This window comes from Bacillus sp. AFS031507, from assembly GCF_002584635.1.
Lineage (GTDB): Bacteria > Bacillota > Bacilli > Bacillales > Cytobacillaceae > Neobacillus.
In genome coordinates, this window is the sequence record NZ_NUOW01000033.1 from 1 (window position 1) to 41947 (window position 41947).

Annotated in this window: 39 protein-coding genes, 7 tRNA genes, 1 pseudogene and 1 other annotated feature; of the genes and pseudogenes, 10 read left to right on the top strand and 37 right to left on the bottom strand. The window is 40.0% G+C overall.

The features are described from left to right. The 6 genes from COE25_RS24705 to COE25_RS24730 all read right to left on the bottom strand — a co-directional run bounded on the left by COE25_RS24705 (window position 1) and on the right by COE25_RS24730 (window position 1093). Window positions 1–85, bottom strand: a tRNA-Leu gene (locus COE25_RS24705). Between the two features lie 24 nt (window positions 86–109). Continuing rightward, window positions 110–184 (bottom strand) — tRNA-Gln (locus tag COE25_RS24710). Window positions 185–245: 61 nt separating this feature from the next. Further along, window positions 246–317, bottom strand: a tRNA-Glu gene (locus tag COE25_RS24715). Between the two features lie 11 nt (window positions 318–328). After that, window positions 329–419: transfer RNA gene (locus COE25_RS24720), tRNA-Ser, on the bottom strand. A 3-nt stretch (window positions 420–422) separates the two neighbouring features. Beyond that, window positions 423–497, bottom strand: a tRNA-Asn gene (locus COE25_RS24725). 122 nt (window positions 498–619) lie between these two features. Then, window positions 620–1093, bottom strand: coding sequence for a SprT family protein (locus tag COE25_RS24730; protein WP_088085062.1), 474 nt, complete (start codon window positions 1091–1093; stop codon window positions 620–622). A gap of 95 nt (window positions 1094–1188) precedes the next feature. On the opposite strand from COE25_RS24730, the gene cmpA reads away from it, so the two are divergent. Next, the gene (gene cmpA / locus COE25_RS24735) at window positions 1189–1302 is read left to right on the top strand and encodes a cortex morphogenetic protein CmpA (protein WP_088085061.1); all 114 of its coding nucleotides are present in this window, start codon (window positions 1189–1191) and stop codon (window positions 1300–1302) included. 249 nt (window positions 1303–1551) lie between these two features. On the opposite strand, the gene COE25_RS24740 is transcribed toward cmpA, so the two are convergent. From COE25_RS24740 to acpS, 6 genes are all read right to left on the bottom strand, one after another. Further along, a complete protein-coding gene (locus COE25_RS24740) occupies window positions 1552–3726 on the bottom strand; it encodes a Tex family protein (RefSeq protein WP_098934520.1) in 2175 nt (724 codons plus the stop codon). Window positions 3727–3909: 183 nt separating this feature from the next. Continuing rightward, window positions 3910–4260 carry a type II toxin-antitoxin system endoribonuclease NdoA gene (gene ndoA / locus COE25_RS24745; RefSeq protein WP_007083556.1) on the bottom strand — a complete coding sequence of 117 codons (351 nt, stop codon included), beginning with the start codon at window positions 4258–4260 and terminating at the stop codon, window positions 3910–3912. 4 nt (window positions 4261–4264) lie between these two features. Next, window positions 4265–4546, bottom strand: a complete 282-nt coding sequence (locus COE25_RS24750; RefSeq protein ID WP_066097189.1) for a CopG family ribbon-helix-helix protein — start codon at window positions 4544–4546, stop codon at window positions 4265–4267. A gap of 271 nt (window positions 4547–4817) precedes the next feature. Beyond that, the gene (gene alr / locus COE25_RS24755) at window positions 4818–5981 is read right to left on the bottom strand and encodes an alanine racemase (protein ID WP_098934521.1); all 1164 of its coding nucleotides are present in this window, start codon (window positions 5979–5981) and stop codon (window positions 4818–4820) included. 125 nt (window positions 5982–6106) lie between these two features. Continuing rightward, window positions 6107–7120: a LolA family protein gene (locus COE25_RS24760; protein WP_098934522.1), complete on the bottom strand. Its 1014-nt coding sequence runs from the start codon at window positions 7118–7120 to the stop codon at window positions 6107–6109. 194 nt (window positions 7121–7314) lie between these two features. Beyond that, complete coding sequence (acpS, locus tag COE25_RS24765; protein WP_098934523.1) at window positions 7315–7665, bottom strand: holo-ACP synthase; 351 nt, start codon at window positions 7663–7665, stop codon at window positions 7315–7317. A gap of 104 nt (window positions 7666–7769) precedes the next feature. Between acpS and COE25_RS24770 the strand changes: the two genes are divergently transcribed. Continuing rightward, entirely contained in the window at window positions 7770–8495 is a 726-nt protein-coding gene (locus tag COE25_RS24770) for a rhomboid family intramembrane serine protease (RefSeq protein ID WP_098934524.1), read from the top strand. A 211-nt stretch (window positions 8496–8706) separates the two neighbouring features. Here the strand turns inward: COE25_RS24770 and COE25_RS24775 are convergent, their stop codons facing one another. The 6 genes from COE25_RS24775 to COE25_RS24800 form a co-directional block, all read right to left on the bottom strand. Further along, window positions 8707–10170, bottom strand: coding sequence for a PH domain-containing protein (locus tag COE25_RS24775; RefSeq protein ID WP_257208950.1), 1464 nt, complete (start codon window positions 10168–10170; stop codon window positions 8707–8709). Further along, a complete protein-coding gene (locus COE25_RS24780; RefSeq protein ID WP_098934525.1) occupies window positions 10160–10636 on the bottom strand; it encodes a PH domain-containing protein in 477 nt (158 codons plus the stop codon). The genes COE25_RS24775 and COE25_RS24780 overlap by 11 nt, the downstream gene beginning before the upstream one ends. 72 nt (window positions 10637–10708) lie before the next feature. Further along, window positions 10709–11674 carry a UV DNA damage repair endonuclease UvsE gene (uvsE, locus tag COE25_RS24785; RefSeq protein WP_098934526.1) on the bottom strand — a complete coding sequence of 322 codons (966 nt, stop codon included), beginning with the start codon at window positions 11672–11674 and terminating at the stop codon, window positions 10709–10711. A 99-nt stretch (window positions 11675–11773) separates the two neighbouring features. Next, a complete protein-coding gene (gene cshA, locus COE25_RS24790) occupies window positions 11774–13270 on the bottom strand; it encodes a degradosome RNA helicase CshA (protein WP_088085053.1) in 1497 nt (498 codons plus the stop codon). A gap of 593 nt (window positions 13271–13863) precedes the next feature. Next, window positions 13864–15243 (bottom strand): UDP-N-acetylmuramoyl-tripeptide--D-alanyl-D-alanine ligase, encoded by a 1380-nt coding sequence (locus COE25_RS24795; protein ID WP_098934527.1) that lies wholly within the window; start codon window positions 15241–15243, stop codon window positions 13864–13866. A gap of 229 nt (window positions 15244–15472) precedes the next feature. Then, a complete protein-coding gene (locus COE25_RS24800) occupies window positions 15473–16546 on the bottom strand; it encodes a D-alanine--D-alanine ligase (RefSeq protein ID WP_098934528.1) in 1074 nt (357 codons plus the stop codon). A 224-nt stretch (window positions 16547–16770) separates the two neighbouring features. Between COE25_RS24800 and COE25_RS24805 the strand changes: the two genes are divergently transcribed. Next, on the top strand, window positions 16771–17439 hold the full coding sequence (locus COE25_RS24805) for a sulfite exporter TauE/SafE family protein (RefSeq protein ID WP_088085050.1): 669 nt from the start codon (window positions 16771–16773) through the stop codon (window positions 17437–17439). 194 nt (window positions 17440–17633) lie between these two features. Here the strand turns inward: COE25_RS24805 and COE25_RS24810 are convergent, their stop codons facing one another. Further along, complete coding sequence (locus tag COE25_RS24810) at window positions 17634–18410, bottom strand: hypothetical protein (RefSeq protein ID WP_088085049.1); 777 nt, start codon at window positions 18408–18410, stop codon at window positions 17634–17636. A gap of 229 nt (window positions 18411–18639) precedes the next feature. Between COE25_RS24810 and mgtE the strand changes: the two genes are divergently transcribed. Next, window positions 18640–19995 carry a magnesium transporter gene (gene mgtE, locus COE25_RS24815; RefSeq protein ID WP_098934529.1) on the top strand — a complete coding sequence of 452 codons (1356 nt, stop codon included), beginning with the start codon at window positions 18640–18642 and terminating at the stop codon, window positions 19993–19995. Between the two features lie 169 nt (window positions 19996–20164). Beyond that, a complete protein-coding gene (gene uptA / locus COE25_RS24820) occupies window positions 20165–20758 on the top strand; it encodes an undecaprenyl phosphate transporter UptA (protein ID WP_098934530.1) in 594 nt (197 codons plus the stop codon). On the opposite strand, the gene COE25_RS24825 is transcribed toward uptA, so the two are convergent. From COE25_RS24825 to argS, 4 genes are all read right to left on the bottom strand, one after another. Then, on the bottom strand, window positions 20755–21084 hold the full coding sequence (locus COE25_RS24825; protein ID WP_098934531.1) for a hypothetical protein: 330 nt from the start codon (window positions 21082–21084) through the stop codon (window positions 20755–20757). The genes uptA and COE25_RS24825 overlap by 4 nt on opposite strands. A gap of 14 nt (window positions 21085–21098) precedes the next feature. Beyond that, window positions 21099–22925: an APC family permease gene (locus COE25_RS24830; protein ID WP_098934532.1), complete on the bottom strand. Its 1827-nt coding sequence runs from the start codon at window positions 22923–22925 to the stop codon at window positions 21099–21101. 275 nt (window positions 22926–23200) lie between these two features. Further along, a complete protein-coding gene (locus tag COE25_RS24835) occupies window positions 23201–23665 on the bottom strand; it encodes a DinB family protein (RefSeq protein WP_098934533.1) in 465 nt (154 codons plus the stop codon). Window positions 23666–23737: 72 nt separating this feature from the next. Next, entirely contained in the window at window positions 23738–25432 is a 1695-nt protein-coding gene (argS, locus tag COE25_RS24840; protein WP_098934534.1) for an arginine--tRNA ligase, read from the bottom strand. Window positions 25433–25483: 51 nt separating this feature from the next. Then, window positions 25484–25695 (bottom strand) — a binding site (T-box leader). Window positions 25696–25799: 104 nt separating this feature from the next. Between argS and COE25_RS24845 the strand changes: the two genes are divergently transcribed. Together COE25_RS24845 and COE25_RS24850 are read left to right on the top strand one after the other, a co-directional pair. Then, entirely contained in the window at window positions 25800–26057 is a 258-nt protein-coding gene (locus COE25_RS24845) for an alpha/beta-type small acid-soluble spore protein (RefSeq protein ID WP_088085042.1), read from the top strand. A gap of 265 nt (window positions 26058–26322) precedes the next feature. Next, window positions 26323–26598, top strand: coding sequence for a hypothetical protein (locus COE25_RS24850; RefSeq protein WP_098934535.1), 276 nt, complete (start codon window positions 26323–26325; stop codon window positions 26596–26598). 73 nt (window positions 26599–26671) lie between these two features. On the opposite strand, the gene COE25_RS24855 is transcribed toward COE25_RS24850, so the two are convergent. The 4 genes from COE25_RS24855 to COE25_RS24870 all read right to left on the bottom strand — a co-directional run bounded on the left by COE25_RS24855 (window position 26672) and on the right by COE25_RS24870 (window position 29939). Beyond that, a complete protein-coding gene (locus tag COE25_RS24855) occupies window positions 26672–27244 on the bottom strand; it encodes a TetR/AcrR family transcriptional regulator (RefSeq protein WP_098934536.1) in 573 nt (190 codons plus the stop codon). 128 nt (window positions 27245–27372) lie between these two features. After that, window positions 27373–28155, bottom strand: a complete 783-nt coding sequence (locus COE25_RS24860; protein ID WP_098934537.1) for an ABC transporter permease — start codon at window positions 28153–28155, stop codon at window positions 27373–27375. Between the two features lie 6 nt (window positions 28156–28161). Continuing rightward, complete coding sequence (locus tag COE25_RS24865; RefSeq protein ID WP_088085038.1) at window positions 28162–28965, bottom strand: ABC transporter permease; 804 nt, start codon at window positions 28963–28965, stop codon at window positions 28162–28164. Continuing rightward, on the bottom strand, window positions 28962–29939 hold the full coding sequence (locus tag COE25_RS24870) for an ABC transporter ATP-binding protein (RefSeq protein ID WP_098934538.1): 978 nt from the start codon (window positions 29937–29939) through the stop codon (window positions 28962–28964). Before COE25_RS24870 ends, COE25_RS24865 begins: the two co-directional genes overlap by 4 nt. A gap of 287 nt (window positions 29940–30226) precedes the next feature. Between COE25_RS24870 and COE25_RS24875 the strand changes: the two genes are divergently transcribed. After that, a complete protein-coding gene (locus tag COE25_RS24875) occupies window positions 30227–30733 on the top strand; it encodes a cytochrome c biogenesis protein CcdC (protein WP_257208951.1) in 507 nt (168 codons plus the stop codon). Window positions 30734–30794: 61 nt separating this feature from the next. Here the strand turns inward: COE25_RS24875 and COE25_RS24880 are convergent, their stop codons facing one another. The 8 genes from COE25_RS24880 to rocF form a co-directional block, all read right to left on the bottom strand. Continuing rightward, complete coding sequence (locus COE25_RS24880; protein WP_098934539.1) at window positions 30795–31298, bottom strand: class I SAM-dependent methyltransferase; 504 nt, start codon at window positions 31296–31298, stop codon at window positions 30795–30797. A gap of 104 nt (window positions 31299–31402) precedes the next feature. Further along, window positions 31403–33205 (bottom strand): glutamine--fructose-6-phosphate transaminase (isomerizing), encoded by a 1803-nt coding sequence (gene glmS / locus COE25_RS24885; RefSeq protein WP_098934540.1) that lies wholly within the window; start codon window positions 33203–33205, stop codon window positions 31403–31405. Window positions 33206–33681: 476 nt separating this feature from the next. Further along, on the bottom strand, window positions 33682–35031 hold the full coding sequence (glmM, locus tag COE25_RS24890; RefSeq protein WP_098934541.1) for a phosphoglucosamine mutase: 1350 nt from the start codon (window positions 35029–35031) through the stop codon (window positions 33682–33684). A 38-nt stretch (window positions 35032–35069) separates the two neighbouring features. Next, window positions 35070–36299 (bottom strand): CdaR family protein, encoded by a 1230-nt coding sequence (locus COE25_RS24895; protein WP_098934542.1) that lies wholly within the window; start codon window positions 36297–36299, stop codon window positions 35070–35072. Then, on the bottom strand, window positions 36292–37119 hold the full coding sequence (cdaA, locus tag COE25_RS24900) for a diadenylate cyclase CdaA (protein WP_098934543.1): 828 nt from the start codon (window positions 37117–37119) through the stop codon (window positions 36292–36294). The genes COE25_RS24895 and cdaA overlap by 8 nt, the downstream gene beginning before the upstream one ends. Before the next feature lie 130 nt (window positions 37120–37249). Next, a complete protein-coding gene (locus COE25_RS24905) occupies window positions 37250–37876 on the bottom strand; it encodes a zf-HC2 domain-containing protein (protein WP_373605374.1) in 627 nt (208 codons plus the stop codon). Window positions 37877–37894: 18 nt separating this feature from the next. Next, window positions 37895–38458, bottom strand: coding sequence for an RNA polymerase sigma factor SigW (gene sigW / locus COE25_RS24910; RefSeq protein ID WP_088085027.1), 564 nt, complete (start codon window positions 38456–38458; stop codon window positions 37895–37897). A 264-nt stretch (window positions 38459–38722) separates the two neighbouring features. Further along, a complete protein-coding gene (gene rocF / locus COE25_RS24915) occupies window positions 38723–39619 on the bottom strand; it encodes an arginase (RefSeq protein WP_098934544.1) in 897 nt (298 codons plus the stop codon). A gap of 413 nt (window positions 39620–40032) precedes the next feature. Here rocF and COE25_RS24920 point away from each other — a divergent pair. Continuing rightward, window positions 40033–40941, top strand: a pseudogene (locus tag COE25_RS24920) (IS1595 family transposase). An 87-nt stretch (window positions 40942–41028) separates the two neighbouring features. Beyond that, the gene (locus COE25_RS24925) at window positions 41029–41466 is read left to right on the top strand and encodes a VOC family protein (RefSeq protein WP_088085025.1); all 438 of its coding nucleotides are present in this window, start codon (window positions 41029–41031) and stop codon (window positions 41464–41466) included. Window positions 41467–41734: 268 nt separating this feature from the next. Here COE25_RS24925 and COE25_RS24930 read toward each other — a convergent pair. Together COE25_RS24930 and COE25_RS24935 are read right to left on the bottom strand one after the other, a co-directional pair. Continuing rightward, a tRNA-Lys gene (locus COE25_RS24930) sits at window positions 41735–41807 on the bottom strand. 2 nt (window positions 41808–41809) lie between these two features. After that, window positions 41810–41884: transfer RNA gene (locus COE25_RS24935), tRNA-Gln, on the bottom strand. Window positions 41885–41947: the final 63 nt, after the last annotated feature.

The following is a 41947-nucleotide window of genomic DNA, read 5'->3' on the forward strand; positions in this document are numbered from 1 at the left end:
TGGTGCGGGTGAAGGGAGTCGAACCCCCACGCCTTGCGGCGCCAGATCCTAAGTCTGGTGCGTCTGCCAATTCCGCCACACCCGCAATTAATATTGATTTATAAAAAAATGGCTGGGCTAGCTGGATTTGAACCAACGCATGTCGCAGTCAAAGTGCGATGCCTTACCGCTTGGCTATAGCCCAATATTGATATTCATAAAGATTAAGAAACAGGAAATGAATCAATGTCATTCCCCGTCCCAGATGACCCCTACGGGACTCGAACCCGTGTTACCTCCGTGAAAGGGAGGTGTCTTAACCGCTTGACCAAGGGGCCGAAAAATTATATGGCGGAGAAGGAGGGATTTGAACCCTCGCGCCGGTCACCCGACCTACACCCTTAGCAGGGGCGCCTCTTCAGCCTCTTGAGTACTTCCCCATATGGCTCCGCAGGTAGGACTCGAACCTACGACCGATCGGTTAACAGCCGATAGCTCTACCACTGAGCTACTGCGGAATAATAGTATTAAAAACCTTAAATCAATTAGGCAATCACCTTATCGACTCTTTACATTATAATGACGATATAATAGAAAGTCAATATAGTTTTTAGATAAAGATTTTTTCCAAATTCTTACGCTACTCCACAATTATTTCTTTTATTTTCATTAATTTCCCCTTACATTTCCCACATACATATCTACTAGTATCGATGCTCCTCTTTCTTTTGTAAGATAGCTGACATTTCGAGCATTGATATAGAAGGATCTTTTTGGATGTTCGTTTTCCTGGTCTATCAGGTAATTGTGCACAAAATCGCGGTGCTCCTACTTTTTTTAATAATTGCTTAAACTCTTGGTCTCTATGCTGATACCCCTTCCTTTCAAGATGAAGATGATAATGGCATAGCTCATGTTTAATAATCCCCACTAATTCTTTTACACCTAGCTGCTCGTAATATTTTTTATTTATTTCAATATTATGTGTGCCAAGAAGGTATCTGCCGCCTGTTGACCTTAGTCTTGAATTGAAAGACGCTATGTGTCGAAACTGCTTCCCAAATGATTCAACAGATATCTTTTCAACTAATGATTGAAGTTCTTGTTGTTCCATTTTGGGACCCTCACTTTCTTTGCGAACATGACAACCTATTATAGCATATATTGTATATACCTTTAATAATGATGTACTTTTCGGGAGGTTTTATTATGCCAACTTGGTTGCAAAACCAAATGAAAAGAGCTTTCTATGAGAAAGATCGCTATCAGATCAAGATGCTAAACCAGTGCTGGTTCTTTTACAGAAAAAAACACTTCTCTTAAGTTCATGAGGACAATTTATGCTCTTCTCTTCCTAATTATTGTCCTCATGAACACCTCATGAGGACAACTTACACCTTTCCCTTGCTATTTCTGTCCTCATGAACATTTATGGGACTCTTTCCCTTCACATCTAATAATTATTTCTAAGAGTTAATTGATAGGGACAAAAATAAAAAAGAAGACCAACTCGCTTTGCGAAATGGTCTTCTATAATGGTGTTATGTTATTACATGAACCCGTTACTTCCAATTAGTGCGATGGCGCCAGCATTGTTAACGCAACCCGGCCTTTTTTCATATCAACGGAATCCACCCATACAGTGACTACATCCCCTACTGACACAATATCCAATGGATGCTTTACAAATCTATTGCTTAGTTTGGAAATATGCACAAGCCCGTCCTGCTTAACGCCGATATCAACAAATGCACCGAAGTCCACAACATTCCGAACCGTACCCTGCAGCTCCATACCTGCTTGTAGATCTTCTAACTTAAGGACATCTTTTTTCAAAAGAGGGCGTGGCAAATCATCGCGCGGATCGCGTTCCGGCCTTACCAAAGCATCAATAATATCCTTTAGGGTTAATTCCCCGATAGCAAGTTCTTCTGAAACAGCTTTTAAATCAATCCCATTAAGAGCAGTTATTAACTCATCCGAACCAAGGTCATCAGTTGTAAATCCTAGACTCGCTAATAATTTCTTCACTTCGTCGTAATTTTCCGGATGAATCCCTGTCCGGTCAAGCGGCTGCTTGCCATCTAATACGCGCAAGAACCCAATCGCCTGCTCATAGGTTTTTGCACCAAGACGAGGTACTTTCTTTAATTGAACCCTGCTCGTAAATTTCCCTTCCTCTTCACGCTTTTTGACAATATTATTAGCAGCAGTCTTGTTAAGCCCCGCTACATACTGTAAAAGTGATGGAGAAGCAGTATTCACATTTACACCGACCCTGTTAACGGCTGTTTCGACCACAAAATGCAACGATTCTGACAGACGTTTCTGGGAAACATCATGCTGATATTGACCGACACCAACCGATTTCGGGTCAATTTTCACCAATTCCGCTAATGGATCCTGCAACCGGCGGGCAATAGAGGCCGCACTTCTTTCTTCTACCTGAAGATTTGGAAACTCTTCTCTGGCAAGCTCGGAAGCAGAATATACACTTGCACCTGCTTCATTTACAATCAAATAGAAAATTTCATTGTCCATTTCTTTTAAGATATCTGCCACAAACTGTTCTGTTTCCCTTGAGGCTGTGCCATTTCCGATTGCCGCCATTTCAACTTTGTACTCACGAAGGATGTTAATAAACTTTTCCCGCGCTTCTTTGGCTTTGTTAACCGGTGGATGGGGGTAGATCACATCTATCTTCAGCACCTTGCCTGTTTCATCTACGACTGCTAATTTACAGCCTGTCCTGTAGGCAGGGTCGACACCGATGACAACTTTGCCTTTCAACGGTGGCTGTAAAAGTAAGTTACGAAGGTTTTCAGAGAATATATGTATGGCTTGCTCTTCACCTTTTTCCGTTAATTCACTGCGGATTTCCCGCTCGATGGAAGGTTGAATCAATCTTTTGTAGCTATCTTCCATTGCCTCTATCACAATCGGCGCTGCAGGTGAATGCTGAACACGGATCCACTTTCTCGATAAATATGACAAGATTAAATCGGCATTCATTTTAATCGAAACTCTTAAAATGTCCTCTTTTTCCCCGCGATTTAAGGCGAGAATTCGATGGGGTACTATTTTATTTACAGGTTCTTCGTATTCATAGTACATTTCGTAGACGTTTTTCTCGTCTTTTTCCGCTTCTTTGACCACCGATACAACTGCACCGGATTTAAACGTTTCTTTACGAATCCATTTACGGCTTTCAGCATCATCAGAAACCCATTCCGCAATAATATCTTTCGCGCCAGCAATCGCATCCTCAACTGTAAGGACTTCTTTTTCTTCTGATAAAAATTGTTTTGCTTTTTCTTCCACACTTTCTTTTGTAAAAGTCAGAAGCCACTCTGCAAAAGGTTCCAAGCCTTTTTCTTTTGCAATCGTCGCTTTTGTCCGTCTTTTTTGTTTATATGGCCTGTATAAGTCTTCAACCTCTTGAAGCTTTTCGGCTTTGGTAATCGCCTGGTTAAGTTCGTCTGTTAATTTTCCTTGTTCAGCAATGATTCGAATAACCTCTTCTTTTCTATGCTCAAGGTTTTGAATATACTGCCATCGTTCTAAAATATTCCGAATCTGTACTTCATCAAGCGCTCCTGTCATTTCTTTCCGATATCGAGCAATAAAAGGAACTGTATTGCCTTCATCTAATAAAGAAATCACACTCTTTACTTGTTTATAAGAAATTGTCAGTTCAGCAGCAATTTTCTTTAACAATTGATCATCTTTTACGATTGTATCATTCACAAAACAATCCTCCATTCCTTTTTATTCTATTGTATCAGAATCATTAGACCGTTTCATTATTGTGCCTTCTGCAATTTATTCAAAAAAAAATAGGCGAGCATGTGAGCTCGCCTAAGCAGAAGTAGAAAATGAGGTCAGGATATGTATGAAAAAACGCTCTTCCTAAAAAGAGCGTGCTTTAAATTAAAATTCGATGAGACCCAGGCTAACCTGCAAGGCTTCATCCACTTTTTCCATCATTTCGTCATCGAGATGGGTGATTTTATCGGTTAACCGCTGCTTATCAATTGTACGAATTTGCTCTAACAGAATGACCGAGTCTCGTTCAAATCCGTAGCGCTTCGCATCAATTTCTACATGAGTAGGAAGCTTGGCTTTTTGAATTTGAGCTGTAATCGCTGCAACAATCACTGTGGGACTAAACCGATTCCCGATGTCGTTTTGGATGACAAGTACAGGTCGGACGCCGCCTTGTTCAGAACCAACAACTGGGGATAGGTCCGCGAAATAAACGTCACCACGTTTGACTATCAAAGGATTATCCTCCGCTTACAAGACGTTCAACTGTGTGTTCTGCCTCATATTCTGCTAAAAATGCTTCTGATGCAATTCTAAGATTTATCTTTGCCATTTCCATGTATCCACGTCTCATCGACTCGCGAATTTGTCTCTTTTTTCGTTCGCGTAAATACATTTTTGTTGCTTGGTAGATAAACTCGCTGCGGTTTACATTTTCTTGTTTAACAAAACCATCTAATTCCGTTAAAAGATGTTGCGGTAACTTCACTAAGATTTCCGTAGTTGCGCCTGACTCAGCCACAAACATACACCTCCACCATCACTACACACCATTTTTATCTAACCAGAATTCCTTCTGACGCATAAATTCAACACACTACATGAGTCGACCCAGAGTCTGTTTCATACAGTGAGTTTCACTTATATATCTGTACCATATACAATAATAACACTTATCGAACTTATTGCATAGACTATTTATAATACTACTGTATTATAAGCCAATAAAACACTCTTTTATGCACAAATTACCGCAATATCATAAATATGACTGGAAATCTTCATTTAGCCCATTAATCTTCAAGAAGGTAATTTTTTAAATCGACAATTTTTCCACCCTTTTTATAAAGGCGCGGAACTCGATTCGCAATGATACATGGAACTTCATAATTAATCGTGTCAAGCTTTTGGGCGATTTCATTAACGGAAATAAACTGATCCTCGTCCCCGCCGATTAATGTTACGGTGGTCCCAATTGGAACATGATATGGGAGACGAATCATACATTGATCCATACAGATTCGACCGACAATTGGCGACCTCGTTCCCTTAAAAAGCACCTCTTGGCCTTGCAGTTTGCGAATCCAACCGTCTGCATAGCCAATCGGAATCGTCCCAATCCACTCTTCTTCACCGGTTTCATACGTTGCCCCATAGCTCACTTTTTCGCCCTTTTGCAACTTCTTAACATGGACAAGTCGTGACCTGAGTGAAAATGCTTCCCGGAGCGGAAAAGGAATTTCACTTTCCATTTCAAGTGAAGGTGTCAGGCCATACATTGCAATGCCAATCCGAACGGCATTAAAATAAGCGCTAGGATATCTTAGTGTAGCAGCACTATTGCTTGAGTGGATATACTTCGGTTGTTCTTTTAGCCCATTGGCCATACTGTCAAATAACGCTAATTGCTTACGAAAATAGGTTTCATCCAGTTCATCCGCCGTAGCAAAATGTGTATAAATCCCTTCCAATATGAATTGGTCATTTTCGGAGATGATTTGTTCGATTGCAGTTAACTCTGATAAGCTGCGAACACCAATTCTCCCCATCCCTGTATCTACTTTGATATGAAAAGAAATGCGATCCGCTGTCTTTAGATGTTTTATGGCCTCTTGCAGCCATTCCTTCTGGAAAACGGTAAGGGTAATATTAAATTTCGCTGCCACTTGAACATCTTCAGGCCGTGTAGCACCCAAGACAAGAATAGGAGCAGTAATTCCTTTCTTTCTTAAGGCAATCGCTTCATCCATAAAGGCAACTGCTAAATAGGCTGCACCTGCTTCAAGTGCTGTTTCTGCCACTTGAATATCCCCGTGGCCATATGCATTTGCTTTGACAACTGCGATCATATTCACGCCTTGAGGCAAATGCTTTTTGACGGAGGCAACATTGGCAAGAATACAATCTAAATCTATTTCCGCCCAAGTATCTCTATAAAAAAAACCTTGCTCTTCCATGTTTCCACTTCCTAATTGCTTTTATTAAATGTCATTCCATTTTATCACAAAAATTATCAAACTGCTGTTTACTATCATTTACAAATAAAAAACAGGCCCTGTAAAGAGCCTGCTAGTATCAATATTTATTTTACTGCTTCACCTTGGACAGATGCTGCAACTTCAATCATTTCTTCCTTCGTGAGGTTTTTCGATGCAATCATGTAATCCACACCATTATGTGACCAAGAGAGGGAGTGTTCCGAAACTGCTCCGATCGTCATACCTAAGTCGACAATATCACCTTCAATATAGGTTGGATTCGCAGACGCTGTTTTTGCTGTTACCTTTTCCTGGACAAGCGTGAACGATTTTTTGCCATCATAGGTGAGGACAACCCTCTTGCCATCTTCAAGCGCCACTTCTTTTTCCTCAATCAATTTTGTCCCTTTAAGTTCTGTGGTTGGATACAAAACAGTAAAGGCTTTATCGCCGCCATCTGCCATAGCAGGCAAATTAAGCTGCGCACGTGTCATGTTTTTCTTCATATCGAAATCATCCTTGTCAAAGCTGGCATTAAATTTCACTTTGGAAAACTCAACAGTTACAAGGGCATTTCGATCCGGATCCATTACTTTTACCACAGCAGGTGATAAATCACTTTTATTCAACATGATTTCTTGGAATGGCAGCATTGTATTGTTTTGATAGCGGGTCTTCGTTTCGAATACATAATATTCTTTAGTAGTGGAGAATTTTGCACTTTTATCGGCAACAATATCCTTAATCAGCGATTCATACAAGTAGGCCTGGCTGCTGTTTTGCGGCCAATCGCTTTGGAAACGGAAGCTCTTATTTAGAGCAGGTGTAAGTACAAATACCCCTTCGTTATTCCTTAATATCATCTGACTTTGATCTTTTTGAGCATTTTTCAAATTCACACGATAAAAGGTAGGATCTTTATGCCAAATTTCAACCTTATAAATTTGTGAATCAGATCCCATTTTCAACGTCATTTTTGCATTCACCTTATAGCCACTTAAGTCGTCTAGTTTCCCCGTTAGCTCTTTTACCACATCACCTTGTGATTTAGAACCGCAGGCAGCTAGTACAAAAATGACCATGAGCCCCGTGATTAGCAGCAATAACTTTTTCCTCATTCCTTCAACCCCTTCTTGTCTCATTTCATATGATTATAGAGAAGAGAAAGGCAGGGGTCAGGCAATGGAGTTTGCTTTCCAAAATGACCATGGCTGACCTTGTCTCTCCTGTTTCCCTATGAATATATGAGACAACCTAAAGGAATATGATAAGGAGTTGCCAAGCTCATTATTTTTATAAAAATTTATATGCACTAAATTTCTTCAATAATTACATGCGCTACTGCGTAATCTCTACTATGTGAAATAGATAAATGGGCATGCGCCTCTGGTTTTGCAAAAAATGGTTTTCCAGATCTATCATTTTCAATTTCAATATCTAAAAATGATATCTCTTCTCCAATACCTGTGCCATTCGCTTTAGAATACGCTTCTTTCGCCGCAAAGCGCCCTGCTAAAAATTCTACTTTTCTGACATCCGATAAACCTTCAAATTTTAGCCGCTCATTCGGAGTTAACACGCGGTCCACAAACTTCTTTTGTCGATTGAGGATGCCCTCAATCCTTGAAAGTTCAATAATATCGATCCCAATCCCTTTAATCATCGTTCATCTTCCTTCTATTTGATATACAATGAGCATAAGTAATAGTGTACAAGGACGGAAATTAGTTTATTAATAGTTAATGTGAAACTCAGGAGGTTTTTATCATGTTTACGAGAACGGAAAGTTTTCGCGATTTTATCCGCCTTTATCCGATTGTTTCTATTATTATTACCATTCATGTAGGATTATATCTTTTAACGAGAATAACCATCTTCCCAAACGCTTGGTTCTTTGAAAATCTTTCTGGAGTTAATCTTTATATTAAGGAAGGGGAATATTGGCGGCTGATTACACCGACCTTTATTCATAGTGGTTTTCCACACATGCTGTTTAATAGCTTTTCACTTGTGTTATTTGGACCGGCACTGGAGCGCATGCTTGGAAGCGGCAGATTTTTATTTGTCTATCTGCTGTCAGGTTTTATTGCAAATGTCGCCACACTGCTGCTCCAGCCGCTCACCTATACCCACGTTGGCTCAAGTGGAGCGATATTTGGTTTGTTTGGTTATTACCTGGCGGTTATTATGTTTCGGAAACATATGCTTTCCAAGCAAGACTCGCAAATAATCCTTACTCTTTGTGTTGTCAGTCTCATTATGACATTTTTACAGCCAAATATTAATATTACCGCCCATCTTTTTGGATTACTTGGTGGTTTTTTAATGGGGGCGATTCCTTATTTTAATAAAAAAGATTTATCCGATTCGATTCGAGGCACCGCGAACTGGGCCAGCAGTAAGAAAAGCAGCATCTCCTATCAATCTCCATTGAAAGTGATCATTTGGGCGTCAATTATTATCATTGTCATTCTCGGATTACTAGCACAATAAGAAAAGCGCAAGCGCCCTGTTCAGCGGCGTATGGCCTGGAGCGCTCCAACTGAGATAAAGGAAACACGAAGAGCCGAAGGCGCATTCGTGCTTGACTTATCGTAGGGCGGAGAGCGAAGGACACTAGCCGCTAGGGCACTGGAGCTGGACAATTTTCAAAGTCGAAATTTATACTTTCTTATCTTGAAATAACAGGGATTTGCAGCCGAAACTACCTTTCACTGCAAATCCTTTTTTCTTTGCCGCTAGAATACCAATCATAAATTTCCTTTAGATCGCCCTTTTCCATATCAACGACAGTGCCGCCTGCATCACCGGCACCCGATTTCACAAAGGCTTCGAATGTCCCTAGTTCTTGTTTCTGCTGAAAATAACTTTCTCTTATTTCCAAGCTTTGAATCTTATTTTTCTTCATTATAACCGTCGTTCGAATCAACATTAACGTCCGGTATCTTAGCGTTAGCTGCTGTTCAGCAAGAGTCCAACCAGCTGCCTTATATTTTAAAACAGCCCCAAGCGTCATCGCACCAAGCAGAATGATGGAAAGAAGGCCCCAAATCTTCAAAAATATTAGAGACACAATCACGATCGGAATAGCAATGTACCAGTGCCTGAATATACAGCGCCACATCGACCGTTTCGGTAGTGGGGTAAAGGTGGTCGGGACAAGGTAATCTGTAATGGCCGGTTCAAGGATGGAAGCGATCTGATCTAGCTTGACGATCGGCAAAAGGGTCACTTTTGAACCCTCTTGATTGGCCGATGACCCGCCAGCACTTTCCGCATATACGGTCGCATAACCGAGGGGTTGTCTGACAATATTTTCACTGATGCGAATCGCTTGGATCCGCTTCAAAGGAATGGTTATTTGTCTTCTCTCCAACAGACCCTGAGTAATAACTAAATCATTGTCTTTTTTGATCACAGTAAAATTAGCATACTTTAGCATCGTACCAATGAGCGCGATTACCCATGCCAGGAAAAATCCAATAACCACAAGGATCGTTAGCAGGATCAGACTAGGAGCCGTCCATTTTCCAATACTGCTGGCTAATCTTCGAAAGGGAATCAGGTCATCCACTTGACTTAATAACGCAAGGACAGCTGAGATGACCACCCCAACACCACCTGAGGTTAGGGAAAGAATCAATAATTTTCCGGTGGAAATTTTATAAACGGATTGACCCTCAGGTAAATCTTTTCCTTCGATTGCCCCGTTCCCTTTAGCTGCTGCCGTAAATTCCTGGATTACCAGAGCCTCCCCTTTCGATATCCCAGAAAGGACGGCTTCCGCCTCTTCTGCTCCCATTCCGCCAGCCGTTTCAATTTGGAGTTTTACCAACCCGAACAATCGTTGTAAAATACCTTCGGAAAGTTCGATACTTTGAATTCGTTCATATGGAATGTATCTTTTCTTTCGAATGAAAATCCCATCTTTAATCCGGAGTTCATCCTGTTCCAATTGGTATGTATACCGGACCCATGAGAGGAGACTGGTGATAAAAATAATAATAATCGCTAGTAAGGAAACACCCAAGGCGAATAATAACGGCCGCCCACTATCGCGAGTAACCGAAAATGTAAAAGCAGCAATTGGAAAAATAAAGTTTTTTATTCTTTTACCCATATATCCCAAAATGGCTATGGGATGAAGTCGTTTTGGTTTAGACATCATCTTCAGCAACCCTTGCTAGTTTCGATATATTGAACCTTAATTGTTCTGCTTCTGTTTCTTCTAAAGCAGGAATTTGATGGGCTGTGGCCGCCGTATGAACAATCACTGAGGCTAATTTGTACTTCCTTAGAATAGGCCCTTGGACGGTATCTACATGCTGGACGCGAACCATTGGAATTAAGGTACGACTTCGGATAAAGATACCCTCCTGCAGCTCTATTTCTTCCTCACGAACTTCATATCTCCACCCTTTCCATCTGAGTGTAGGAAATAGAAAAATATGTAAAAAAGTAAAAATAACTCCTAATATGATGAGGGTAAGCGAAATCCAGAAGGGACCATCGAAAATATCTAATAGTAAAACAATAACAGCTGTGATCGACCATTCTATGACAACCTTGATTACTGCAGAGATTCTCCATACCTTTAAAGCCTTTTCCGAAAGTCGATTTTGCGGTTCAACCATTCATCTCTCCCCCTACTTCACAATCTCAAAATCAGTTTAAGTATACATGGTTGGGGAGTACGGCACTACTACTTATTCGATAATAAAACTGGACTGGTCGATCCACGTAACTCCTTCACACTCTTGCAAATCCTTTACCAGTTGAAAAAGCGCCGCATCTTTTTGCTTCGCTTCAATCATACAGTGGATCTCTGGAACCGTTCCCTTAACTTGATTTAAAAATCGAAGAAACATTTGCGGGTCAATTGTATCCGCATGGGCTCTAAAATCTTTTTCGGAGCGCGGACTGGATATATGTATCTTTATTGGCAGAGGAGACTGTGCCCAGGTCGCAACAATCCGCTCCCAATCAGCAGTCCAGTCTTCCTCTTCATGATTAGCAAGATGATGATGATAATCAAACACCATCGGCAGACCCAACTTTTCACAAAGGTATAGTGTCTCCTTTATTGTAAATGTCGAATCATCATTTTCGAGCATAATCATTTTTTGGATCGCAGGGGAAACATAGGCCCAATTATGAATAAAGTATTCCAGGGCTTTCTCCTTATCGTTATACCCTCCACCGACATGAAGTACACAACGGTGTTCCGTATCAATTTCCATTCCTTTTAGGAGTCTTTCATGCATCGCAAGCGTCTTTAAGGAATTAATCAAAATATCCTTATTCGGTGAATTAAGCACCACAAAATGATCTGGATGGAAGTCAATCCTAGAAGGGTGCTCTTTTATATAATTGGCTAGTTTTTTGAGTGGTTCTTTCAATGGTTTGATGTAGTCCCAGTCCAGTAATTCCTCATGATTAGCCAGGGGAATGACCCGCGAACTTAGCCTAAAAAAATGAATTTGGTTACCCTCATTGTGCTTTAATAACCGCAAGCAATTTTCTAAGTTCGATATAGCGATTCTCTCTAATTTCCGAATCGCTGCGTCCCGGTCTTTTATTTTTTTAAATTGAGCAAATGTCATCGTTTGTGAGGGGGAAGCATTCTGAAGCTCTACACTCATTGCAACATATCCAAGTTTTACAATCGTCATAAAATCACCCCAACTAGAATGCGATAATATTTACTATTTACTGTTCCCCTTTTGGTCAAATAAAAAAAGCATGAACGATATCGTCCATGCTTTTGTATCTTAGTGGTTAAAAGTTCTTGGCTTTGATGCTGACTTACCGCCGCCGCCAGTTCTTTTTTCACCACTGCGTGGCTTTGCTGGTGCTTTTTTTCTGTTACGGTCCCCACCGTATGAACCTGAACCTCTAGAATCATCTCTTCTTCTACGGTCACGATCTTGTGGTTTTCTTTCTCGTCTTTGTGGAAGCTGTTCTTCTGTCAGCTTAACAGGTGTTGTATCCGGTTCTTTTGTTAACATTTTCAACACAGCTGCGATAACAGTTGCTGCATCATTTTCTTCCAACAATTCTTGAGCTGCTGCCTTATAATAATGTAAGTTGTTCGATTCAATCGTTGCAACGATCTTTTCTACAACTGCTTTTTGTTGACCTTCTAAAGCTTCATCAAGCGTAGGAGCTTTCATTTTTTCCATCTTGCTTCTAGTAGTTCTTTCCACGACAGCAAGATATGATTTTTCACGTGGTGTAATAAATGTTAAGGCTACACCCTTTTTACCGGCACGACCTGTACGTCCAATACGGTGAACGTAGCTCTCAGGATCTTGAGGGATATCAAAATTGTATACGTGAGTTACTCCGGAGATATCAAGTCCCCTTGCTGCTACGTCTGTTGCTACAAGCACGTCAATTGTTCCTTCTTTAAATTTACGAAGAACTGACATACGCTTTGCCTGAGTTAAATCGCCGTGAATACCTTCTGCCGTATAACCTCTTAAAGTTAATGCCTCCGATAATTCATCGACACGGCGCTTCGTACGACCAAAAACAATCGCTAGTTCAGGGGATTGAATATCAAGAAGTCTTGTTAATACATCAAACTTATTTCTTTCCACTACTTCAAGGTAATACTGTTCAATGGAAGGAACGGTCATTTCTTTCGTTTTGACACGAATAATTTGTGGATCCTTCATGAACTTTTCTGCCATTCTTTGAATCGGCCCTGGCATAGTAGCAGAGAAAAGTAATGTTTGACGTTCTGCTGGTGTTGAAGCAAGAATCGATTCAATATCTTCAATGAATCCCATGTTTAACATTTCATCTGCTTCATCAAGAATCACTGTATTTACCGTTTCGAGGCGCATCGTTTTTCTGTTGATATGGTCTAATACACGACCTGGAGTACCAACAATGATATGTGGTGCTTTCTTTAATGAGCGAATCTGGCGGCTAATATCCTGCCCGCCATATATTGGCAGTACACGAACTCTTTTGCCTGAACCTAGTTTATATAGTTCTTCTGATACTTGAATCGCAAGTTCACGAGTTGGTGCAATAATGATACCCTGGATTGCATCCGCACTAATATCGATTTTTTCAATCAATGGAATACCAAATGCAGCTGTTTTACCTGTTCCTGTTTGAGCTTGCCCGATCAAATCAATACCTTTTAGCCCCAATGGAATAGTTTCTGACTGAATTGGTGTTGCCTCCTCAAAACCCATTTTGAGGACAGATTGTAATGTGGCCTGACTTAGACCTAATTCTTCAAACTTTGTCAATGTTTTCATTCTCCTTCATCTATGTGAAAATATTTTTTAAGTGCTGAATATTTTCGCCTGATACTCAGAAAAGCGGAAGCGCCTGCTCTTAGAGGCGAAAAGCGCTGGAGGGCCCAAGTTGAAGTCCTATTTTGACTTAATTAAAAATGCTATAGGTTATCTTTCATCTTTGATCAAGTAGGTTTAAAGTTCATCAAGGATAAAATAAGTTTTAATTTTATCACAGGATGGCAGTGGATTTTTATACTTCATCTTAGGCAGGACCGAAACGGCTCGGTTCCCTTGGCGCTTGAGCGGACACGCATCAAAATGCCGTAATTAGGTAACATCTTTATTTTACCAAAAAAAAACATGCTCCCTCAAGGAGTATGCCCTTTAATAATCGTTCTTTAGACACGTTGATGAACATCATACCACTATTGCTAGCATTTTGCAATAAAGACAAGTTTGTTACAGTTTCAAACCGATCCTATTACTTCATCAAATTGTCTAATACTCGATAAGAAGGGCAACTTCTCCACACAAGGGGGGTCTCAGTTATTTTTCTTTTATCAAGCTTAAATCATTCATTAATTCGTCAGTTTTAATTTCTTTTATTTTTTTTGCAATGCCGTTACGATTTCCTCTAATTTCATACCTCTGGATGCTTTGACAAGGATTAAGGTGTTTTTATTTACATGTCTCTTTAATTCTTGAATAAGTGATGCTTTTTCTGTAAAAGCAAACACTCTTTCTTCTCCCAAAACAGTTCTGGCTGATTTTGCAATATGCCCCCCTAAGTTTCCATAGGTGAACAGAAGATCGACTTTATCACGGTTTAAAGTAGCTCCAATTTGCTGATGATACTGTTCTTGCTCTGGACCAAGCTCTAACATGTCCCCTAAGACAAGGATTTTTCGATCATACCCCTTAAGATTGGAAACTAATTCGATCGCCGCCATCATGGAAGTGGGACTTGCATTATAAGCATCGTTAATTATTTTTTCGCCCTGATCCCCTTCTACTAACTCCATACGCATATTCGTTAACTTAATACCAGCTAACCCCTCATTCATTTTTTCGAAAGGGATTGAAAAATAGTTAGCAATCAACATCGAGGCAAGTGCATTTAAAATATTATGCGTTCCTAATACTGGAAGTTCGAAAGTAGTCTTTGAAGCGTTGATTTTGAAACGATTCCCATTCTCTAACTGAGTAATATCAGTTGGATATAGATCATTCGTTTCATTTCTGCCGAATGTTTTAACCCGTACATTAACTTTATGTTGTTGAATTCGTTCCATCAGCAATGGTTCATCACCATGGAGGACAGCAAGTCCACCTTCTTTTAGCCCTTGAAGGATTTCAAGCTTTGCTTCCGCAATACCTTCTCTTGAACCAAGGTCGAGAAGATGTGACTCTCCAATATTGGTAATCACCACAGCATCCGGGCAGGCAAGCTTCGTTAGGAATTCAATCTCCCCCCTGCCGCTCATTCCCATTTCAAGGACGGCAATTTCAGTGTCTTCGTGTAAGCCTAAAACCGTTAATGGAAGACCAATATGATTATTATAATTTCCTTCTGTCTTTTGAACCTTATAATTTGTGGCAAGAATGCCGGCAGTCATATCCTTTGTCGTTGTTTTCCCATTGCTTCCTGTGATACCAACCACTTTTACGTTTAATTGTTTTCGGTAGTTTCTTGCTAATTCCTGTAAGGCCACAAGACAATTATCGACAATCAAAATGGGTAAATGGGTGGGCGGGTTTGGGACATCCTTTTGCCAAAGGGCTGCAGCTGCTCCTTTACTGATGGATTCTTCCACATATTTATGTCCGTCTGAAACCTCTCCTTTAAAAGGAATAAACAGGTTACCATTTTCAATCTTACGGGAATCAATGGAAACACCCGTGATTATCTTTTCAGCAAACGGACTCCCATCATTTTGAGCAGAAACCATTTCAGCAACCTGTTGTAACGATCGTATTATCATTGAAATCCTCCTTTTTTATTTATTTCTTTGGACTTTGTTTACTGTCTAGCTACAGAGCCCAGCGGCTAGTGTGCTTCGCTCTCCGCCCTACGATAAGTCAAGCACGAATGCGCTATCGCTCTCCGTGTTTCCTTTTCAGTTGGAGCGCTCCAGTCCATACGCCGCTAAACGGGCGCTTTCGCTTTTCTCATAGAAATGGACACGGCAGCTACAGCCGTGTCTCCGTTTTTTAGAAAGTAAACTTTATCTGTTGTTTCTCTGCATGTCTTTCATTCGCAAGACTTACAAGTCTCTCAATCAATTGTGGGTACTCTATGCCTGTGTGCTTCCACAAGAGCGGGAACATACTAAATGGGGTGAAGCCAGGCATCGTATTTACCTCATTAATTAGCGCTCTTCCATCTTTTGTTAAGAAGAAATCGGCACGGACTAAACCAGAACAATCTAAAGATTTAAAAGCTTGGATTGCCATTTGTTTAATTTGTTGTGATTCTTCGTCTGTTATGTCTGCAGGGATGATCAGCGCTGTATCCCCGCTTTCATATTTCGCTTTATAATCATAGAAATCCTTTTTCGGAACAATTTCACCGGCAACCGAACATTCAGGCTCATCATTCCCAAGAACCGCCACCTCGATTTCACGAGCAACGACGCCTTCTTCAATGATGACTTTGCGGTCAAATTGAAAAGCTTCAGCAAAAGCGGTTTCTAATTCCGCACGATTTGTACATTTGCTGATTCCGACACTGGAACCAAGGTTTGCGGGCTTTACAAAGCAAGGATAGCCAAGTTCTGTTTCGACCTTGCTATAAGCCTCTGCTTTTGCTTTCTCCCATTCACTTTTAATAAAGGCAACATAGTTTACTTGGGCAAGCCCTGCCTGTGCAAATACATTTTTCATCATAACCTTATCCATTCCCGCCGCTGAAGCTAGAACTCCATTGCCGACGTATGGGAGGTTTAATAGTTCTAATAAACCTTGTACGGTTCCATCTTCTCCGTTTGGTCCGTGCAGCAACGGAAAGATGACATCAAGTGTTTCCTGCTTCTCAGCTTGGAAAAGTGCGGGTGCGAGCGATAAAGGCGATAATTGATTCCCCTCTGCAAATTCGAGCGCCTTCACGTTTTCAACCGGCTCACTTAACTGCGGTCCTTTTATCCATTTTCCTTCTGTATTTATGTAAATAGGATGAATTTCAAATTTTTCAAGGTCTAACGCTCGAATGACAGCCAGTGCTGTCTGCAGGGACACTTGGTGTTCGGCTGATTTTCCTCCATATAATAAACCTAATTTTGTTTTCATACGAAAACCTCCATTTTCTCATTCACGGTTATATTTTAACACTTATTTTAAAAAGAAAGGAAATGTAGTCCACCAATTTTTTATATGTTTTTTCCTACTGAATATTTTATGATGGCCATAGCTTGCTTAAAAACTAGCGCTGGTTAAATTGTCAATTTTCTCATTCCCGTTTATCCTAATATTTCATGTATAATTATTTTAAAACGCTAATCTGGAGGCACATAATGACGGGATCACTTTTATCCATATTATTATTAGGCTTTTTGCTGGGAATTAAGCATGCAATCGAGCCTGATCATGTTATTGCAGTTTCAACCATTGCAAGCGAATCAAAAAATTTAAAGCGCTCAATCTTTGCCGGTGTCTACTGGGGTATCGGGCACACGGCTACTCTTTTCATTGTTGGAATGTTTTTGATTGTAGCCAAAAACACAATCACAGATACGGTCGCCCTGAGTCTTGAGTTTATCGTGGGAATTATGCTAGTTAGTCTCGGCTTAAATAGTATTGTAGCGTTTATGAAACATCGCCATCATCACCCACACACCGAGGGTAGCCAGACCATTGAAAAAAAAGGCCGTACCCATTATAAATCCTTTTTCATCGGGCTCATTCACGGGCTTGCCGGCAGTGCAGCAATGGTTCTGCTTACAATGAGTACCGTTTCGACCGCGTGGCAAGGTGCTTTATACATACTTATTTTCGGTTGTGGCACCGTTGTTGGTATGCTCAGCTTTTCAACTGTTATTGGTATCCCCTTTGTTTTGACATCCGGTAAACAGTTGAATAGATATTTGAATCATCTCGCAGGCATTATCAGCATATTATTCGGAATTTATTATATGTATAACTTAGGCGTGAACGAAGGATTATTCAGCCTTTGGTTTTCATAATAAAAGCGCAAGCGCCCGTTTAGCGGCGTATGGACTGGAGCACTTTGACTGAGATAAAGGAAACACGGAGAGCGTTAGCGCATTCGTGCTTGACTTATCGTAGGGAAAAGGGCGAAGTCCACTGGGCGCTGGAGCTGGACAATGAAGAAGTCCCACCCCAAATGGAGTGGGACTATTTTATCAAGCCAAATGATTTAGATGACGTTTAATTTCCATTCTTTTGTCTTCTTATCAAAAATAATTTTCGCGTGATATGGTTTAGATGATATTTGATCATATTCCTCCACCATATCATCCATATTCGCGAAATCACCAATTACCCAGATGGGAATTTCAATTTTCCCTCGCTGGTGATCTGCAGCTCGTAATGATATGCAAATTCCTTCTTTAATGAAAGGTGTTAATGAAAGCAGGATTTCTTTATTCACCTGAGGATACGTTCTTTTCTTACGAAATCCCAGGATCGATTTTTCAATCTTAAGATCTCCTAATTTTACGGCCACTACTTCGCTAAGCACATGAAAAAAATCTTTGAAGCTGCGGTAATAAGTTTTGTTATACCAGCCATCATCTTGTGCTAAATAAACAAAACGGTTCCCTAATTTATTATAAAAAGGCAATTTCAAATGATGCTTTTGATGACCTAAGTACAATAATTCAGCGATTTCCTGTCCCGTCAGTTCATTCAACACATCTTCCTCAATAAAATCAATCCAGCAAAAGTTTTCGTAACTATAAACATTGTCCGCTGCTAACTTTTTAATTCCTTCTTCAGGGCAATATTCGAGTTGTGTATGCATATTAAAATCAGCATCATCAAAGCGGTGCTTTAGTAAAAGCAAGTGATTTAATGAACCTGAAAAAGCAGCAGCGAATTCAGCAAATTCGATACCGGAAGACATTACATACTGGTCTGTTTGGTTCAAATGGACATAGATGAGATCCTGTATGTCTTGATGATGCTTCTTCAAAGCAAACCTCCTCCGATCAACACATGAAATGATTTAGTCAATACTTCCTTATTTTATCAAATAATAGTCCAAATAGCTTATTTCAATTCTTTTACAAATAATAAGTTTGATTAACACATACTAGGTTTATGCCTATTGATTATTATTTGTTAACTTTCCTTTTTCATCTATATTTCTTTATCAAATTAGAATCTATGCATTAGCAAGATAAGGAGCTGGTCTATCACATATGATTAAAGATATGACTCAAGATGAATTAAGTCTTTATATTATTAAAACCTTAAAAGAAAATAAAAAAACTGAATTCGAAAAAATACTCGAAGAACTCCAACCCTATGATATAGCGAAGATATATGAAGATCTACCTGAAAAACACAAAGGACGATTTCTCCTGTTTTTAAAATTTGATATTCTAGCTGACCTAATGGAAGAGCTTGATAAAGAAGACCAGCTCGGCTTATTAAATATTTTAGGAATTGAAAAATCAAGTAAGGTCCTTGATTTAATGGATAATGATGATTTGGCGTTATTACTGCATGAATTATCACCGGAGAAGAAGGATTCCCTCCTATCTGGGATGAAAGCAGAGGAGTCTAATGCCGTCCAAGATATCATGAAATATCCTCCGGAAACAGCCGGAAGAATCATGACCAACCGATTTGTTTGGATCCGAAGCTATTTTACGGTTCGTGAAGCAGTTGATAAGTTTAAAGTATTCGCAGAATTTGCCGAATCTATTAACTATTTATATGTGATTGATGAAGACCGAAAACTTGTCGGCGTAGTTTCTTATCGTGATTTACTATTAGCAGAGCCAGACGAAAAGATACGAACGATTATGTATGAAAGGATTATTTCCGTTACGGTGGCAACAGACCAAGAGGTTGTGGCGCAAATCGTGGAACGGTATGATTTCCTAGCCATTCCGGTTGTGGATGAGAATAATGTCCTCGTTGGGATTGTCACGGTCGATGACATTATCGACATCGTGATTCAGGAAGCAAATGAAGATATCGAAAAATTGTCTGCTACTGGGAAATCAATCGACTTTGAAACCAAAACATTAGTTGCGGCTGCAAGAAGACTCCCTTGGCTCATCCTGCTTTTGTTCATCGGAGTCATCTCTGGGAGAATTATCAGCAGTTTTGAAGATACCCTCAAGCAGGTTGTAGCACTTGCCTTTTTTATGCCGATGATTGCAGGGATGACAGGAAACACTGGAACCCAATCCCTTGCGGTCGTAGTAAGAGGGCTGATTTCCTACGATATTGATAAGGGCGTAATTACCCGCTTAATCGCAAGGGAGCTTGGTGTTGGGATTACGATCGGGATCACCTGCTCTGTTCTTATCGCGGTCATCGCATATATATGGCAGGGAAGTCTCATTTTAGGTGCCGTTGTCGGCTGCTCGCTATTTTTCACGTTAATCATTGGGACACTTGCAGGGACGATTATTCCGCTTATTCTTTTTCGTTTAAAAATTGACCCTGCAGTTGCCTCAGGACCTCTGATCACCACCTTGAATGACATTTTTTCATTGCTTACCTACTTTGGGATTGCAACCATGTTTTTAAAGTATTTGTAGAAAAAATGAAACCTTTTTTGAAGTGAATCGTTAAGTAAGGTAGACCTTTCAAAATTTCCATGAATTTTGAATGTCTCAATGATAAACACCATATTTATATCATTATGAGACAAACTGTTATAAAATTATTAAGTTAGACTGATTATTTTTTAATAAGTGAAGGTGGATTATGACAGACTTTATTAATAATATTTTGGAGTTCTTATCACAATTAGGATATTTCGGCATTGCCTTAGGATTAATGATAGAGATTATTCCAAGTGAAATCGTCTTGGGTTATGGCGGGTATATGATTTCACAGGGGCATCTTAATTTTATCGGGGCAGTGATTGCCGGGACGATCGGCGGAACGCTCGCCCAGTTATTTTTATATTGGGCGGGTTACTACGGGGGCAGACCTTTCTTAGAAAAATACGGAAAATATGTCCTTATTAAAAAGAATCATATCGATATAGCTGAACAATGGTTTGAAAAATATGGTGCTGGAGTGATTTTCTCCGCAAGGTTCATTCCAGTTGTCAGACACGCGATTTCCATTCCGGCGGGCATTGCCAAAATGTCAGCAACTAAATTTACTCTCTACACTGTGGCAGCCATTATCCCCTGGACCATTCTGTTTCTATACCTAGGTAAAGTCCTAGGCAGTAACTGGGCACATATTAAAGAATACGCACACCCCTATGTGATGCCGGCCATCATCGGAGCCATTGTTCTAGGGGCGATCTATTTTTTAATCAAAAAAACAAAGAAAACCACCGATTAATCCCGGTGGTTTTTCCTTGCTGAGAATTTCCTTTGTGCCCATGTATCAAGCCTTTTCACATGGTTTCTCCCAAGCGTAAATCCATATAAAATGAGTAAAACAATGATTAACGTGAAGAGGTCGACTTTCTTGGTTGCTATAAAGTTTACGATCCCCATTAACACCTGTGGAATTACCCCTGTTAGCGCAAATAATACCGTTGCTATCTTAAACCAGAAGCTTGATTTCAAACCATACCTGGCATATAACATAAAGATTGTCGATGACCACGCTAATACTTCAAGACTGACTAGTATGATCCATTTATTTTCGACCAAAAAATCCATATCCCACCCACCTTTTACTTTTTAAAATGAAATGGCAGTGTGGACACAATAACCCTCTTTTTAAAAATAAGATAGGTACGAATTAATAAACTTGATTGATTGTGCAGGATATTATGCCAACTCTTTTTGGTAATAAACTGCGGAATCAAAACCGTTACACGATAATTATTTTCCTCCGCCTTTTTTTCTACAGTATCAATAAATTTCGATAAGGGAATAAGCACACTTCGATAATGTGATTGTAAGGTAACGAGCCTGACATCCGGCTGCCATTGCTGCCATTTTTCTTCAAATCGCTTTTCATCCTCACGGTCAAACGACACATAAACAGCAAAGATTTGGTCAGTTAATGATTTCGCATAATTTATTGAGTTTTCAACCACTTTCGTAATCCCTGCAACAGGTACAATAATGACATTTCCCTCAATCGGTAGCGCTGGATGGTCGGGATGAATCCTCAATTGTTCCCCCACCGCTTCATAATGATAATTAATTCGTTTGAAGGCAAAAACGATTATTGGTAAGAAGATCACCACAAACCATACTTGACTAAATTTCGTCAGGAAGAAAATAATTAACACAGCTAAGGTGATGAGCGCGCCAATTAAATTGGCACTAAGTTTAGCAACCCATCCGGCCGGTTTTTCCCGTAACCATTTAATAATCATTCCCGTTTGAGATAAGGTGAACGGAATAAATACACCAACCGCATAAAGCGGGATTAAGTGCTCTGTTTGACCTTTAGAGAAGATAATAAGCAAGATGGAGGCTACTCCTAAGGAAACAATCCCGTTCGAATACCCGAGCCTGTCCCCCCTAATCGTAAACATTCTTGGCATATACTTATCCTTGGCAAGTGCATACGCTAATAAAGGAAAAGCAGAATATCCAGTATTAGCTGCCAGAACTAAAATAAGGGCGGTTGTTCCTTGGACAAAAAAGTAAAGATAATTACGCCCGAAGGTTTCTTTGGCAATTTGCGAGACGACCGTTTCGTCATGCCTTGGCGATATACCGTAATAATAAGCTAGGAAAGTAATACCCGTAAATAACAACGCAAGAAGCGTCCCCATTAATACTAATGTTTTGGCCGCATTCTTTGGTGCCGGATCTTTAAAACTTGGGATCGCATTCGATATGGCTTCTACCCCAGTTAATGCCGAGCATCCCGACGCAAAGGCGCGAAGCAGCAAGAAAAGCGTAATCCCTTGAACAGGCGCCCCAATTGGTGCATGCTGAACAGTCGGTGATACATGGCCAGTCATGATTTTAAAGAGACCCACACCAATTAAAATGAACAAGGCAACAACAAACAAATAGACCGGATAAGCTAAGATTGACGCTGATTCTGTTAAACCGCGTAGATTAAGAATTGTAATCAGAACTACCAGAACACACGCAATCCCGACGGTATGCTCATGTAAGGTTGGAAAGGCTGACGTAATCGCATCCGTACCAGCAGAAACACTTACTGCCACCGTCAATATGTAATCGACCAAAAGGGATCCCCCGGCAATTAATCCCGCTTTCTCACCGATGTTCTCTTTCGAAACAATATAGGCCCCACCGCCATGCGGGTAGGAATAGATAATTTGCCGATAGGAAAGGATTAGCGCCGCTAATAGAAATAATACTCCAACTGCAATCGGAACCGAATACCAATAGGCAATGACGCTTACCGTTGCTAACACAATTAGAATTTGTTCAGTTCCGTAAGCTACAGATGATAAGGCATCGGAAGAGAGAATCGCTAACGCCTTCAAAATGTTTAATTTTTGTTCGCCTAGTGCCGTTGATTTTAACGGCCGGCCGATTAAGAATCTCTTAAAAGAAGAGAGCACCTGATTCACCCACCACATTAGAAGTAGAATTACCGATTGATTTTAACACAAGACTGTAGTTAATATGAAGTGTTTCTTTTGAAGAAGTACCAAATTCTTCATGTAATGTCGATTAAAATTAATATTACTACTTAGTCTTATCCTAAATAGCATGATTATGAAGAAAATTATAAGTTGAGGGCATATAATATTTATTTTTACCACTATTCGTCAAACAAAAAGGCATGGAGCCATTATTTAGTCTCCATGCTTTTACAGTAGCTTTTTTCAAAAAACTATTTTACCGCTGCATTAATGACACGTTTCATTGCCTGAATTTGTCCTAAATGAATACTCTCATGGAAAATCGCAAAATTTGTTAGTTCACCAAACGTTTCCTGACCAAGGAATGGTGTTTTAAGCCTTTGGTTAAAACTCTCCGCTGGAATTTCTTTAATCCTTGCCACTTGTTCTTGCAGCTGCACGACCAAATCCTGCAGCTGAGGAACATCTCCGTCCCAAGCAGCTGGACTAGTCCCAGAGGCAAATAACTCCATATAGTTTGCTGGCAGCTGGGTTGATTTTTTCGGGAAGCCAAACATAAATTGCTCGGCAACAGTTAAGACATGGCCAACATGCCAGTGGATGGTATTGTTAAACCCTTCCGGCTGAACATCAGCAATCCCCTCTTCTAATGCATCAACACTTTTAACAAACCTATCCCTTGCTAAATCATAATGCTTAAATAATAATTCACTCATCCCACTTTGCCTCCCTTTTCACTGTATAGCTATATTTTATACGATAGCACCCGATTACTAAACTAATACCTTTTACATTTCAGCTGGAGCTTGTAACCCTAATAAACATAATCCTTCTTTCAAAACTTCCGTTACTGCATAGACAAGCGCTAACCGTGCCTGCTGTTCTGGAGTGTCTTCGAGGATTTTTACCTCTGCATAATATTTATTGAAGGCTTGTGCTAGATCAATAACATATTTAGCCACTTGGGACGGGTCAAAGTTTATACAAGCTCTTTTAATGGCTGGCGAAAATTCCATTAAAAGGCTGGTTATCTTCCACTCCTTCTCCCAAGTATTTTCGTAGGTTAACGCACCTAACTCCGCATTTACATCCGCCTTTCGTAAAATAGAACAGGCACGAGCATAGGTGTATTGTACATAGGGACCTGTCTCTCCTTCGAAGCGGAGCATCTCTTCTAACGAAAATTCAATATCATTCATTCGATTGTTCTTTAAGTCATGGAAAATTACTGCTCCAACACCGACCTGTTTAGCCACATCCTCTTTGTTTGTGAGATTTGGATTTTTCACTTCAATATTATGCCTCGCCATCGCAATTGATTCATTTAAGACCTCTTCTAATAAAACTACCTTGCCTTTTCGCGTGGACATTTTCTTTCCATCTTTTAGCATCAATCCGAATGGAATATGATGCATTTGTTTCGACCAATCGTAGCCCATATTTGCTAACACAGCCATTAACTGTTTGAAGTGGAGGCTTTGTTCATGGCCAACCACATATAGGGATAGGACAAATTGGTATTCCTCCTGGCGATAAAGAGCCGCCGCTAAATCTCGGGTCGCATACAGCGTTGCCCCATCAGATTTTTTGATCAGGCATGGCGGCAGCTGTTCTTCGGTGAGCTCGACCACCTGTGCCTGCTCGGATTCGACCAATAGCTGTTTTTCTTCAAGAAGCTTGACGACACGCTCCATTTTGTCATTATAAAAGGCTTCGCCGGCATAAGAGTCAAATTCGACATTCATTAACTGATATATTCGCGAAAACTCTTTTAATGACTCATCACGAAACCATTTCCAGAGTTTTAATGCTTGTTCGTCTCCGTCTTCTAGCCTTTTAAACCAGCTGCGCCCTTGGTCTTCAAGGCTTGGATTCGTCTCCGCTTCTTTGTGAAATTTTATATACAGGGTTAATAGCTCTTTAATCGGATTCTGCTTGACCTTTTCGGCATCTCCCCATAATTGATAGGCAGTGATCAGCTTCCCGAACTGTGTCCCCCAGTCACCGAGATGATTGATTTTAATCGGCTTGTAACCACATTTCTCGACAATTAATGCGAGCGAGTTGCCAATCACCGTTGACCGCAAATGCCCCATTGAAAAGGGTTTAGCAATATTAGGGGAGGACATGTCTATGGTGACAGCACCGCCATCCCCAAACGTAAGCGCACCATACTTCCCTTTTTGCGAGATGATTTCATTCACTACTTTTTCAGAAGCAGTCTTTTTGTTTAGGAAGAAATTAAGATAGGCTCCAACCACTTCTACTTTTTCAAAAATGGGAGAGTTAATCTTCTTACTTAACTCCTCAGCCATTAGATTGGGGGATTTTCTCTTTAGCTTCGCTAGTGTAAAACAAGGAAAGGCTAAATCTCCGAGCTCCTGATTCTTAGGTTTTTCAATCATCAGTTCCAGATTGGTTTGTGAAATCTCTTGGTCCAGTAATTCATGTAAAATGGCAGCAAGCTCCTGCTTAAAATTCATCTTTAATACCTCCTTTTATCTCTAAAAAAACAAAAAACTCCCGTCTCTACTAAAAGAGACGAGAGTTTATTATCCCGCGGTACCACTCTAATTGTTCAAAAGAACCAGCTTTCCTTTGTAACGGAGGATCCTCCGGCATACCTTACTCGAGTTCAGGTACACATCTCAAAAGTGCGCTTCATTATCTGTTCTGTTTCAGGCTCCCACCACCCCTGAATCGCTGGTACATCATAGATAACTACTCTCTTTATCATTGATTTTATCCGAATTTATTATCCGTATTATACTGGATTAAAATGGATTTTTCCAGTGATTGTTGATTATTTTTTACATTCAGGTAATCCTACAACTAAAGGAGGGATTTTTTATGGCGAGAAGAAGAAATAAAATCCTTGTCCCCGAGGCGCGCAATGGCTTGGATGTGTTGAAAGCGAAGGTCGCGAATACTGAGAACCCTGAGGATGCGAAATTTGAAGCAGCAGAAGAAGTGGGTGTTCCATTGAAGAAGGGCTATAATGGTCAGCTCACGTCTGAACAGGCCGGTAAGGTTGGCGGCAGGCTGGGCGGCAGCATGGTCCGTGAGTTGGTCAAAATGGCACAAGAAAACTTAGCGAAGAAAAAGTAATACCTGGGGCCTAATTTGTTAGGTCTCCTTTTTTATTTATAGGCTGTGTTAAAGGGCATTGTTGATTTTAAAGCCTACGTTGATTGGAGCGGAAGGCGCGTAGCGCCGAGGAGGCGGTTAGCGCCGAGGAGGCGGTTAGTACCCGCGGAAAGCGAAGCGCATTGAGAGGAAATCAACAGCTAAGTTTAAAAGAGCAAAATTTTTAAAAAAAGTTTGACAATTTTGTGACAATTGATAGAATATTCTTACAAGGGAGTTGATGGTGATGCAGGAAAAACACTTAAAGAGTATTTTTACATTTAAGAAAACAGCTATCTTTGGAAGCAGTCTAGGGCTCATTCTTATTTTGTTAGGTCAATTTGTAAACGGTTACAATACTACTTATTTCTTAACTGCACTAGGATTTGGAATACTTGCCGGTTCCGTGGTTAATTACCTTTTTGGAACATTTTTAAGTTTAATGGAAGAACTCACAGGAAGCAGTAATAAGAATAGGCAAAAAATTGCCACTGCTTCAAAAAATATTTATCTTTTAAAATAAGAAATCGGTAGCGCCACTTAGTGACGCACCGATTAATTAAAAGACTTGTATAGAGGTACGCACAAGTCTTTTTTTATTTGGATAGACCTTTTACTAAAAATACTTTCATGATTTCCGCAATTTGTTCCGAGCTCAGCGGCTGATGATTTCTTTCCCAGTCTGAAACTAGGGCAATATACATTTTTAAAAGAAGAAAGCTGGTAATTTCGGTGTCGTTCGGTGGGATTGCCCCTTTCGTGATAGCCGTGTCAATTTTCTGCCTTAAATAGGCAATGATTTCATCCTCAACATGCTGCAGCATTTCCGAAACCGCTAGAGTCCCCATTTCCGCTTCCTCTTGCACCAGTTTAATCATCAGTTGGTGCTGAGCGCGAAACTCTAATAAACGATAAAGTGCCCGGTGCACGTTTTCTGTGAAGAGTAACTCTGGTTCGATGACGAATTCTGCCTCAGCAATCATTTCTTTGACCAAAGTGGAAATTATCTCTTCGAATAATTCTTCTTTGTTTTTAAAAAAGGTATAAATCGTCCCTTTGCCTACATTGGCCAGTTTTGCGACTTGATCCATCGTTGTTGCTTTATAGCCAAATAATGAAAAAGACTTTGTTGCCGCTTCTACAATCATCTTTCTTCTATCTGTTGCCATGTCCACACCCCTACTGACCATTTCAGTTTTTCAGTCATTTACTTAAATATACCATAAGATAGGTTTGGTTTCCAAATAGGTCAAAAGTAAAGCCGAGTTCCGGATTAGATAAGAACTCAGCTTTTGATTTAGGAACCTGTGGAGCGATAATGTTTTACACCAAACTGCCAGACAAGGAGACACGGGAGGATAAACAAGCTGCCAGCTACAGGAATCAGTATATATAGGAGGACGTTCCCACTGTTCTTTCCAAGAATATAAAGAAGCGGCAAGTAATTCACGGTCCCAAACGGGATTACAAAGGTAAAAAAACGGGCTACCCACTTTTGATAAATATTTAATGGGTATTGCGCCATTTCTCTCCCGCCATCGGTAAAAATGTTAACCACCTCAAGTCCTTCAATCGTCCAAAAACACAGGGTGGCCGCCAAGATGTAGATGCCTGTAAAAATAAGCACACCGCTAACAATCATCAGCATTAGTGTGACTGCTTTTACCATACTCCATTCTATTTTGAGATGGATTAGGGCCCAGACCAATACAATCGTACTTTGAAGGAGCCGGCCGACTCTCGTAAACTCGAATTTGGACCCGAGTACTTGAATAAACGTACTGCGAGGGCGAACGAGTAATCGATCAAATTCACCATTCCGAACCAAGCTGGAAAAAGCATCAAAACCGCGGGCAAAGCATTCACTCAGCGCAAACGCCATATGAATGATCCCGAAGCAAAGTGCTACCTCAAAGAATTGCCATCCTTTTATTTGCCCAAACCGTTCGAATAAGAAGTATAGACCTGCAAAGATCGAAAAAGGAATAAAAAATTGGCCCAGCGATAATAGCCAAAACGATGTCCGGTATTGCATTTGTGATTTAAAGAGAATCAATAAGTATTTAAAATATATTCTCATTTTTGGTTAACCTCCTTGGACGACAACTTTCTTCAATACTCTATTTAGTGCCGACCTCCCTAGCCAGACAAGACCCACAATATAAATCAATTGGATGATGATACCGATGATGGCGTCATGCGGTGGGATATGTTCTGAGTAAACCCTGAACGGGAAATCCGCCGTCCAGCGAAACGGCAGGACATTAGCTATTTTTTGAAGCCAGTCCGGCATAAGCGGTACAGGAATGATTAATCCAGCAAAAAATTCGCCGAGGACACCAAATATTAATAGCGATCCCATTGGGGACAAGGTCACAAATACGGATATATATAAGAACATCGAGATCGCTACTAAGAGAAGTAATCCTAGTAGTAATGAGCATGTGAATAATAGAAATGCAGGTAAACTTGGCGGCAGTGTCATCTTGTATGGTTTTGGCAAGAAGAATGAAACAATTAGAATCGGAAAGCAGCGCAAGAAGGCACTGGACAGCCGCTGCGCCAGAAGCTTGGCATACCAATAACCATAGAGCTCACATGGCCGGCATAGTTCGTAAGCAATATTACCACTTGTTATCAAATCAAATAGCTCGTTATCGCGAAACCAGACGGTAACGAACACAAGAAAGGCCTGTTGCAGCCAAATGTAGGTGATTAATTCCTTTAAGGAAATAGGAGGAGTTTTCGTTGCAAATTCGTAAAATGCTTCAAATACCATAATTGAGATAAAACCCCAGAAAAATTGAGTAGCTACTCCTGCCAATGCGGCAGTCCGGTACTGCATGCCAATGTTTAACCGCAGCTTCAAAACAGATAGATACACTCTCATATTCGGTACTCCTTATAAAGCTGGAGTATCGTTTCCTCAATCGGTTGGGATTCAATCGAAACATCAATCAACTCAAGCTTATCGGACAACTGAGTAATGATTTCCGATGTTTTAACCTGCTCCGTATTAATGCTGAGGATGACCCGTTCCGGCGACCATGAAAGCACGTTTGCATGTGGGATCTCGATGGGATTTACATTTTTGCGGAAATCAGCAGTGATTGTTTTCTGGGAACCAAATTGTTTTCTTAATTCCTCTAAACTGCCGTCGTACAATAAGCTCCCCTTTCCGATTAAAAGAACCCTGCCAGCCAACGCTTCGATATCATTCATATCGTGCGTGGTCAGGATGACGGTGACTCCCTTTTCCTTGTTGATCGTTTTGATGAATTGGCGGACAGCTATTTTAGAAGCAGCATCAAGGCCGATGGTTGGTTCGTCTAAAAATAAGATGTTCGGATTATGTAGGAGAGAAGCTGCTATTTCACAGCGCATCCGCTGCCCTAAGCTTAATTGTCGGACGGGTGAATTGATTATGTTTTTCAGTTCTAGCGTTTCGATGAGTAGATTAATCGTAGTTTGATATTCTTTCTGGGGAACCTTGTAGATGTCTTTTAAGAGTTCGAAGGAATCCATTACCGGAACATCCCACCATAGCTGTGAGCGCTGACCGAAAACAACTCCAATATTTTGGACATAATGCACCCGGTCTTTCCATGGTGTATAACCCATGATCGTGCAATTCCCGGTGTCAGGCACCAAGATCCCGCTCATAATTTTTATTGTGGTGGACTTCCCCGCTCCATTCGGACCTATGTAACCGACAATTTCTCCTGGTTTAATAGAAAAAGAAAGATCCTTTAGAGCGTCAACAACCGTATGTTTTCGATAAAAAAGAGACTTCACAGCCTGACGAACGCCTGTCTGGCTCTGGGCTACCTTGAAAGATTTGCTTATCCCTTGTAGATGAATCAACCGTTATCCCCTCCTGATCTATCCTGAGTCACAGAGGAAAATAATAACATTTTATATTTATTGTTGTCAATAATTTTCTGAATAATAAAATAACTAATGTTTGAACTTTTAACAAAATATACACTCATCTTCTTTCTCGCATCTAACATGGGCTCTTCATAGAATCATGAACAATCTCATACTAAAAAGCATGAAATTTCCCACTACCGTACATAGGTTATTTTCCCTTATGATAACAATACAATAAAAATATTATTTATATGTCTTCCGAAAGGGATTGAAGCAAATTGAAAACAATCATAATTATGGCAATTGTCCTCGTTATTATTGGTCTTGTTCTTTTTTTCAAAGTGAAAGGAAGAAAAGGACCAATCAAAAGAGGCGGTTTCGGTATTATCTCTCCTGTTTTATTTGTATTGGTCATGTTTTCGTTTAGTATCAGTCAGTTGCTGCACATTCCAGGTGAGCCCTTTCATCTGCCCGTCTTTTGGGAAATGCTGATTGCTGGTCTACTCGGCACATTGTTTGGAGCGATTATGCTAACTCAAACATCATATGAGGTCCGCGAAGATGGATTGATTTATTCAAAGCCAAATAAAACGTTTAAATATGTAATCATCGCAATCATTGTCATTCGCATAACTTTAAGTCAGTATTTCAAAAGTATGGATTACATCGAATTTACACTTCTGACAATGATATCGGCATTTCTGTATATCTGCGTTTGGCGAATTGGAAGCTATGTTAAATTTCGCAAATTACATGTAGGCAATCGACCAGCGGAATCTAGATGATTATAATACCAAAGTAAAAAGACACCGTTCATAACAAATGAACGGTGTCTAAAGATTCCTGTTATTTATGAACAACTACATAAGCAAAATAAAAATGGTCGAAGGCGTGTAGTCCATCTTCTCTTCCCATAAAATACATATCCTCGATATTAGCAGGTGAAAGATTTTCATAGAGTAACATATTACAATCCTGCAGCTCCCTATCGAGTTCAAACGGATCAAAGCCTGAAATCATTGGTTCACCTGTATGTGCAGTAATTTGTCGCATTTGGGTTAGCTTCTTAGAGGCAATACTGTCATCAAAAGCAGTATCATCGAGGTAGTCAAAGATAATAGAGCTTCCGTTTACAGACATTTTCGTAACAGAAGATAGAAGTTGATAGAAATCCTTTTTATCTAGGTACATAACAACGCCCAACAGGCTAAAATAAGTATATTTTTGTTCATCATAGCCGCTTTTCTTCAATGGATCATGAAGGGAGTCATTTTTTAAATCTACCGGAACAAACCTTACATTTTCAGGGATTTCAATGCCTATTTCCTCAGGCGATAGCGTTTGCCCAATTGGCGGCGATTAGCTATTTTTCTTCATCCATTAAGGGGAAAAAGACCCGATCCCAAAACACCGGACCGAGTCTTTAGCTTTAGTTTATTATTTAACACTTTTATTTACTCAACAGTCACCGATTTCGCAAGGTTACGTGGCTTGTCAACGTCACAGTCGCGGTGCAGGGCAGCGTAGTATGAAAGTAACTGCATTGGTATAACAGAGATCAGAGGTGTTAATAATTCATTTACTTCTGGAATCACAAAGCTATCTTCGTCACGATCTAACCCCTTCATCGAAATGATGCATGGGTTAGCTCCGCGAGCAACTACTTCCTTCACATTTCCGCGCAGGTTCATGTTTACACTTTCTTGAGTAGCTAGAGCAACAACCGGTGTACCCTCTTCAATTAAAGCAATCGTACCGTGCTTTAATTCGCCGCCTGCAAATCCTTCTGCTTGAATATAGGAAATTTCTTTAAGTTTCAAGGCACCTTCTAAACCAACATAGAAGTCAATCCCACGGCCAATGAAGAAGCAATTGCGAGTTATGGATAAAAACTCTCTTGAGATATGCTCAATAAGCTCTTTCGAATCACAGAGAACTTCCATTGCGTTCGCAACAATACCAAGCTCTTTTACAAGATCAAAGTCAATTTCTAAGCTGCGGCTTTTGGCAGCAACTTCAGCTAAAATAACTAATACCGCTAACTGTGCTGTATATGCCTTCGTTGAAGCAACAGCAATTTCAGGACCTGCATGTAATAAAAGCGTATAGTCCGCTTCACGAGAAAGCGTTGAGCCTGGAACATTTGTAATCGTTAGTGTAGGGTAACCCATCTCTTTTACATTAACAAGAACGGCACGGCTGTCAGCTGTTTCTCCACTTTGTGAAATGAAGATAAATAACGGCTTTTCAGAAAGAAGCGGCATGTTATAACCGAATTCACTGGAGATATGAACCTCGACGGGGATCTTTGCCATTTTCTCAATGAACTGCTTCCCGACAAGTCCTGCATGATAGGAAGTACCAGCTGCAATAATATACAGACGATCCGCTCCGTTTAAAGCATCGATGATTTCACGATCAATGGTTAATTCACCTTGCTCATTTTGATATGTTTGGATAATACGGCGCATCACAAGCGGCTGTTCATCAATTTCCTTCAGCATGTAATGAGGATATGTTCCTTTTTCAATATCACTAGCATCAAGTTCAGCTGTATATGGTTCACGGCTGATAATTTCACCGTTCAGATTTTGTATAGTTACTTTATCCTTTGTTACGATAACAATTTCTTTGTCCATTAATTCCACGTACTGGTCAGTTACTTGCAGCATCGCCATTGCATCACTTGCCACAACATTGAAGCCTTTACCTAAACCAACAAGAAGCGGGCTTTTATTTTTGGCCACATAAATGGTTTCATTATCTTCTGCATCTAAAAGCGCTAGTGCATATGAACCATGTAAAAGAGTCAACGTTTTACGGAAAGCCTCTAATACTTCCAAACCTTCGTTAACAAATAACTCAATCATTTGAACAATAACTTCTGTATCCGTTTCACTTTCAAACGTTACGTCAGATAAATATTCCTGTTTTAAAAGATCGTAGTTCTCAATGACCCCGTTATGAACGAGCGTAAAACGGTCAGATGTACTCTGGTGCGGATGGGAATTCCCTTTACTTGGCACCCCATGTGTTGCCCAGCGTGTATGTCCAATCCCGATATGTGCATGTACATCCTCATCAACAATACTGCGTAAATCAGCAATACGACCTTTTTCTTTAAAAACATGAATTCCGTTCTCATTCTTTACAGCGATTCCAGCTGAATCATAGCCTCTATATTCGAGTTTTTCTAAACCTTTTAGTAAAATCTCTTTCGAGTCTCTATTCCCAATATATCCAACAATTCCACACATTCTTCTGTTTCCTCCCTATCCAGGGGGCAATAATGCTTGGAGGCAATACTTGCCCCCTGATCAATGTTATGGTCAGGTATCTGTCTATACCCTTTTGAAACATTACTTCTAGTATGCGCATTTTCTTCTCTTTGTGCACAGAGTTGCCCCTGTGTTTTAAAGAAGAAATTTTCGGTTGTGCGTCTCAACCGGGAGGTATCCGCCGAACATTCGATACTCCTCCTCCTCGTCAACTAACCTCACCACTTTATGTTAGTCCAGGCGCTTTTAAAAGGACAATTCTCTTGCTACCCACCTTTCATTAAAAATATGCATTCAATCTGCTTTAAAAAACAAAGCAAATTAATACTACTATGATTGAGCGTCACCGTCAACCATAATCAGGGATTTTCATCTTTCTCATTACTTATAGCTCATTCATAATAAAATATGCATAAGGGATTTGAATCGTTCCCCTATGCATATATTTTTCTGCTTTATTCTTTTAATTCCATTTCTTCTTTTACTACTGCGACAATCCTGTTTACATAGGATTCACAAAGTTCTTCTGTCGGTGCCTCTGCCATGACGCGAACAAGCGGTTCCGTTCCTGATGGTCGGACAAGAATTCTTCCGTTTCCTGCCATTTCAGTTTCAACTTGCTCAATAACCTCTTTTACCTTTGCATTATCGGTTACATGATGTTTATCGGTTACTCTCACATTGACAAGCTTTTGTGGGAATTTTTTCATTTCACCAGCCAACTCAGAAAGAGGCTTCCCAGTTGCCTTCATAATATTGACTAATTGCAGGCCTGATAATAAACCGTCACCTGTGGTGTTATAGTCTAAGAAAATAATATGGCCTGATTGTTCGCCGCCCAGATTAAACCCATTTTTCTTCATTTCTTCGACAACATAACGGTCACCTACCGCTGTCGGTACACTATGGATCCCATGTGCCTCAAGTGCTTTATAGAAGCCTAAATTACTCATAACGGTTGATACAATCGTCCCATGCTTTAAGCGGCCTTGTTCTTTCAAATATTTGCCGCAAATGTACATGATTTGGTCCCCATCAACAATTGCTCCATTTTCATCAATCGCAATCAAACGGTCGCCATCACCGTCAAAGGAAAGACCTACATCAGCACCCTTTTCTTTGACTAAGGCTACTAGTGCTTCAGGATGTGTTGAGCCCACTCCTGCATTGATATTTAAGCCATTGGGAGAGGCGCCCATTGTTGATAGGTCCGCATCTAAATCGGCAAATAAGTGTGCCGCTAGAGACGACGTTGCCCCGTGTGCACAATCTAAGGCAATATGGATTCCTGTAAAATCTTCATCCACACTATTTTTCAAATATTGGAGATACTTTTGACCGCCCTCGAAATAATCCATGACTTGACCAAGTTCCGAACCCACTGGACGAGGCAGTTGATCTTCTGGTAAATCGATGAGCGTCTCAATTTCTAATTCCTGCTCATCGGAAAGCTTAAAGCCATCGGGACCAAAAAATTTAATGCCGTTATCAGCCACTGGATTATGAGAAGCAGAAATCATGACTCCTGCTTGGGCACCTAAAGCTTTGGTTAAATATGAAACACCTGGAGTAGATATAACTCCTAAACGCATAACTTCGGCTCCAATGGATAATAACCCTGCCACAAGGGCTCCTTCTAACATATGGCCAGATATACGCGTATCCCGTCCGATGAGTACTTTGGGACGGTCTTTATCCTTTGTTAAAACATATCCGCCATAGCGGCCTAATTTAAAGGCCAACTCAGGTGTTAATTCGCTATTTGCTACTCCACGTACCCCGTCGGTCCCGAAATATTTTCCCATTTTAAAAATCTCTCCTTCAACATGTGTATTGCTAGATATTAGGCATTATTTTTTTCGATCGTAATTTTCGCTGATGATTTAGTAGGTTTCCACTTTACAGCCGAAGGTCCTTCCACGTGAATGTCGACTATATGATCTCCTTCTACAAGGCCAGACAAATCAATAAAGACTTTGAAATCCTCAGGCCTAACGCTGCTAACTGCCGAAGAGGGACCATTAATAAGTATATTAATCATTTGATTTCCTGGATCGTTAATCGTGGCCTTATATTCTTCGGATAATCCTTGAATGTTTAACGGTACATCCGAAACAGTTTTTTCTTCTTGTTTTTTGACCACAACGGTTGCTTTTACCGTTTGCGGGGTAACCTTTGTAATTCCATTAGAGATGATAACAGGCAATGTAAGGGTGGTGTTATCGGTAATTTTACTGAGATCGACCTCAACACGGACACTATCCGTATTTTTAAGAACATCTTCATCCCCTGTGATTGTTGCCACTTTTTCATCGATATCAATCGATTCAACCGTCACACCTTCTGGGGCTGTACCATTTTTAACAATTTTTATCGGTACAGTCTTACTGTTGCTTTTTATTGGTATCGTGATTTCTACCGTTTCCGGATCCACCACTACATTTAACTTATTTAGATCTTTGTCAAGAACCTGGACATGAGCCTCGTCTGATATGGTTTCTTTCAGTTGACCTTTTTCCTCAAGGGCAGCCTTTACATAAGTAATCCGGTCGATGATACTTTTTGCACCGGTAATCTTCACTTTATTTGGCTCGACAGCGGGTTGTCCTGCAGAATAACCCGCTTCTATTTGGCTCGCATTAAATTCTGCCTCAACTTTAAATTCCTTTGTGATTTTTTCCTGAACATATACATTTACACTATCTGGTTTCACAGTCGCACTCAATTTATCCGACAGGTCTCTTACTTTTAATTTTACTTTCTGTTTCCCAATTTTAGCTTTTGATAAATCTACGTAAACCTCAAAGTTCTTCAACGCTTTGGCAGACTGAATGTGCGTTATTGGTCCTTTTAAAGTGATATCAACCGTGGCTGGAATTCCTGACACCACTAGATTTTCCGTATCATAATAAACCTTTACAGGAATATTGGTAATGGTTTCTATTGATTGCTCTCCTGGCACATTCACATCCGTTATTTTTTTACCTGTATGTGGTACAGAAGAATATAAAAGTACCGCTAACAACAAGGCAAGAATTTTAATAAACCAAGGATTATCCATCAATTTATCCATTATTTTTCCCCCTCCAGTTCCAACGAGCTGAAGAAGCTTGTTTTGTTTTCAAATGAATTAACAATTCACTCGTAAGTAATTCTTTCAGTTGCTCTGTATTAATCGCTCGGTGAAGCTCCCCGTTCATTGTAAGGGAAATATGACCTGTCTCTTCAGAAACAATGACAGTGACACTATCAGTCACTTCACTTATTCCTAATGCAGCCCGATGTCTGGTTCCTAGCTCCTTAGAAATAAACGGGCTTTCGGATAACGGCAGATAGCATGCGGCTGCTGCGACATTATTTTTTTGGATGATTACCGCACCATCATGGAGCGGTGTATTTGGGATAAAAATATTAATCAGCAATTCAGAAGAAATATTGGAATTCAACTGGATTCCCGTTTCTATGTAATCGCCCATTCCCGTTTCTCGTTCGATCGAGATTAACGCCCCAATACGGCGCTTTGCCATATAATCAGTTGCCTTAACAATCGCCTCAACCGTTTTTTCCGGATCTTCATCATCCAGATTACTGCTTCTTGAAAAGAACTTCCCCCTGCCTAATTGCTCAAGGGCTCTTCTAAGTTCTGGCTGAAATATGATAATAATCGCAAGAAACCCGTATGTTATCGCCTGTTCCATCATCCAGCTTAATGTTTGGAAGCCTAGAAACTCACTGACAACTCTGACTAGAAGAATAACGAGAATGCCTTTTAGTAATTGAACAGCCTTCGTTCCTCTAATCACATTGATCAGCTTGTAAATGACATACCATACGAGGACAATATCAACAATACTAGCTAAATACTTCCATAGTTCGAAATCAGCAAACGGCATTGTTCTTCCTCCGTAATTTTCTTTAACACAAATAAATTACAACCTATTTATTATACCATAAATACATCTTGTACCTATTATATGTATCTGGGTAAAAAAACAAATCACCCGGTCAGAGTGATTTGTTTTTTTATTTGGTTTCCGGTTGGTCTTCAAATATTTGAACCACATCTTGTGCGGTTCTTTTAATATGATACCAAATCCAATCGAACACTTCATTTACCTCTTCAATCTGCCCTGTTACATGTCCTGCAGAGGCCAAATATTTTTCACCATTGATAACTGTCACATCACCTTGGACTTCACCTTCAATTTCTAATGTCCCATTTCGAACAATGACATCGCCCTTGACCGTCTCACCTTTAGGTACAATAACCGTATTATTTTTAACTACTAAGTTTTTTTGCTTCGAGACAGAAAACTCTCGATCTTGATTCCAAGTAGAAAATACACTTCCCATCATTAATATGAGAAATAAAGAGGCAGCTGCAAGCATAGGATGGTTTTTCAACCAACGCTGCATCCAAATCTTTCGTTTCTCTTTTGGTAAACGAGACAACACATTCGCTGTAAAGTCATCAGGTACCTGCATATGTGACACACTCTTTACAAAAGCGATCGTCTTATTTAGCTCATTAAATATAGCTTCGCATTCTTTACAGTTTTGGAGGTGTTCTCTTAATATTCGTTCTTGATCAGGTGTAATTTCTTCATCTAAGTATTCATGCATTAGTTCGATGATTTGTTCTGGACACATTATCAGTTTCACCTCTTATCACACATATCGTAATTGTTGTCTTAACGCTTCCCGGCCACGGTGAATCCTTGTTTTAACCGTTCCAAGTGGTAAATCAAGAATTTCGCTAATTTCATTTAAGGACAACTCTTCAATATATTTTAATACGATGGCTGTCCGATATTTATCGGGCAGTTTTAATATCTCTTTCTGGACCGTATCCTGCAGCTCTAAGCTTTCTACTTCTGACTCTGGCAGCGGTGTGTTCGAAGGGATCTGCGAATACATTGTTAATCCTTCTGTCCCTGCAACCTCTGCATCTAAATAATGATCCGGTTTCTTTTTTCGCATTCGGTCAATACACAGATTGGTTGCAATCCGAAAAAGCCAGGTTGAAAATTTCAAGTCTTGATTAAAGGTTTTGATATTCACATAAGCACGGATAAAAGCTTCCTGTGCCATATCCTCAGCTTCATGACGATTTCCAAGCATCCGGAAACATAGTTGATAAATACTGTTTTTATATATTTCAACGATTTCACCAAAGGCATCTTGATCCCCTTTGATTACTTGTTTTATTCTCTTTTTTACAATTGCGTCCATTACGTTACCTCAGCTCCATTGCTGCTATCCGATAATACGAATCGTTAGCAAAAAAGTTTCGTTTTACACGAAAAAACTTCTCAATACCTTTAATATTAACAAAAATTTACTAAAAGGGCTTACTAATTAGTTTAAAGATTTTATGAAGGGAGATAAATTGACACGGTTTTTAATTTTTTGACAAGAAGAAAATAGAAAAAAGCTGCATCACGCTAGAAGAACAGGTTGGCCCGTTTTCTTACGAAATGCAGCTTTACTTATTTATTATAATAATTTTTCTCCGAATAATGAGCCCATCAGTTCAACTGCCACTTTAGCAGTTTTATTTTTTTCATCTAAAATGGGATTTACTTCTACAAATTCTGCTGAGGTAATGATTTTTGCTTCTTCTAACATCTCCATAGCAAGATGACTTTCTCGGTAGCTGATTCCACCCATAACTGGTGTTCCAACGCCTGGAGCATCATTTGGGTCTAGGCCATCTAAATCAAGTGAAAGGTGGACACCATCCGTCTTCTCTTTCAGGTAAGCGATGGCTTCTTCCATTACTTTGGCCATCCCCATCCGGTCAATTTCATGCATTGTATAAACTCTGATTCCTATTTCCTTTATTAAATCTTTTTCACCATCATCCAGCGCTCTTGCACCAATAATGACTACATTTTCAGGTTTTACTTTAGGACCATATCCTCCAATCTCGGTTAACATGCTGTGCCCTAACCCGATACTTACGGCTAGTGGCATTCCATGGATATTACCAGATGGGCTTGTCTCAGCCGTATTTAGATCCCCATGTGCGTCATACCAAATGACACCAAGATTTTTATAATGTTTAGAGACACCTGCTAAAGTACCAATAGCAATACTATGATCCCCGCCAAGCACTAGCGGAAACGCACCTGACTCGACAGCAGCATCTACTTTTTCTGCCAACAAAGCACTTTTCTCAGCAACTAAATCAAGATTCCGCAAATTGGATTCTTTATCCACTACAACTTCAGGTCTGCCAATTGGAATATCACCTAGATCATGTATTTCATCAAATAGCGGCTTAAGTCGTTCAACCATCCCGGCATAACGGATGGCACTTGGCCCCATATCTACCCCTCGTCGCATTTGACCTAAATCCATCGGCATTCCAATAATTGAAAGCTTACTCATATTAATTCCTCCTACCTCTTTATGTATCTATTTTAACCGCTTTCATACCGATGACTCAACTCGACAAAATTATGTATATATATACGAAAAAACCTTAAACCAATAATTGATTTAAGGCAGGGATGTAAATTTAAGAAAAAACTAACGCTGATCCCTTTTGGACTAATGAATTTCAATATTCTCTGATTTGATTGGCGACACTTTGATGCTTGTCCCATGAATTTTTATCGCCAATAGCCCTTATTGACGTCACTTTGATCCTTTTTTTATAAACTTTTGTTGTCAATAGCCCCTATTGACGATACTTTGTTTCTTTTTCATAGGCTGTGTTAAAGGTAAATGGTGATAATTGAAACCTCCCTGATTCCCTTATATAATTAATATAGGAACAAGTATTCGGGGAGGTTATAAGGATGGACAAGGCGTTTAGCAATTATTAAATCACATTGATAAATTAACCCTTACAAAAAAAGAACAAGTCTATCAATGGGTAAAACGTTATGTTGATCCTTCTTCCTCTGTCGGTGGACGTTTAATCAATGAAATGAGGGAGACACGCTTTAAAGATGGGTTTGAGTGCCTTCACTGTAATTCTGTGCACGTTGTTCGATTCGGGAAATACAATGGTCGTCAACGTTATCGTTGTAAATCTTGCAGGAAGACTTTTACAGACACAACAAATACCTTGGAGACACAAGCTCTTGAACGCTCTTAAACAAATCGATTTTGAACAATTTGCGGGTATTGTCGAGGTCGATGAGACCTATTTCTTATACTCTCAAAAAGGTCAACGTGACATTACTGGTAGAAAACCCCGTAAACGTGGCGGCAGCTCCAAACACAGAAGAATCAGCCACGAGCAGGTTTGTGTTCTTGTTGCTAGAGATCGTACAAAAGCGACTATTTCAAAAGTAGCTTGTATGGGGCGTATTGTTAAGACGAAAGTTGAAAAAATGATTGGTTCAAAGTTGACACCCGAAAATGTACTTGTAACAGATGCTTGGAGAGCCTATAAAACGTATGCAAAAGAAAAAGGCATTGAGCATTACAGAATTAAATCAAACGATGGTAAACACGTTATTAAGGGCTTATATCATATTCAAAACGTTAATGGTCTCCATTCCCGATTGAAACAATTCATAAACCGATTTAAAGGTGTCGCAACGAAGTACCTTGATAACTACCTAGCCTGGTTTTTGTTTGTCGATAGCCGCAGTAACGAAAACACAAAGCACAATATTAAAGATTTTCTATTATCATCATTTGTCTTTGAAATGACAGATACTTACGATAGTTTACGCTTATCAAAATTCGCTGTATAGTGCTTATTTAACAATCGTGACAGGAATTTGCAATAAGTTTGTTGAATAATTCTGCGATGAGCACTTAATCTCAAGGAGGTATGAGATATGAAGATCAATAGAATAGATCATGTGAGTATAAACGTAAATGATCTTTCAGAGGCTAAAGCGTTTTTTCTTGATTTAGGACTTGAAGTGCAAGCGGAATGGGAATTGGATGGAGAACAGTTGGACCGAATAGTTGGGCTTAATGATGTTAAAACGGCATGTGTAGGATTAGGGATGCCAGATGGTCAGGCATGGATAGAGCTAGTCAAATTTTATACGCCGTCAGATGAAAAAGATATTCAGCAACCTTTTGCAAATACGCTGGGTATCCGACATATTTGCTTTGCTGTTGAAGATATTGAAGCTATTGTTGCAAAATTGAAAAAGAAGGGCACGGAAATCTTTAGTGAAATACAGCAATATGAAGAAAGTTATAAGTTATGCTACGTTCGTGGTCCAGAGGGAATTATTTTAGAGTTGGCGGAGAAAATCAAATAAACAGACGATATGCTGACATATATATAGAAACACTTTCGCTTAACTAAACACACTGATATATCAGACTGGACGGCTGTCTTTTTTATGGGCAGTCGTTCTTTGCCCTTGTTGGACAAACGGGGGCAATAGCTAAAAAAAAAATGGGGAACCTTGACAAATGAAGGTTCCCCTAATTTATTATATAAAAAATCAACATTTAAATTTAACAGAGCCTTTTCATAAAAAAAGAACCTTGGAGATTTCTCCAAAGTTCCTGACTGTTACTATATGAGCCATGAAGGACTCGAACCTTCGACCCTCTGATTAAAAGTCAGATGCTCTACCAACTGAGCTAATGGCTCTCTGGCTGGGCTAGCTGGATTTGAACCAACGCATGTCGCAGTCAAAGTGCGATGCCTTACCGCTTGGCTATAGCCCAATAGAGATGTAATATTATTTAGTATGTCCAACTTTTTTAAAAATATAAATGGTGGAGGGGGAC

Bases quoted from the DNA above. Each gene is read 5' to 3' on its own strand.
- COE25_RS24730 (WP_088085062.1), bottom strand. From the start codon at position 1,093: ATGGAACAACAAGAACTTCAATCATTAGTTGAAAAGATATCTGTTGAA.
- cmpA (WP_088085061.1), top strand. From the start codon at position 1,189: ATGCCAACTTGGTTGCAAAACCAAATGAAAAGAGCTTTCTATGAGAAA.
- alr (WP_098934521.1), bottom strand. From the start codon at position 5,981: ATGGAAGAGCAAGGTTTTTTTTATAGAGATACTTGGGCGGAAATAGAT.
- COE25_RS24760 (WP_098934522.1), bottom strand. From the start codon at position 7,120: ATGAGGAAAAAGTTATTGCTGCTAATCACGGGGCTCATGGTCATTTTT.
- acpS (WP_098934523.1), bottom strand. From the start codon at position 7,665: ATGATTAAAGGGATTGGGATCGATATTATTGAACTTTCAAGGATTGAG.
- COE25_RS24770 (WP_098934524.1), top strand. From the start codon at position 7,770: ATGTTTACGAGAACGGAAAGTTTTCGCGATTTTATCCGCCTTTATCCG.
- COE25_RS24775 (WP_257208950.1), bottom strand. From the start codon at position 10,170: ATGATGTCTAAACCAAAACGACTTCATCCCATAGCCATTTTGGGATAT.
- COE25_RS24780 (WP_098934525.1), bottom strand. From the start codon at position 10,636: ATGGTTGAACCGCAAAATCGACTTTCGGAAAAGGCTTTAAAGGTATGG.
- uvsE (WP_098934526.1), bottom strand. From the start codon at position 11,674: ATGACGATTGTAAAACTTGGATATGTTGCAATGAGTGTAGAGCTTCAG.
- COE25_RS24795 (WP_098934527.1), bottom strand. From the start codon at position 15,243: ATGATAATACGATCGTTACAACAGGTTGCTGAAATGGTTTCTGCTCAA.
- COE25_RS24800 (WP_098934528.1), bottom strand. From the start codon at position 16,546: ATGAAAACAAAATTAGGTTTATTATATGGAGGAAAATCAGCCGAACAC.
- COE25_RS24805 (WP_088085050.1), top strand. From the start codon at position 16,771: ATGACGGGATCACTTTTATCCATATTATTATTAGGCTTTTTGCTGGGA.
- mgtE (WP_098934529.1), top strand. From the start codon at position 18,640: ATGATTAAAGATATGACTCAAGATGAATTAAGTCTTTATATTATTAAA.
- uptA (WP_098934530.1), top strand. From the start codon at position 20,165: ATGACAGACTTTATTAATAATATTTTGGAGTTCTTATCACAATTAGGA.
- COE25_RS24825 (WP_098934531.1), bottom strand. From the start codon at position 21,084: ATGGATTTTTTGGTCGAAAATAAATGGATCATACTAGTCAGTCTTGAA.
- COE25_RS24835 (WP_098934533.1), bottom strand. From the start codon at position 23,665: ATGAGTGAATTATTATTTAAGCATTATGATTTAGCAAGGGATAGGTTT.
- argS (WP_098934534.1), bottom strand. From the start codon at position 25,432: ATGAATTTTAAGCAGGAGCTTGCTGCCATTTTACATGAATTACTGGAC.
- COE25_RS24845 (WP_088085042.1), top strand. From the start codon at position 25,800: ATGGCGAGAAGAAGAAATAAAATCCTTGTCCCCGAGGCGCGCAATGGC.
- COE25_RS24850 (WP_098934535.1), top strand. From the start codon at position 26,323: ATGCAGGAAAAACACTTAAAGAGTATTTTTACATTTAAGAAAACAGCT.
- COE25_RS24855 (WP_098934536.1), bottom strand. From the start codon at position 27,244: ATGGCAACAGATAGAAGAAAGATGATTGTAGAAGCGGCAACAAAGTCT.
- COE25_RS24860 (WP_098934537.1), bottom strand. From the start codon at position 28,155: ATGAGAATATATTTTAAATACTTATTGATTCTCTTTAAATCACAAATG.
- COE25_RS24865 (WP_088085038.1), bottom strand. From the start codon at position 28,965: ATGAGAGTGTATCTATCTGTTTTGAAGCTGCGGTTAAACATTGGCATG.
- glmS (WP_098934540.1), bottom strand. From the start codon at position 33,205: ATGTGTGGAATTGTTGGATATATTGGGAATAGAGACTCGAAAGAGATT.
- glmM (WP_098934541.1), bottom strand. From the start codon at position 35,031: ATGGGAAAATATTTCGGGACCGACGGGGTACGTGGAGTAGCAAATAGC.
- COE25_RS24895 (WP_098934542.1), bottom strand. From the start codon at position 36,299: ATGGATAAATTGATGGATAATCCTTGGTTTATTAAAATTCTTGCCTTG.
- cdaA (WP_098934543.1), bottom strand. From the start codon at position 37,119: ATGCCGTTTGCTGATTTCGAACTATGGAAGTATTTAGCTAGTATTGTT.
- COE25_RS24905 (WP_373605374.1), bottom strand. From the start codon at position 37,876: ATGTGTCCAGAACAAATCATCGAACTAATGCATGAATACTTAGATGAA.
- sigW (WP_088085027.1), bottom strand. From the start codon at position 38,458: ATGGACGCAATTGTAAAAAAGAGAATAAAACAAGTAATCAAAGGGGAT.
- rocF (WP_098934544.1), bottom strand. From the start codon at position 39,619: ATGAGTAAGCTTTCAATTATTGGAATGCCGATGGATTTAGGTCAAATG.
- COE25_RS24925 (WP_088085025.1), top strand. From the start codon at position 41,029: ATGAAGATCAATAGAATAGATCATGTGAGTATAAACGTAAATGATCTT.